A 57671-nucleotide genomic window follows, 5' to 3' on the forward strand; every position below is an offset into this window, starting at 1 on the left:
CTTTTCGTCCAAAACAGTGGCTGGCATCAATGCACCGGTCGGACAGGCCTGAACGCATTCACCACAGGCCACACAAGTAGAATCGCCCATCGGGTCGTTCTGATCGAACACCACCTGCGCGGTGTGACCACGCCCGGCCATCCCGATCACATCATTTACCTGCACATCCCGGCAGGCGCGGACACAGAGGTTGCAGTTGATGCAAGCATCCAGATTAACCCGCATCGCGATATGGCTGTCATCCAGCAACGGGATTTTCCCAGGCTCTTTGGCCGGGAACCGGCTGTCGCTGACATCGTTCAGTTCGGCCATGTCCCAGAAATGGCTGGATTTGTCGTGGGCCACCTCGGGCTGATCGGCGACCAGCAATTCCATGACCATTGCGCGCGATTTCTCGGCACGGTCGCTGTCGGTTTTCACCACCATGCCGTCCGCCGCAGGGCGAATGCACGAAGCGACCAGCGTGCGCTCGCCCTCGACCTCGACCATGCAGGCGCGGCAGTTGCCGTCGGGTTTGTAACCCGGCTGGGGCTTGTGGCAGAGGTGCGGGATCGTGAACCCTTGCCCCTTGGCGGCTTCCCAGATGGTCCAGCCTTCGGGCACGGTGACGTCATTTCCGTTCAGGTTGAAGGTGACGGTCTTGGTTGGGCTTGCATCAAGCATGGCTCTGTCTCCCTCAGATTTCGTCAGCGAAATGTTTCATGACCAGGCGGATCGGGTTCGGGGCCGCCTGCCCCAGACCGCAGATCGAGGCATCGCCCATGACCTGACACAGGTCTTCCAGTAAATCCTGGTCCCACGTGTCAGCCTGCATCAGCTTAACCGCCTTTTCGCAGCCCGCCCGGCAGGGCGTGCATTGGCCACAGCTTTCATCCTCGAAAAACCGCAGCATATTCAGCGCCGCGTCGCGGGCAGTGTCCTGATCGGACAGCACCACCACGGCGGCCGACCCGATAAACGTACCCAGAGGTTGCAGCGTGTCGAAATCCAGCGGCACGTCGTCGATTGACGCAGGCAACAGGCCCGAAGACGGCCCGCCCGGTTGATAGGCTTTGAAAACGTGACCCTCGGCCATGCCACCAGCGGCCTCAATCACATCCAATATGGTCGATCCCGCAGGCAACAGATAGACGCCCGGCTGCGCCACCCGGCCCGAGACCGAATAGCTGCGCAGACCCGTGCGCCCATTCTTTTCCGTGCTGTTCAGCACTTGGGGCCCTTCGCGGCAGATTTTCGACACCCAATAGAGCGTCTCGACATTGTGCACCAAGGTCGGACGGTTAAAGACCCCAACCTGCGCCACAAACGGAGGCCGGTGACGCGGCAGGCCTTTCTTGCCTTCGATCGACTCGATCATCGCGGATTCTTCGCCGCAAATATAGGCACCGGCGCCCCGGCGCAGATCGATATATCCTTTTTCAACCAGGCCAGCCTGTTCCAGCGCGGCAATCTCGCGGCGTAGAATTTCCAGCACCGCCGGATATTCATCGCGCATATAGATAAAGCAGGTCTCGGCCTCTACCGCCCAGGCAGCTATTAGCATGCCTTCAAGGAAGACATGCGGCGTGCGTTCAAGGTAGTAGCGATCTTTGAACGTACCAGGCTCGCCTTCATCGCCATTCACGGCCAGATAACGGGTGCCTTCGTTCATGCGAACGAAGCCCCATTTCTTGCCGGACGGGAAGCCAGCTCCACCCAGACCGCGCAAGCCCGAGGACAGGATGTCTTCCTGTACTTTCTCCCAATCACCGCTCTCGCGCAGCTCTTTCAGCTTGGCATAGCCGCCGTTTGCTTCATATGCCGCAAAGGTTTCATAGGCGGGCAAATGGGCGTGGGTATCATCCGCAGCAATCGCCGCCTGCACCTTTTCAGGAGTGGCATAGTCGATATGGTTATGCCCGATTTCCAGCACCGGCGCAGTATCGCAACGACCCATGCAAGGCGCACGCAGGACACGGACGTTGGAAGGATCAAGACCGTCTTCCAACGCCTTTTGCAACTGCTGGGCACCGGCCATTTCGCAGGACAGGGAATCGCAGACGCGGATGGTCAGCGCGGGCGGCGGGGCTTCATCCTCTTTCACCACATCGAAATGGGCATAGAAGGTGGCGGTCTCATATATCTCGGCCTGACCAATCCGCATCTCGACTGCAAGCGCGGCAATGTGGTCAGCGCTGATATGGCCGTGTTCGTCCTGAACCAGATGCAGAAATTCGATCAAAAGGTCGCGACGGCGGGGGCGATCCCCCAGCAAGCGCGCAATCTCGGCCGCCGCCTCATCCGTGAACTGACGGCCTTTGGGCGTGTGCCGCCCCTTGCCTTTACCTGACTTCCAGACGCCCTTTGGCGCGCCTGATGGCTTGGTATCTAATGGTGCCATGATGCCCTCCGATTCAGGCCCCGTGTCTCATCAGACTAGCATATCGTCAAATCGCATATTTCAATCGCACGATAACGACACCTTATCACCGCAAAGACGTCACCACCGCGCGCAGCGCTCCAACCGTTGGCAGTTCCGGATCGCGTGTCAGGGTCGCCAGACAGATAGGTTTGCTGACCACCGGATCGACCAAAGGCAGAACCTTTGTTCCCTTCAGATCCCCCAACGCCCGTACCAACACGCGTGGCACCACGGTGGCCGCCAATCCCTCACGCGCCATGACCATTGAGGCAGTGAACCCGCTGGTTTCCGCGACCACATGAGGATGCAGGCCCTGTTCGGCGAAAATCCGGTCTAATATGCGGCGGTTCTGCATCTGCGGTTCAAGTAGGCTGACCGGAAATTCGGCGACCCGTGCCCAGGGAATTGGCCCCGTCTCGTCTGTCATATGAGACGGGATCAACAGGACATAGGTTTCTTCATACAGCGACTGTACCTGCCGCAAATCGGTGCCGATACTGTCGCCATATGTGATGCCCGCATCCAGACTGCCTTCGTCCAGCCGATGTTGAATGGCCGTAGCCGACATCGTTTCGATCCGAGTGATGATGCGCGGATGCGCCTGCTGCAGACGCTTGATCAACCGGCCCGTAAAGGCGATTGCAGTCGGGATCACGCCCAGTATCAGAGTCCCCGTGATTTCCCCCTTTGCCGCCTGCACCTGCTGTTCCAAGGCCTTGGTGTCGTCCAGAATGCGCCGCGCCCGCTGGACAATCATCTCGCCCTCTTCGGTCAGGCCCTGAAACCGGTTGGCACGGCGGACGATGGACACGCCCAACCGATCCTCTAGGTTGCGAATACGCATTGAAAACGCAGGCTGGGAAATCCCGCATTCCTCGGCTGCCTTTGCAAAATGCCGGTGCCGCGCCAAAGCGCTGAGCAGTTGCAGGTCGCGGATTTCGATCATGTGGCGGCATCACTCATATCAGGTCGGTGCCGACACTAGCGGAATTCCTTGGGATGAGGAAAGCAGGAGTTAAACCCGGCCCCTCAACTCCGCATTCAACATCATGCGCCAAACGTTGCCACGCAATGTCTGAAGGACCCCGGCGCTTTGGAGGTGTTCCTCTTTTTGTAGCCCGCTACTGGTGATGCTGTTTGATGTTTCTTCGCTCACCTCTGCGAGAATGAAACCACTGCAGGTCTGTTCGAGGCATACCCCCGGTGAGGCGTTCCTCGAACAGGCTTTTCACGTCGCTACGTGGGATACATCTTTGTCTGGTGAGTATATGTCCAAGATGTTCCAATGTCCGGTCGTTGGTGTCGGATTATTGATCATTGGGACATCAAGAACAGTGGGTTTGCCGCTGGCTATCGCCGCTTCCAATGCGGGCAACAGCTCGTCAGCAGCGCCCAGCCTGTGCCCCTCTGCGCCGTAGGCCCGTGCAATTTCTGCATAACCCGGTCCGTTGGCCGGCGCTTCGGCCGACCCTGGGAAGGTTGTACCATAGGTTAAACCGTAATGCGCCTTCTGAAGACCTGCGATCGTGCCGAAGGCGTTGTTGTTCATAACCAGCCAGATGATACCCAGATCAAGCTCGACCGCAGTCGCAAGCATCGACGGGTTTTGGCCGAAACCACCATCACCAACCAGGCTGATCACCACACAATCAGGTGCTGCCAGCTTCGCGCCGATCGCGCCCGGAGGGCCAAAACCCATTGTAGCAAAACCACCTGGGGTCAGGATCGAACCGGGTGTCAGGATGTCGAACTGTTGTCCGACGCCGTTCTTGTTCCATCCGACGTCCGTCGTGATGATGGAATCCTCGGGCAGTGCCTTGCGGGTATCTGCCAGAATACGCTCGGGCATCATCGGAAACGCTGATGAGGTGGCCATTTCCACATTGCGCGCTTTGAAGCCCATCCGGAAATCAGCAATCTTTTGTTCAACAGCGGGGCGCTTGAAACCGCCCGGATACATTTTGCGGGCAACCCGGTTGAGGACGCGCAACGCGGCCTTGGCATCCGCAACAACGCCGATCTCGGTGGGATAGTTCCGACCGATCTCCTGCGGCTCAATGTCGATATGAATGACCTTCGATCCGGGAATGTTGAACGTGTAGCCAGGGTACCAACTTGAACAATCAGCCTCTTTGAACCGAGTGCCTACGGCAAAGATGTAGTCCGCGTTCAGGCAAGACTGATTAACCAACTCGGTGCCCCAAAACCCGGTCATTCCCAAAACAAGCGGATGGTCGTCCCGCAGGGCGCCTTTACCCATCAAGGAATGCGCGACGGGCAGTCCCATGTGTTCAACGAACTCGCGCAGTTCCTCGCTGGCCTGTGCCAGTAGGATACCACCTCCTACATAGGCGACCGGATTTCCGGCTTTGGCCAACGCTTCGACAATCTCTCGCGCTGTCTCGTCGTCAATCGACGGTTTCTTGAGCGCGCGCGTGTTGTCGCGGATTCGGTCGAAACTGTCCGCGGGGATCACCTCTGAGAAGATATCCATGGGGACATTGACCAGAACCGGTCCGGGCTGACCACTTTCGGCCAGATGGAACGCCTTCTCCAGTATCTCAGCCATCAGGTCTGCGCGGTCCACCCGCCAGGCGCGTTTGACAAAAGGCCGATAGATCTCCCACTGGGCGGCGTCTGCGTGCAGGTTAACCTCCTGATGCGGATGCTTGCCATAGTAATGCGTAGGAATGTCACCCGCGATCACGACCATGGGGATACAATCCAACGCCGCATTGGCGACCCCGGTGGCGCAATTAGTTAGCCCCGGGGAGAGATGGGACAGCACCACCGAGGCCTTGCCCGTCACCCGCGCATAAGCGTCCGCCGCGTGGCTGGCGATCTGTTCGTGCCGCACAGTTACGAAATCAATGGGACTTTCCGCCAATGCGGCCAGAACCGCGATATTCGTGTGGCCGCACAGGCCGAATACATGCTTGACTTCACGGCGTTCGAGAAAGTCAACGATATGTTCGGCAACCGTTTTGCCTTCCAGTTTCGCTCCGTCCATCACGCGACCTCCTGTCCGTAGAACTCACCGAACAGCTCCGGCTCCGAGGGGCGATCCTCGGGGATCGGACGGCTGACCCAGGTGTAGTTCATCATGTGTTTCATGGTGACGTTTTCATTGGTGATATTGCCGCCCCAGATGCCGCAGCCCAGGCTGCTGGTCATAGGCATGCCATTGGTCCAGGCACCCGCATTGGCCTTGGACTGAGGCTGTCGAACCATCATGCGGCTGACCGGAGCCAGACGCGCCAACCGGTCGATGTGATCGTCATTGTGGCTGTAGATGCCGCAGGAATGGCCCTTACCCCCGGTGTTGTAGATCTGGCTGACCGTTTCCAGCGCACCATCGAACGTTTCGAAGTGATAAAGCGCCATCAGAGTGGTCAGTTTTTCCTTGGAGAACTTGTGCTGCGGGCCGATTTGCCCCTGATTTTCAACCATCAGAAACTTGCGATCTTCGGGGATGCTAAAACCGGCGACCTTGGCCGTTTGCTGCGGCGGACAGGCGATGGTTGGAAACGTACGGTTTCCCTTTTCATCCCACATGGCCGCTTCGAGCATGGCCTTCTCTTCATCCGAACACAGGTAGCCACCCTCAGCTTGAAGCGCCTTGACCATATCGTCGTAAACTGAGCGCTGGATGATGATGTTGCCGTCGGCCGAGCAGCCCGACCCAAAGTCGGAGGTCTTTGAAATGCGAGCGTTCTGCGCGGCGATGTCCAGATCGGCGGTTTCATCGATGACGATGGACGAATTGCCCGCGCCGACGCCATAGGCCGGGCGCCCTGAACTGTACGCTGCTTTGACCATGGGCTTGCCTCCCGTCGCCAAAGTCAGGTCGCAGATCTCCATCAGGTGTTGCGTCAATGGGATCGACGGTTTGCGAATGGACTGAAACAAGTCCTCAGGGGCACCGGCAGCACGACAAGCTGCACGCATGACTTCGACCATTTCAAAGGTGGTATGGGCAGTTCGCGGGTGCGGGCTGAAGATGACCGCATTCCGGGCGTTCGCGGCAGACACGCCGGTCACCGGTGGCGTCATCGCAGGGTTGGTCATGGGAATCAAGGATGCGATCACACCAGCAGGTTTGGCGTATTTCACGAGCCCCTTTTCTTCGTCGACTTCGACGATCCCAGTCGACGGGGTGCGCAGGACATCGCGCAGTACCATGTGTATTTTGAACCGCTTTGCAGGTCGTCCTTCGCGGTCACCAATGCCGCTTTCGTCCACCCCCTGCTGAGCCAGACGCGTGAAGGTCTTCTCGTTACCAGCATACCACGCAATTGCCTGAGACAGGCGGTCCAGCCTGTCCTGATCCCAATCCTCGATCTCGGCCATAGCAGCGCGGGCGCGTGCCAGCATATCGGCCGCCATGTTGCGGTCGTTTTCAGTGAGCTCTTTGCCCATGATGATCCTCTTGGTGTTTTAGAATTGCAGCATCGGGCACACGACGCTGTGACCGCGCCTCGCCGAATGTTCGCTTGGCGTGGCTGAGACAGCGACGCGCGTGTTCTTCATATCCCAACTCAGCAACGCGGCTTTGGTTGGGTAATTCAATGGAGTAGTCGACGGGCGGCATCCGTTCGATGATGCCAGTGAAGTCAATCCAGCCTTCGCCGGGATAGAGCCGCGCATCGCGGGCCAGTTGGATCATGCCCTCACGCGTATCCGCGATGCCTGGTAGACAGTCAGAGATATGCAGAAAGTGAAACAGGTCCGAAGGGACGTGCAGCAGTTCTCCTAGATCCACCCGGCTTAGGTGCAGATAAAGCGTATCGACCAGAATACCGCCATTCGGCTGATCGGAGGCGCGGACAATATCCAGCGCCTCATCCAGAGTACGCAGGCGTGAAAAGCTGGGGAACTCCAGATCGACCGTCAGCCCGTAGGGCGCGGCCAGTTCGCAGGTCTCGGAATAGACGTCAATCAGGAAGTCGCGATCATCGCGGGTGTTGGTCCACGCGCTCATGATCATACGCTTTGCACCAAGCTCTCCGCCTATTTCCAGAGAAGGTTCAAAACTGCGCGGGTCGACATCTTCGGTGATGCGCGCAAGCTCGACATCAAGAACTTTCAAGCCCGTCGTGGAAAGAGCGGTTTTGGTGGCCTGCACCTGTGCCTTGTCGATCGGGGATTGAGTAAACTCACCGGGCACATGCATCGGAATGAATCGCGGGCTGACGGCATCGTAACCGGCCCGGGCAGCAATGTAGACTAGCTCGGGCGGCGTGCAGCCGATCAGCGTCAGATGCGCCAAGGAATAGAGAGAGGGGCATGAGCCGGCCTCTTCGGGTTTCACCATGAACGACAGCTCCATACGTCTGCGAATCTAATTTTCATCATACTTAGTAAAAAATATCTGATATTTTTTAAAATATCAACTCTTAGTGGCTCGGCTTAAAGTGAAACCATCGGACGGGCTCCCGAGCGGGTTTAATTATTTTTTTACAGCGACTTATATGGCAATCCAATCGCTCTAAACTGGCGAGGCCCCACAGAGGCATCGTTAAATCGGACGCGTCTGCGCCGTGATCATCACCGGAATAGGCAGGCCAATCAGCCGGAACCCTGGCGCCATCAAGGCGCGCAGGCTCTGGCGATGCCGTATTGATCGGCCTTGGTGCGGTTTTCTAGAAGATCGAGGTTGCCGCAGATCATGACTTTGGCATTGGGAATTTTTGAATGTGGTTTTAGATCGACATCGTTTACACGACCAACGCCAACAGAGCCGGACCGGAAAGATTTCGATGTCTCACATCTCATCATTCCTGTCTTCGTAGAGGGGTAAGTAATTCGGGGGCATAGGGCCTTTGTTCCGACCGCCCTGGTTCATCTGTTCCCAGGCGTGGGCAAGTATTCCAACCGAACGGGACAAGCAAAACAACCCCCGCGACAGGGGCGCGGGAAAGCCAAGTTCGCAAAAGATCACGGCTGTCGCGCCATCGATGTTCATCGCAATCGGCCGACCACCCCGTTGACGACCAAGTTCGGCCTGAACCCCTTCTCCGATGTCTGCAAAGCGACCTGAAACGGTGCCTTCATTTGCCGCATTGCGAACGAGCTGCATCAGCCGGGGTGCACGCGGATCGACGGGCTTGTGAAACCGGTGTCCGAAACCTGAAACGATCTTGCCGTAAGTCTCGCGCCAACTGTCTAGACCATTCCGAACAGCATCATTCAGCGATGCCCCGGCATCCATGCGATCGGCGATATCATAATAAAGCTCGGCGCACTGCTCGCCTGCTCCGCCATGTACATCGCCCAGCATATTCACTGCAGTCGCCATCGCATTATTGAGACCTACTCCACAAGTAGCAGCCATGCGCGCAGCCGCAATCGAGGGAGCTTGCGGGCCGTGATCCACACCTGCGACCAGAGCGGCCTCAAACAGGCGCGCCTGAGCATCGCCCGGCAGATCGCCTCGCACCATCATCCAGATCATCTGCGGAAAGGATACATTCCCGATCAGGTCCTCTATGGCGTTGCCACGAAATGCGATGTACCCGGGCTTCATATCGATGATGGAGGTGCGCCACCATTGGCGAACGGCGCGCTCATCACTTGTCATGTTTTCATCCAGCGCGCTCATGGCGTTTGCACCTCTTTCGCCGCCTGAGTTTTCCTTTGCGCGGCGAGGCGAATAGGGGCGTTGCGCGCGCCAAAACCTGCATAACCAGCGCGGCGTTCAACGATTTCAAAGAAAAAACCGTTGAAAACGGGACGGCTATAGATCTGAAAATACTCTGCTCCCCCCGCGCGATCATAGAGGATATTGCCCCCATGCAGTTGGGTGATCAGTTCGTCACTCACCCCAAAAGTCGCCTGCAGATCAGCATAGTAGTTTTCTGGAATAGTCAGGCTGGGGAAACCAGACTTAAGCAGTTGAGCAGAGGTTTCAAAAATATCGTCGGACTGGAAGGCGATATGTTGAACGCCTGCCCCAAAGCCTTCTTCAAGGAACGATGCCGCCAGCGTTCGGCGACCGACGGCCCCGTTCAAGTTCAGACGCACTTCGCCTTCGGGGCTTTCGATGGCCTGGCTTTGCACGACGCCCGACGGGTCGGCCACGTTCACGATTGGCGACTTTGCCATGTCGAAGGTCGAGATGTAATACAGCAGCCAGCTTTGCATTTCATCGTGGCGCATTGTCTGTGCCAGATGGTCGATACGGCGCAATCCGGCGGGTTGCATGGCTTTGGTTTTGGCAACCGGTTCGAATTCGATATCCCAAACCCGATGCAGATCGGATTTCTCATCGATGAAATGAACGACGTTGCCACCAACACCACGGATTGCAGGGATATCCAGCTCTCCTGTTCCCACCGGTTGTAAGAAATTCGGGGCGCCCAGCGCGGTTGCACGTTGAACCGTCTGATCCGCATCTTTGACACGCAATCCCATGTCACAGACCGATGGGCCATGGCCCAGAAACGCCGAATGGGCAAAGCCTTCTTTTTCGGTATTCACAACGATGTTGATCGCGCCTTGCCGCCACAATTCGACAGACTTGGTGACGTGCTTTCGCTCCATTCGAAAATACATTGCTGACAGCAAGTCTGCCAGTTGTGCCCCGCTTGTTTCATCGGCTGCAAACTCTACGAATTCGAAGCCGGACGCATAAACGCGTTCTGGCAGGTTTGGGGTTCCAAAGTCTGCTTTCGGCTCGGTCCGTGATACCTCGTCCAAAAGGTTGACCAGGGACCTATAGCTGTCCCGGGCCAGTGTTCGGGCACCGGGCTGTGCCGCCACTTCGTTCACACGGGCGATAGACCAGGGTCCTATGTATCCTGCCCTGGCCAGCACGCGCACGAAGCCTGCTAGGTTAAGCGATCCAAGCCCAGGTAGAAGCCCGAAGTGCCTTTTGAGTCTGCGAATATCCATCTCAAGCCGGGGCGCATCGGACAGTTGCACATGGAACAGTCGCTCTCCGGGAATGTCCCTAAGGCGGGCGGGTTTGGAACCGTCAGCGAGCGAGAAGAAAGAGTTTAAAGCCAGTCCAAAGTAAGGGCTGTCAATCGCCTCGACGACGCGCAACGCCTGTTCGTCCGAGCGAATGAGATCGGACCACGGCAAACCCATATAAGCCAAGCGAAGCCCCATCCCTTTTGCAATCACGGTCGCTTCGCTGAGGTCTGAGATCACCTGATCCTCGGTGGCAGCAGGGTCCACTTCGAATGCAGAGCCAATTAGCAGCAGATCCGTTCCCAACTCGCTCATCAGATCGAGTTTGCGCTTAAGCCGATCAAAGGCACGTTCCCGCTCGCTGTCGGCCTGGCCTTCAAGGTTATGGAAGGGTTGCAGCAGACAAATCTTTAGTCCGAGATCTGATGCAATGTCCCGAATTCGCGATGGTGGCCCGTCAAAAGCGGTCAAATCCGGTTCATGCAACTCGACACCGCTAAAGCCCGCATCAGCGATTGCACTTAGTTTTTCGGCCAGATCACCGGGGATCGACGTTGTCGAAACCGAGAGACACATTACCCCTGATACCCAAACATACGCGGCAACCACAGAACCAGATCGGGCATCAACATCATGATCACCAAGGCGAAAATCAACACCGCCAAGAAGGCCCAAATCTCGGAAATGATTTCACGCAGTGGAATATCCGAAACAGCATTAATTACGAACAGCAGAATCCCGTAGGGCGGCGTGATCAGACCGATCATCGAATTCACGACGACCAGCACACCGAAATGCACCAGATCAATACCAAGCGCTTCGCAAGTCGGGATGAACAAGGGCACAATCACCAGAATGATCGTTGTCGCGTCCAAAACGCACCCCAGGGCAAGGATCAGCAGGTTGACGAGGATCAAGAAGACGATCGGACTGACATCCGAACCTTCCAGCAGCGCCGAGATAGACTGTGGGATTTGCTCCTGAATCACGATGAAGTTCAAAATGAACGCTCCACCAATGACAACTCCAACCGCTGCAGAAGAACGGGCGCTGTCAACGAAGACCTGATAAAGGCCACGGAACGACAAGGCGCGATAGAAGAACCCTGCCAGCAGCAGGGCATAGAGTGCGGCCACGGCCGCGGCCTCGGTCGGTGTCGTGACACCCCCGTAGATGCCATAGAGCAGGATGGCGGGCATTAGCAGCGCAGGAAACGCATTAGCGGTTTTGGCGGGCAATTCGCGCAACGGAACAGGTTCTTCCAAGGCAAAGTTCCGCTTTCCGGCCAGATAATAGTTCATCGCCATGAGGACGACGCCCATTATCAGGCCCGGCAGAATACCAGCCAGAAATAACGAACCGATAGAGGCCTTGGAAACGAGCGCATACAAAACCATCGGGATTGAGGGCGGAATGATAGGGCCGATTGTTGCCGAGGCCGCCGTGATTGCGGCTGCATAGCCTCGGCTATAGCGGCCATCTTTGGTCATCATCTCAATGATGATTTTACCAATTCCCGCCGCATCCGCGACAGCAGAGCCGGACATGCCGGAAAAGATCAGAGATGCCACTACGTTTACGTGTCCGAGGCCACCCTTGAAACGCCCGACCGCCGCAACGCAGAAGTTCAGCAGGCGGTCAGTGATCGACCCCGCATTCATGATATTGGCGGCGACAATGAACAAAGGCACGGCAAGCAGGATCGTGCTTTTGTAGAAGCCTTGTAGGATCTTCTCGCCCGCTAGGGCGACATCCAGTCCGGCCGTGCCTAAATACACCAATGAGGCTAAGAGGATGGAATACCCAATAGGTGTCCCAATGCCCGCCAGAAGAAAAAGAGCGAGCAGGCAGGAAATAAGTTCGATACTCATTTATTTGCTTCCTCGTCGTCTACGACGTCGACACGGGGATGATCGTCAACCACGTTGTACCCAACGACCAGTTCCAACTCTGTTTTTGGAGGGCCATTGCGCAAAACGTCGAAGAATAACCACGCGTATCGCGCTGCTACGACCAGCATGAATACCGCATATATCGAAAACACAGTGCGCAACGGTATCTTCTCGCCCGAGAACGGATTGCGGACAGTCGCTGTCTTGCGGATTTTCATCCAGTCGATGTAGTCCCAGGTCGGCAGGAAGCTATAGAGCATCCCGATCACGATCGCTGCGGCCGCCAGCATTGCAAAGATCTGGCGAACGCGCGTCGGCACCGAAAGATAGATGATGTCGAACTTCACATGATCCCGTTCGCGCACGATAAAGGCGCAGCTGAAGAAGATCACCCAGACCCAAAGAATGCCGATCAATTCTAGCGTCCAACCGGCGGGTGTAAAAAAATACCGCAAGAGAATTTGCAGAAGGAAGATCAGGAAGATTGCCGCCAGCATCCCGCCGGCAATCGCTTCGGTCAGTCGAGAGAACCCCTTGATAAAGGCCTTCATTGCGGTTCTCCCTCTCTTGTCTTGCTGGACTTAGTTGCCCAGAGCGTTAATCCGATCCAGAACCCCCTCGGGCCAAGAGCCAGCGAATTCGCTGTCCAGATACATGGACTGTACCTGATTGCGGAACGCAGCGAGATCAGGTTCGTAGATCTCCATCCCTTGCTCTTTCAGGAAGCTGACAAGGTCCTCTTCTTTCTGAAGCTGCTTTTGGCGACCAGATTCCGCGGCTGCGTCTGCGGCTTCCTGAACTTTAGCCTGCTGTTCCGGTGTCAGCCCGTCCCAGACACCCTTGCCAATGGCGATATAGTTAAGGTCCACCAGATGCGACGTTAGAACGATCTGATTGGTCACTTCATAGAACTTGGCGTCCACCACGGTCGGCAGTGGGTTGTCCTGACCGTCAACCGCACCTGTCGATAGAGCGGTGTAAACCTCTGAGAAGGCCATTGGCGTCGGGGCTGCACCCAGAGCCTTGCCTAGAAATTGCCATGCGTCTGTGCCCGGCATCCGAAGATTCACGCCGTCCAAGTCCGCTGGTGTCGTCACAGTCAGTTCATCTTTGGGCTGGCGCAGGTTCACCTGACGTCGGCCCAGATACATAACCGACAGGAGTTTAACACCCAGCTCTTCCTCAGCCTTTTGCTTGAACGCATCCATCAAGGGATCGGTAAAGACAGCCACCTGATGCGCGGCGTCCTGGTGGACATAGCCAGCAGTAAAGATCGAAAACTCGGGGAAGAACTGCGCGAGTTCCTGCGCCGAGGTAATCGACATTTCCAGGTTGCCCCGGCTGATGGCGTCAAGTTCGGTGCCCTGTGCAAAGATTGTGCCGTTATAGCTGGGCTCATAATTTGCGAATTCGGCAACCATTGGCGCGAAGATATCTGCCATGGCGACCGAGCGCTGGTCGGTCTCCGATCCTGATGTTGCGAGGCGAAGTTGCACTTTGTCTTCCGCCAGCGCACCACTTGTTGCGCTAAACAGAACACCGGTTGCGACCAGGGCTGATACTGCAGCCCTACGGGTAAGTTTGGTAATCACTTTGCTCCTCCCTGAGACATCATGAAGCTTCTTTTTTGCGATTCAGAGTTTTGACCTATTTTGGACATTTTGCAAGATTTTTTACAAAATATCAGATATTTTATATTACAGATACATTTGCATTTGGCGTATTTTGCAGGCTTTTTATCCTGACCTTCTCGCCCATTCTGCAGGAATTCTGTATAGCTTCAATGACTTGAAGTGTTCTGAAACCTTCCCATCCGGACACAATCGGATCTGCTTCGTGCCGAGCAACTTCAACAAAGTGCCTGAGTTGATTGACCAGCGGATCAGATGCACCCTTCTTCAACACGGTTGATGAGATTGGCGTCCACCAATCCCGTTGATCACCTTGGTAGTTCCATAGTCGAAGATCAGGTACGGACAACGATCCATGAGAACCACCGATCATGTAGCTACTCTCCGCTGTCGACGGATAGATTGGATATTCCTGAGACGTCATCTCCCAGCTCCACGGGGCGACGATGCTGTCGGACACGCTTATGGTCCCAATCGCTCCGCTTTCAAACGTCAACAGCGCCCCGGCGACATCTTCGTTGTCATAACCGCGTTGCGATGAAGCCGACTGCGCCTGTACTGTCACGACCTCTCCGGCCAGATACCGCAGAAGATCCACATCATGGACAAGATTGACCGAAATGGGTCCTGCACCGGGTTTCTTTCGCCAGGGCGCGGCATCAAAATACTCGTCGGGCTTATAGAACCAGCAATTCGCGTGGACAGCACGAACATCCCCAATCCTCCCATCAACAATAGCTTCTTTGGCTGACTTGATCAGGGGGTTATGCCGACGATGATGTCCGACCATCAGAGGCACATTGGCCCTCTCCGCTTCCTGGACAAGCTCCAGTGCTGCCGCAGCTTCCACGGCGATCGGTTTTTCGACGAGAACAGGACACCCATGTCGCACACATGTAAGGCCTTGTTCGACATGAAGCGTCGTAGGAGTCGCAAGCACAGCGCCGTCCGGCGTCTGAGTTGCAAACATTTCCTCAAGGGTCTCGTAGCATGCCACCCCGTGCTCAACGGCGTAAGCACGGCCTTCGTCACTGGGATCGACGACCGCAACAAGGTCAACATGGCGCAACGCCCGGATAGCGTCTGCGTGGCGGCGTCCAACAAGGCCAATGCCAACAATGGCAATGCGAAAGTTCTTAGACACTTTTGCTTCCTTCCGGATGGTTCGAAAAATCCCGAAACCGACATTTGCGACTGAGCTGCATTGCTCAATTTGGACATGAAGGTATTGGGGTTTTCGCGATTCCGCAATAATGTATGATATTTTTATTTTTACCATACATCAGTTGGGATTGCTGATGTCTCTGAAAAATGCTAATTGAACGAAGAAACTGAGAATATCGGGTGAAACGCATGGCGAAACAGCCGTCTACGATAGGTGCAAGCACCTATCAGCGCATCAAGCGGGATATCATCTTCGGGGCGCTGCAACCCGGTTCCAAACTGAAGCTGGACGCATTGAAGGAACGCTATGCGGCGAGCCTTTCGACACTTCGTGAAACCCTAAACAGGCTTGCCAGCGATGGGTTTGTCGAAGCTCCCGAACAACGGGGATTCCTGGTTGCGCCGGTCTCCCGAGAAGACCTGACCGAAATATCAGAGCTGCGTGTCCTGTTGGAATGCCACGCGTTGGAGTTGTCCATTGCGAACGGCGACACGGATTGGGAAGGCAACCTCGTTGCCGCACATCACAAACTGCACCTGATAGAACGGCAACTTCTCAAAGGCGACGAATCCGAGAAAGAAACCTGGAAACGTTATGATTGGGAGTTCCACCAAGCGATGATCGCGGCCTGCAACTCCAAGAACCTTCTGTCTCTGCACTCGATCATCTACGACAAATACTTACGTTATCAGATGCTCGTGCTGACCAATCGTGGCGAAGAAGCCATCAAGGAGCATAAGGGTATGTTCGATGCAGCATTGGCCAGAGACGCGAACACGGCAAAGAGGTTATTGGAAGACCACATTCGAAATGGCCTCGCGCATACCTTGGAGGCTATGTGACCTCTCCCCCCTTTACTGTGACACCGGTACTTTTAAGCTAAGAGCTGAATACTGTGATGCAGTGCTTCCGATGGCGTCTCAGGATCTAGTTAGAAATCTACATCTTCAGCGTGCCCCTGAGCAGCTTTTCATCATCCGATGATGGTAAAGCGCTTCTTCTCGCTCTCTTCGACAACCCTGTGCAGTTCCTCGAACCGATCCTTGTTCCCATTGGTAATGCCAAGTTTGGGCCTTAACTGTTTTCGCATCTTTTCATTACGCAATAACGGATTGCGCGAAACGGAGCTTGATTGCCGATGCAGCGGTTTGTCAAAGCGAGATAGGTTCCCTCTTACAAAACTGCTGCTTGCTTGGCTGCATCAAAGGCTGTCGGGTCAGCTTGTACGTTGCTTGTAGTACGTGTCTTTGTGGACAATCAGCCCGTCTCGGTAGGTCAGGATGTCAACGCTTAGAAACTCTTCTTTTGAACCATCCTTGTGCACGGCTGTACGGCGATATTCGCAATAAGCCTTGTTGCCGGAAATAGCGCAGTCGAGCGTTTCCCAATGCACGTTCGCGACCTTTTCAAACAGGGCTGCAAAAGCACCACGAATGGTTTCGGCTCCTTCCAGACGCACGCCATGTTCTTCGGGGCCAACAGCGTGATCAAATGTAGCGTCGGTTGCGAAGTGTCTCATTACAGAATCAATGTCATTGGCGTTAAACGCGTCACCGACAGAGTCGACTAGGTCTCGGGTCAAAGCGGTCATGATTTCGGTCCTTTTCCTTGAAGCATATCGCAAGTGTGTTTGAAGAAGGGGCTCGCCGGGTCAACCAGCACATTCAGTTCGTCAAAGTGATCCACATCGGGCACGAAATAGAGACCCATCTTGCGGTCTGCTGTTTCGTATTTTTCGACATACATTCGAGCCTGTCTGTGGAACTCATCGGTTTCCGCGCCGCCGACGACGACCAGCTGAGGGGCATTGGTACCCGGAGGGTGCTTGGTCATCGGGCTTTCGGCCTGGGCTTCTGCCGGATCCATTCGGATGCCCGCATTCAAAGCCTCGGTCAGGCGGACCGGCTCAAGATAGCTGAGCGGTGAGACCGGAATGCCAGATTTAATCAGGTCTGCGGGCAAGTCATCGTCAAATGCCGGCCAATCGGTCGCCATCATCATCTGGGTAATATGGCCGCCAGCGGAATGGCCCATAACGCAGAGACGGTCTGGATTGATGCCCAATGCGCCCGCGTTGCGCCAGACAAAGGACATGGCCTCACGCGCTTCTTCTGAAATTCTGGTGATGGTCACAGACGGGCAAAGATCGTATCCGATGACAACAATATTGAACCCCGCCTCAACAAACGGCGGCGCAATGAAGCTGTAGATCGATTTGTCGCCACGCTGCCAATAGCCGCCGTGGAAATAGACCAATGTCGGTGCGGCGGTGTCCGCGCAGCGGAAGACATCCAACTTTTGTTTTTCACCTTCTCCATAGCGGATATCTAGGCTGCAATCGGATGTTGCACGCGCGTGCGCGCTGTCGCGGCTCCACCCGGGAATGACGGTCACTTCATAGTCCGGCCGCCCAGCCCGCAAATTGTACTGCGCGTCGAATTCGTCAGGGCTGAACCGGGTGTGGAAAGTCAGGTGATCACTCATGATACTGCCTCCGATTGGGGCGCGGAAAAGAACGCGCCGCGACAAAAGACCAGCGGAGGAACGGGTGCATGGGCATAGTTCACGACACGTCCTAAGAGGATTTCATGATCACCCGCATCAACCCGGTTGTGCACGGTGCATTCCAGATGCGCAGATGCACCGGGGACCAAAGGCGTCTTGGCCCCAGGAGTCCATTCCGTATCGGCAAACCGGTTTTCCACATTGCTGGCAAAATGCAACGCCAAAGCTTTCTGATCCGCGGACAGGATGTTGACCGCGAAATGATCAGACCTGGACAGCGTCGGGAACACGCGACCCGATTTTGCGACACAGACAGAGATCACAGGCGGCTCGAGTGAGACCGAGGTGAAGGAGTTGGCGGTCAGGCCCCATGGCATGCCCTCGGGGTCATAAGTGGCCACGATTGTGACCCCTGTCGGAAAAGCGCCAAGCGCATGGCGAAAGTCACGCAGGTCCATCACAGAACTCCTTCGCTGACGCAGGCCTTTTCAAGGGCGGCCCACTCATCCGGGTTTGTGCCGAAATGACGCATGACGTGACCCCGGTATGCAGGGCGTTCCGCCAATCGTTCATACCACGCTTCGACATTGGGCAACGGTGGGCGGTCGACCTCGACATTGAAATAGCGGTACGCCACGCAACCCAGCGGAATATCAGCCATGGTAAAGCTGTCGCCACAGACATAGGCCTTATCCGCAAGGTGCTGATCCAGAATGGTCAGCGCTTCATGCGCCTCATCGCGAAGTTTGGCGATCTGTTCCTGGTCCCGTTGGTCGGATTGGGTGCGCACAGTTGCAAAAAACAGGTAAATCACCGGCCCGAAGGCGCGGCTGGCGGACCACTCCATCCATTGATCCGCGATGGCGCGGGTCTGTAGGTCAGAGGGGCTAAACGTTCCCGCGCCGTACCGGTCGCAGAGATACCGCACAATGGCGAGGCTTTCCCAAAGCGCGAAATCCCCATCGCGGATCGCCGGGATCATTTTGTTGGGATTGATCTGCGCGTACATATCAGTGTCGAGCTTGCCAAAGCTGCCCCCGGCCAGTTGCAGCGTATAGTCCAATCCCAACTCTTTGGCTGTCCAAATCACCGGAATAACGTTTGATGAATAGGGCCGCCCCCAAATTTCAAGCATGCTCCAACATCCTTTTCTGCGCGATGGATTGTGTCCCGAATTTTGGAACGACATGCTCAAACAGTCGATGCCAACTGGACAGGATTTTCTCATAGGGAACGCCAGTGTATTGCTGCATCAACATGAGGTGGTCGAGGCCGATGGTTTCCTGCCGCTCGGCAAAACGATCCGCTACATATTCGGCGTCACCAACCACAATGATCCCGCGTTTATTGAGGAAATCGAACCAATCCATCTCTTCGTCCTCAGAAGTCATCTCTTCGCCGACATCAAGATAGCCATGTTTTGTCCACTCGCCCTTGGGGCGCGACCCGCCGAGGAATTCGTAATAGGCATTGATCGGGCCACGAATGGTGTTCATCGCCTCCTCCATGCTTTCACCGACATAGAACGCCGTGCAGACGCCAACGCCTTCTCCTGGTTTCACATCGCGCCCTTCACGTTTGGACAGCGCCTCGCGGTAGGGTTCCCAGCAGGCCAGTGTCGCCTTGGGTCCAGCGGCCATCGAGATCACACCCCACCCTTTTTCACCAGCAAGCTTGAATGTAGGAGGCGCATTCGACATGAGCCAGACCGGCGGGTGCGGATCAGAATACGGGCGTGGATGCACGTATATCGCTTTGTACTCGCCATTCTCGTCGTGATAGCGCGGGTCCAGCGGTTCAAAAAAACGGTTGGCTTCTTTCCAGCCTGGAACTGGGAACTCATAGAACTCACCTTGATGGGTGAAGGCCTCGTTGGTCCACGCCTTAAGAATAATATCCAGGCTCTCTTGATAGAGGCGCATCACCTTGGCGTTGTCGCGCCGATCCGCATCCGAGTTGAACTGGATGGTCGAGCGCTCATTGATGCCCTTGGCGACACCAAAATCGAACCGGCCCAGCGACATGTTATCCAGCATCGCCGCGTCTTCGGCCACGCGCAATGGGTGCCAGTCCGGCAAGATAATGGGTGCAGTTCCAACCCGCAGTTTTTTGCAATGAGCAGCCACATGCGTACCCATCTGGATCGGGTTGGGCGGTGCGTTCATATAGCCGTTATGGGCAAAGTGATGTTCTGTGAACCAGGCGGTCGTGAATCCAGCCTGCTCTGCCAGCGAACATTGTTCGAGGATCATCTCCAATGTCCGGGTCCAGGGAATCGTCTCACCAGGACTGAAATTGGCAATCAAATCAAAGCGCATAGCGATCTCCCGGACAGATGTGATAAGTTGAATTATTACCCAATTTTCAACTAAGTTGAATTTTACTCGAAAAATCAACAAAAATCTCTTATCCCGAATGCATGAATAGCAACGTTACTGATACTGACACTCAACGGCTTGGCAGCGAAATCCGCGAAGTGCGCAAGGCGCGTGGCCTGACGTTACAAGACCTTTCGGAAACGGTATCCTGCTCGACGGCGTATCTGAGCCGGATCGAGCTGGGATCAGCAAAAGCATCGGCGGAGCTTCTGCGAGAGATCAGCGAAGCGCTCTCGGTCGATCCCAACTGGTTCTTTCCCAAGCAATCGGGTGCCGGACCATTGGAGCGCAAACACGTCGTACGCAAAGAAAATCGCAGGGCGCTTTCCAACATGTACACGCGAACAACCCAAGAGTTGGGATTCGAAGACGAACTGCTATCCAGCACACTATCCGGACAATGCTATCTGATCCTGTCACGGTTCCGCCCAGGAGCCGGTACACCGCCTGAACCCCAGGAAGGTTATTCTTTCGAGGGCGAGCAACATGCGATCGTCTTGAGTGGCGAAGTGGAGCTGCGCCTTGGTGAAGAAATCATAGTTCTTCGCAAAGGCGACAGCTTTTCCTACCCTTCAATGATCGCGCATCGGTTCCGCAACCGGACTGACAAAGAGGCCACAATGGTCTGGGCGATGTCGCCAATACGAATTACTTGGTGATTGTTGGCCAGCTATCACTATTGTGAGAATTGCTTTTGATACAAAGCAACTGATAATGGCATTCGGAAAAGCCCACAGATCTGACCTAACTGCTTGGGCCAAAACCAGTCATTTGGTCAATAGAGACAACAGTTGGCTTTGTCCTGCGACCTGGAAATTCGACCACTAATCGTCGCCACGGTCTGCATGAATGGTTATCCTTTCCGCTGAACAGCGGCACCAGATCCTCCACTCGCGCTGCATTTGAGACGCTGCGTGCGCTTGCAGCTCACCAACGCGATCTCGCTCTCTTCGATATGACCATCGACAGTAAATTGTGCGGCTGTGACTTGGTCACGATTGAAGTCTTTTATGTCCTGGCTTCTGGTCAGCCCCATGAGCAGGCTTCAGACCTGCAAAGCAAGACTCGGAGACCCCTCCATTTCGAGATTCTTGAAGGAACCAGAACCTCAGTCGAGAGGTGAATGGAAGACGAACCTAGGGTCGGGTTTGATTACTTTTTAGCAGGGCGTTTCCATGAGCGTTTGGGCATTTCAATGCGCAGATCGTGCGTGATTGGGCCACGTCTATAGGTTTTTCGAACTCGTTGGTGCTGTCGTGTTGCTCTGCAGCGGAATTTGGTCTCTGTTGCAAGAAAGCCGTCTTATGAGAGGTCACAATGCCCCAAGCATCCGCCACCAATCGTCGTATTGTTCTCGCCAATCGCCCAACCGGACAACCGGACGAGAATACATTGCGCCTGGAAACCACGAGCGTTCCTGAACCTGGACCAGACGAAATGCTGGTACGTACGGTGTACCTGTCGTTGGATCCTTACATGCGTGGCCGAATGAATGACGCAAAATCCTATGCCGAACCCGTTCCGATTGGCGGTGTTATGACGGCGCAGGTCGTCGGGCAGGTGGTCAAATCCAACATCGAAGGATACGAAGTCGGAGAGTATGTGCTCAATACAAGCGGGTGGCAGGATTTTGCTGTCTCAGACGGAACGCAGGTCGTTAAGTTGGGTAAATCTCCGGACAACCCGTCTTGGTCGCTCGGAATTCTCGGAATGCCAGGCTACACGGCTTATGCCGGGCTTCTGAAAATCGGGGAGCCAAAAGCCGGTGAAACAGTTGTTGTGGCTGCCGCAGCCGGCCCGGTAGGCGCAACAGTCGGTCAAATCGCAAAGCTAAAAGGATGTCGCGTAGTGGGCATCGCAGGCGGTTCTGAAAAATGTGCTCATGTAGTCAAAAACCTTGGATTTGACGCGTGTTTGGACCATCGATCTGATGATCTGGCGGCGCAACTGCGCGAGGCTTGTCCAAGTGGAATTGACGTGTATTTCGAAAACGTTGGCGGCAAAGTTCTCTATGCCGTATTGCCGCTCTTGAACCCGTTTGCACGGGTGCCCGTCTGCGGGATTGTATCCTGGTACAACCTGCCCGGCCTACCGGACGGCCCGGATATGGGCCCTGCGATCATGGGCACGATCCTGCGGATGAAAGTCAGAATGCAGGGTTTCATAATCTTCGACAACTTTGGTGCCGACGTGTATCAGGAGTTTGTCCGCGATATGACGGCTTGGCTCAAAAACGGTTCAATAAGCTACAAGGAACATGTGGTTGAGGGGCTTGAAAATGCTCCGGAAGCATTCAATCAACTGCTGGCCGGCGGTAACTTTGGAAAGATGGTCGTAAAAGTTGGTTAGCCGGACACGCAGCCAGACATTGCATCGTTCTTTGGATGGTTCCATCGTCAAAGTAACGGCCCAAAGCTGCAGTTGAGCCAAAGGTTCGATCTTCTCGGCTGATCCCGAAATCTGCCATTCGGGCTACTGGAAGGATGCGCCACTTTCAGAAGTTTAGTCGCCCGTCACGGCATTCGGATGACGCTCGACAGGGATTTTGCGTGGGGCACATTGCTCTGGGAGGCGTGTATGTCGCCAGGGGAGGCGTGTATGTCGCCAGCGGCGACGCAAATGCAGCCGTCGACGCTGTGCATCAGGCACTTACCCTCAAACCTAACGGATACGAGGCTAACCTCTTCATGGGTTTCTATCTCCAGTTTGCGGGGGACGCCGCAAGTGCCGTGGATTATCTGTTGATCGCCAAACGTCTTATTCCTGTGCAGACTTACGCGTAGACGCTGCCCTATGAATGTTCGCTCCAACAACCCGGTCTCTAGGTTGGTGCATCTCACCTTAGTGCAGACTGGGCTGATCGTGTTGAAAAACTCCGATTTTCGTGAAGATGGGTGAAATACTTGCCTGCAGGAGGCCTTTCCGAGAATTCGTCGAGGGGGAATTCGCGTTGACAGTGTCCGGAGCTCTCAGGGCCCCTACCAAGCACAGGGTTTCAATTTAGCCGCCGTAACGGATTCTGGCGGAAAAATGCAGCCGTCAGATACTCGAGTTTTTCAACACAATCGGCTCATAGCGGCCATCGAAGCAAACGCAGCAATCGATGATATTGTAATACGTCAACGTCGGGTTGGCGCTGACGTCAGACATCTCCCATCCCTCTTCAGGCGGAATTTGTCCGGCACCTTGCATGTAAATTTTCTGCACCGGATCGCCATAGAAGCCGAGACAGAAGCCTAGTGAAACCGCCTGCGCCACTTCGCGGAGCGCATCCACAAAGGCCGGGTCTGTGTCCTGACTTTCATCGGCAAAGATGACCGGAAAGCCTGCTGTGCGCGTGGGCTTCCGGCTTGTGCGCCAAGGACACCGCTTGCAGGCCATGGCAGTTCCTGATGACGTGCCGGTCCGCAACGGCCTAGACACAATGGCCGACAACCGAAAGATTGCCCAAAAAAAAGAAAGTGTTGCGCCATACATTCAACTTATGGATAGTTGATCCCACTCGAAATGTTCTACGGGCGGACAAAGGCAAGCAAAGCCTCTCGCTTGGTGCTTGTCTGCAACCAACTCAAGTTTCACTGTTAGCGAATGTGAGGGAGTGACCGATTATGCCAGTTTCGTATTTGAACAGGGCCGTCGCGGCCGGGTTCCTGATTTTAAGCATTGGGATTGCGCCGGCGCTTGCCCAAGAAGGCAGCGCGGGCGGCAAGCCGAACGTTCTCGTCATTTGGGGCGACGACATCGGCCAGTCCAATATCTCCGCATACACAATGGGGTTGATGGGTTATCAAACGCCGAATATCGACCGGGTTGCCAGAGAAGGTATGATCTTCACCGACTACTACGGTGAACAATCCTGCACGGCTGGCCGGTCATCCTTTATCATGGGCCAGTCGGTCTTCCGCACCGGCCTTTCCAAGGTCGGCCTGCCCGGTGCCAAGGAAGGTATGCAGATCGAAGATCCCACCATTGCCGGCCTCCTCAAAGCCGAAGGCTATGCCACCGGTCAATTCGGCAAGAACCATCTGGGAGACCGGGATGAACACCTTCCGACGAACCACGGTTTCGATGTGTTTTTCGGAAATCTCTACCATCTGAACGCCGAAGAAGAGCCGGAAAACGAGGACTACCCGAAGGATATGGTGTTCGCAGACGGCACGACGTTCCTTGAACGGTTCGGTCCGCGTGGTGTTTTGAACGTGACAGCGACCTACGGCGAAAATGAAATCACGCAGAATATCGAGGATACCGGGGCTCTGACCCGGAAGCGGATGGAGATTGTGGACGACGAGACATCAGATGCTGCAATTGCCTGGATGGAGGAACAGACCAACGCCGGCACCCCTTGGTTCCTGTGGTGGAGCGGCACACGGATGCATTTCCGTACCCACGTCAGCGAAGAGAACCGCGCGCTCGCGGATGAGTTATACAATGGGGAAAAAGCTGATGAATACACTGCCGGCATGATCGAACACGACATGGATATCGGCAAGTTCCTCGAAAAGCTTGACGAGCTCGGCATCGCCGATAACACCATCGTGTTCTATTCCACTGATAACGGCGTCCATATGAACACATGGCCGGATGCCGGAATGACCCCGTTCTGGGGCGAGAAGAACACCCAGTGGGAAGGCGCCTGGCGGGTGCCTGCTATGGTCCGCTGGCCCAGTAATATCGCGCCCGGAACTATCTCGAACGAGATCGTGCATCACATGGATTGGCTGCCAACATTCCTGGCCGCTGCAGGCAATGAAACCATCAAGGAAGATTTGCTCGAAGGCATCACCGTTCCGGAAATGGCAGGCCGCGAGTATCGCGTCCATCTCGACGGCTACAACCTATTGCCAATGCTCAAGGGTGACACGGACAAGAGCCCGCGTAATGAGATCTTCTACTTCACTGACGACGGCGACCTCGCGGCGATCCGGCTCAACAACTGGAAGATCACCTTCCTCGAGCAGAAGGCCTGGGGAACTCTCCGGGCCTGGATGGAGCCGCTGACGCCGCTGCGCGTGCCGCTGATCTTCAACCTGCGCCGCGACCCTTATGAACGCGGTTACCGGACGTCGAACACCTATTACGACTGGCTGATGGACCACGCCTTCATGCTGGTGCCGGCCCAGGCTTATGTTGGGCAGTTCCTGGCAACCTTCGAAGAATACCCACCGCGGCAGGAGGCGGCTTCGTTCAGCCTCGACAAGGTAATGGAGAAGCTGTCGCAGCCGGGCGGCTCGCAGTAGACTCATCCCGCTTCGTCCCGACGGAGTATTCCGTCGGGGCGCCTAATTTTCCGGTTGCCTCGGCATCCCTTTCCCTGCATTTGCGGAGGTTGTCCCTATGCGTGCTCTGCTAATTTCAATTCCTTTGACAATTCTGTTTGCATCAGCTCCGCTCGCTGACCCTTTGCCGTCTTGGACGGATACGGCCACCAAGGATCGGATCATTGCGTTTGTCGAAGGCATAACGGACCCGGATTCACCTGATTATGTCACCCCGGCCGCGCGTATTGCGACCTTCGACAATGACGGCACGCTCTGGGCAGAACAGCCGGTCTACTTTCAACTGCTATTTGCCATCGACCGATTGAAAGAAATGGCTGCCGCTGATCCCGGGGTGCTCACGTCTGACGTGCTGCGGGCCGCAGTCGAAGGCGACATGGAGACAGTGGCCGCCTCGGGCACTGAGGGACTGTTGGAAATCGTCTCCACCACCCACTCCGGCCTGACGGTGGACGAGTTCCAGGCGGTCGTGCGCAGCTGGCTGGACACGGCCAGGCATTCCGGCACAGGCCTGGCCTATGACCAAATGGTCTATCAACCCATGCTGGAGCTCTTGACCTTTCTACGCGATGAAGGCTTCCGTACCTACATCGCCTCAGGCGGCGGCCTGCATTTCATCCGGGTGTTCTCTGAAAGCGCCTATAACATTCCGCCCGAGCAGGTCATCGGATCCATCGGAAATGGCAGTTATTCCGCCGGGGACGGACCGCCGCGGGTGATGAAGGACCCCGGTTTATTCTTCATCGACGACAAGGCAGGTAAGCCCGTTGCTATCGAGGCCCGCATCGGGCGCCGGCCGGTGATCGCAGTGGGAAATTCCGATGGAGACTTCCAGATGCTTGAGTGGACTACTGCGGGCGATGGTGCGCGGCTGGGCATCCTGCTGCACCATACTGACAGCGAACGCGAATACGCTTACGGCCGTGAAAGCCATATCGGGCAGCTTGCACGCGGACTTGATGAAGCAGCCAGCCGCGGTTGGCTGGTAATCGACATGGCCCGTGATTGGGAGCGGATCTGGCCGAGCCGCGAATGAAGCCCTGCACCATCCCTGTCCATGAACGACCCAGAAAATCGGATGGCCCTCTGAAAATGCAGATTGTAGTCTTGATCCTTCTCTTGCTGCTGGGTCTGCCAGCGATGGCCCAGAGCCTTGACGGCTACTTGGGGTCGGATAGTTGCACCGGTTGCCATAAGGACAGTGCCGCAGGCTGGGCAGGATCGCATCACGCTCAGGCCTGGACAACGCCGTCGCGGGAGACGGTCGCAGGTGACTTCGGCGGAACGGCCTTTCACCATGACGGTATGACCGCCCGGTTTCAGACAGGAGCTGAGGGCGGATACTACGTCGAGGTGATCGAAAAGGATGGATCGCAGGCGGAATACAAAGTGCATTCGGTTGCGGGGATCGAACCGCTGCAGCAATATCTTCTCGAGACCGAACCGGGGCAGCTGCAGAGTTTTGACGTGGTCTGGGACACCGAAGAGGGGAAGTGGTTCCACCTTTATCCGGACCAGACCCTGCCTCCGTTGGATGGTCTGCATTGGACGGGTCCCTATAAGACCTGGAATGCGCGCTGTGCGGAGTGCCACGCCACCGGGTTCCGCAAAAACTACGACGCACGCCGTTTAAGCTATGCATCAACCCAGGTCGAAATAGGCGTTGGCTGCGAGGCTTGCCACGGACCGGGAAAGGACCACGTTGAATGGGCTGATACATGGGAAACGACAAGGACACCACCGCCCGCAAACCATGGATTTCCTGTGGATTTCGCCGATCCTCGGCAGGCAGTCGAACAATGCGCGACGTGCCATTCCAGACGCGAAGCCAACTTGGACGGCAACCCGGTGCCTGGCACGCGTTTTCATGATGCCTACACGCTCGCACTTTTGCGCCCAGGACTTTACCACGCGGACGGGCAGATCCAGGACGAGGTCTATGTCTACGGCTCCTTTCTGCAATCTAAGATGCACGCTCGGGGCGTGACTTGCCTGAATTGCCACGGCGCACACAGTCTGGACCTGAAGGCAGAAGGCAACGGCCTTTGCACCCAATGCCACAGCCCGGCGGGCAATCCGGACTTCCCAACACTCACAGCAGCAGACTACGACAGCCCTGCACATCACTTCCACCCGGAAAGCAGCGCTGGAGCGAAGTGCCAGTCCTGCCACATGCCAGAACGCGTCTACATGGGCAACGACTGGCGCGCCGATCACTCCTTCCGCATTCCCCGGCCGGATCTTTCGCCGGTGACGGGAGCACCGGATGCCTGCACCGCCTGCCACCGCGGCCAGGACGCAGCCTGGGCAGCTGCACAGATTTCCGCTTGGTATCCGGACGACAGAAACCGTGGCCGGCATTACGGGGAGGTGCTGGCGCGGGGGCGTGCCGATGCGGCAGCGGCCGCTGGCGACTTGACAGCGCTGGCGCAGAATACCAGCCAGCCGGGCATCGTGCGGGCCACTGCGCTCTGGCTTTTGGAGCAGTCCAACGACCCGCTGTTCGCCGCTAGGCTGACGGACCTGCTGCGGGACCCGGATCCGCTTGTCCGCGCTGCCGCGGCCTCTCTGCAGCGCCTTGCACCGCTTCAGGAAAGGGGCAAGCGCCTGGCCGCTGTCTTTGCCGACCCTGCCCGCAATGTGCGCATGGCCGCTGCCCGCGCGATGCTGGGTGATACGGAGAACCGCCTCCAGAATGGAACCGCCAGAGAGCTGCAAGCCGCCATGGCTGAATGGCAGGATGCCATGGCAAACCGGCTCGATTTTCCTGAAACCCACCTCCAACTGGGCGGTGTGGCACTGACCATGCGCAACATGGGCATGGCCACATCCGCGTTCCGCGAGGTGGTGCGGCTGGATCCGCAACGGCTGGATGCATGGATGATGCTGGCCAGGATCACAGCGGCAACCCAAGGACGCGTTGCTGCCGCCGCGGTTGTGGCAGAAGCTCTGTCAGCCAATCCGGAACATCCCGCACTTCTGGCCGCACAGGCAGAGCTGGAAGGAAAACCTGCACTGCAAGGAGATAGCGAGTGACTGCTCTTGCCAGAATCCGGAACCTCAGAGCGGACCGCTGAGCTGCTCAGCTTCTGCTATCTCTGAAGCCACACGGCACACAATGAAATGTTAGCTCAAAAGGCACTGCCTTTTAAAAACGATCTTGACCGCAATCGTGCCGGCAGTTGCCGGCATCCGGGCCCGCGTCTGCTCAGAATACTGACTGGAACTACGAGGCAACGATCTACTTGTTCGCGCCCGAGACCAAAACCGCAATCGATACACCCTCAGGGCAGATCAAGGGCGCACTCATGTTTGGCGACGCGCTTGAGAATCTGGACTTTGCCTATATGGGAGCCTTTGCCGCCAGTAACGGGAAATGGAGCTTTCTCACCGACTATATGTACACGGACCTGTCCTTCGGCAACGAGATTGTATCTTTGGTACTAGAGATGCGCCGCAACGCGTGCCAGCCCTCATTGGTGGCGGCAGACATCTACGGCATTTCTTCATGTAAAGAAGATGCTGTCTCGTCCTCCCAGTGCTCGTCTCTCGGCTCCACCAAGCGAACCTCATACATTAGTGGGCGCTGTCGTTGGATTTCTTTCTCCGAGAGATGCCCAAGACCTGAGGCTTCAGTCCTGTGTTGTAGGATGCGCTGAACTCGATTTTTGATGCGCCGCTTGTCATCCCAAGTTAGCACGACACCATCCGATAGTTCGCGAGCAACTTTATCGAAATTATCTCCGCCGAGATCGATCGAATGTTCATCGTCTCCGATGAATTCTCTGGCCAGCCGCGTTTTGCGCAAATTTTTCAGGTATTCAGTGAACCGATGCGTGAGTGCACGATTTTCAAAGTTGGGATCCGTGGCAAGTAGGAGTTTGATGGTCTTCATAGCAGTTCCCTCATCTATCCAGTGAGACAAACCGACCGAAAACGAGCGCAAAAGAAGATAAATTATCAGCAGCTACCGGTCGGCCCTAACAGGGGCAGATCAGAAAAACCGTATGAGAAAGATATGCTGCGATATCGTCATAGAATGAAACAGCCCTATTACCGGACGCACGTCAATACCTTCGTACTATTGATACTGACTGAGAAAGCGTCTGTTAAGAAAATCAGACGCTTTCCCGCCCTTATGATAACAAGGGGATTTTGATACTTGGGCGACAAAGACCTTGTCTTTGGGCGAAAAAATCGCTGATTTGGGTCTCAATTGTTTGGTGTACCAACAACTGTGGCGCTCCATCTGACATTACCTATCCACACATGATAAACCTTTTTAATTCAAATCACTCATATCACAGCGGCACGGTATACTGACCAAAAAATTCGTAATGAACTACCTTCTTTTCATGGAGCGACCGATTGCCTCGTCGCACCCCTTTAAAGGCAAATCCCCACTCGGTTGCTCAAGAGACCGAACCGACAATCTGAATAGAAGCGCCTTATCAATGATCCGGCGAGCCGCCGTTCGACAAAACATTACTAAAAGTCAGCTGCGCGGACAAAGGGTGAATTCGCTGCAGTGGCACCAAGGTATGCAATCTCGAGTAACCGGCCGCATATGCGCGGCCGGTGTTTCGATTTTACCGATCTCTGAGGAGATTTTCAGGTCGGCTCCGCTTCACCGGTGGGTGGGATGTTCAGCCGGCCTCACCAAATCCTTTCGGTACTGGCAGATCAGACAATGTCGCTGCTCGTTTTTGTAGGGCCCGCCCGATGACCACGCGGCTGATTTCTGTCGTCCCGTCCACAATCCGCAGCATTTGTGCAAGACGGGACAAACGATCCAGTCCATAAGGCTGCAACAGCCCCATGCCGCCCAACACTTGCGTGCAGGTGTTCGCAGCCTTCACGGCGGCATCTGGCACAAACCGTTTGGCATGAGCGGCCATCAGAGGGCCTTCGGGTGTGCCAAGGGATTCTGCCGCTTTGCGATAAAGCAGCTTGGAGGCTTCAAGATCGGTTGCAACCTCGCCCAGCATCCACTGGATCCCGTCCAGATCGAGGTTCTTGCCGCCAAACATCTTGCGGTTCTTGGAATAGGACAGAGCCGTATCCAAGGCAGCTTGCATCAATCCACAGCATCCTGACGCAATCGACACACGGGCGATATCGATCGCCATGAGCGAGCCTTGCAAGCCCTGACCGATTGGCAGGATGATGTTGTCTTCGCTCACCACGACCTTGTCCATGTACATCTCGGCCAGAGGCAGGAAGTTGTAGGACGGGGTATCGTAGAGCGGACCAAAGCTGAGGCCCGGAGTGTCGGCCGGGATGGCAATCATCGCCATATCCTTGTGGCCGGGTGTGTCACTGGTTTTGACCACGGTGAAATAGATGTCAGCCTCGGTCGCCAAGCTGACCCATGCCTTCGCACCGCTGATCGTCCAAGTGCCGTCATCATTGATCACAGCCCGCGAATACATGTTTGTTGCGTCCGACCCCGATTGCGGTTCGGTCAGTGCAAAGTTCGCCAGCTTGCGGCCAGAGGTCAGATCCCGTGCCCATTTTTCCTTGAAGGCATCTGTGCCATAACCGCAGCCCGCGAAGGTGCAGATGTTATGCATCGACAGGGCAAAGGCATAGGCACCATCGCCCAGTCCCAGTTGTTCGTAGACCTGAATGCCTTCTGAAAGGGGCAAGCCTTGGCCGCCAAACTCTTCGGGGGCGTAGAGCCCCGTCAGGCCAGCGGCCCCGGCTTTGTCCGACGCATCACGGGGCCATGTCTTCGCGGCGTTCCAGGCGTCCACATTGGGCAGGATGACCTGCTCGGCGTGGTCGCGTGCGGCTTGGAGTATGGTGGCGAGTTTGTCTGACATTGGTCGGTCCTTTTGTGAGCGGCTATTTTCACATGACGCCACACTTCAGAACCTGCTGAGCAGGCAGCGGGTCAAGCTTCTAGAGGAGAACCAGGTGAGAACGCCATGTATTGCGCAAGATTTAGCAGGAGAAACTTCTTCGCTCTATCTCGCGTGGTGACAGGGTATTGTCCAAAAGTGACAAAAAGTGCGTCTCAGATATTCGTCCTGCGATACGAACTGGGGGTGCTGCCGGTCCAGCGTTGAAAGGCCCGGTGAAAATTGGCAGCTGAAGAAAAGCCGACATCATGTGCGATGGCCTCGACGCTTTTGCGTCCCGCCTGCAGGTCGCGGATCGCGATGTCGCGCCGCAGGGCATCCTTGATCGCCTGAAACGAGGTCCCATCCGCTTGTAACCTGCGGATCAGGGTGCGCGGGGTCATGTGCATTGCGGATGCTGTCTGGGTCAGGGTCGCCGCGTCCCATCCCGTTTGACCCAGATAGGTGCGCACCCGAAGCGATTGGGTGTGCTCGCGCGAAGAGGTGAAGATCCAGTCCCGGGGCGCGTTTTGCAAAAACCGGTCAAGGTCAGCGGTGCTGCGCGTCTGCACGGGACCCAGTGCATTCGGATCGAACGAGATTGCGGTGGCGGGCTGGCCAAACCGCAGCGGTGCAGGAAAGATGATCGCGTAATCCTGATCAAAGTCCGGGCGGTCAAACGCGAAACCGACAGCCTTAACCGGAACCTCATGCCCTGCCAGCCAAGACATGAGCCCGTGGGCAAGTTTGAGGATCAGCATATGCCCAAACCGCTGAAGCGGCACGTCGCCTTGTGGTTTCAGGGTGAGCACCAATGCGCCTTCAGCGTCATCCAGAACAAACTGATAATCATCCAACAGCAAGTTCCAGAAGGTCGAAAACCGGTAAAGAGCCGATGACAGAGACGTGGCCTCTCTGACAGTCGTCAGAAGGTGTTGTAGAGCCCTTGGCCGGACGGGTCTGCTCCAAAGCCCCATCATCTCATCACCGGTCTCAACTGCGGCAAGTTGATAGAGGCAAACGATCTGATCCAGCGTGACGCGACCATTCGGCGAGCGCGTATCCGCGTTCAGACCGGACCGGCCAAGCAGCGACGCCATCTGCGCCTCTGGGCACAGGGCGTGCAGCGCCACCAGCCAGTCATCGACAAACTGGCTGGAAACGGTGGAGAGGATCGTTGGTGTGACATTGGTCATAACGCCTCAGGAGGTATCACCAATTCCGGTCGACATGAAACACAGCACATGCAGATGGCGACCTTCGCAGATGACAGAATGTCAATGTCCGAACCAGATAACGCTCTGCTTGAACTAATTTCAGTGGGGTCAGGCGACTTCGAACAGTGCTGCGGCACCCATGCCTCCGCCAACACACATGGAGGTCACCACGTATTTTACGCCACGACGCCTCCCCTCAATCAGAGCGTGCCCGACTTGTCTCGCACCTGTCATGCCGTAGGGGTGGCCAATCGATATCGCACCGCCGTTCACGTTGTAGATTTCGGGATCGATCCCAAGATGGTCGCGGCAATAGAGAACCTGGCAGGCAAAGGCTTCGTTAAGCTCCCAAAGGCCGATGTCTTCGATGCGAAGACCTGCATTCTTCAGCAGCTTTGGAATGGCATAGATCGGGCCGACACCCATCTCTTCCGGTGCGTTTCCTGCAACAGCCATGCCGCGATAAATACCCAGCGGTGTGAGGCCCCGCTGCTCAGCCATTTTGCCTTCCATGAGCACACAAGCCGAGGCCCCGTCAGAAAGCTGGCTTGCGTTTCCGGCAGTGATCACGCCGCCTTCGACAACCGGGTTCAACTGGTCAAGAGTTTCGGCCGTCGTGCCCGGCCGGTTGCCTTCGTCTTTTGACAAGGTCACCTCTTCCAGGGTTTCCTCTCCGGTTTCGCGGTTCTTGACCCGCTTAATCGCTGTGATCGGGACGATCTCGTCATCAAAGGCGCCAGCGGCCTGAGCCCGGGCGGTCCGACCTTGCGAAAGTGCGGCGTATTCATCCTGCACTTCGCGGCTGATACCATAGGTCCGGGCCACATTTTCCGCCGTCATCAGCATCGGCATGTAGGCATGCTCGGACCTCGCGATAACGTTTGGATCTTTCTCATCGCCCGCCCATTTCAGATAGGCATTCTGAATGGCGGAAATATTTTCCTGCCCGCCTGCCACGGCGACATTCTGACCATCCACAATGACCTGCTTTGCAGCCGTCGCGATGGCCATCAACCCGGAGGAGCATTGCCTGTCGATCGTCTGTCCTGCCACCGTATTGGGAAGACCCGCCGCCAGCGTCGACAAACGAGCGACATTCATGCCTGCGGTTCCCGCTGTCAAGACCGATCCGATGACGACATCTTCGATCGAACCGGGGTCCACGCCTGCACGTTCAACCGCGTGCTGAATGGCGTGCCCCATCATGGTGGGGGATTTGATGTTGTTCAGCGCACCTTTGAAGGCCACCCCAATAGGGGTTCGTGCGGTTGAGACGATAACGGCTTCTCTCATGATTTTTCCTTTTTGGCATCAAAATGTGCGGCAAGTGTCACACCCGAGGTTGCAAGTTGTTCCAGCAAAGGCGCAGGCGTGAACCACATCTCGCCATAGGTGCCAAGCGACTGCTGATAGTGGGTCATGCGTTCCAAAATCTGGCTTAATCCAATCTCGTCGGCATATTGCATTGGGCCGCCGCGCCAGTTTGGAAAGCCATAGCCATTGACCCAGATCAGGTCGCAATCACCCGGGCGCGTTGCAATGCCCTCTTCAAGGATCAAAAAGCCCTCGTTGATCAGGGGATAGAGACATCGCTCAAGGATTTCCTGATCGTCGATGTCCCTGCGTTTCACGCCATGCAGGTCCGACAGCTCGGAACTGATTTGAACCATCTCAGGGTCTTCGACCCGTGTCCGTCCCTCGTAGACATAGCTTCCACGCCCGGTTTTCTGACCCAGTCGGCCTAGTTCAAACAACCTGTCCTGCACAACCTGGTATGTCGGGTCATGCGCGATTTCACTACGCCGTTCCTGACGCACGCGGGCGCCCACATCGACCCCAGCCAGATCCGCCATCGCGTGAATACCCATGGCCATGCCGAAGTTCTCAAGGACGTCATCCACCTGTTTCGGCGTCGCCCCCTCAAGAAGCAGACGAGATCCTTCGCGAAAGTATGGCTCGAGCATCCGGTTTCCAACAAAGCCGTAGCACACGCCAACCGTGACAGGGAGCTTTCGGATCTTCTTTGCGACTGTGATTGCTGTTGCAATGACATCCGGAGCGGTCTTGGCGCCGCGCACCACCTCCAGCAAGCGCATGACATTGGCCGGGCTGAAGAAATGGAGACCAATCACATCCTCCGGACGGGATGTGACCGCGGCGATTTCATCAAGATCCAACGTCGATGTGTTTGAGGCCAGTATCGCGCCGGGTTTGGCGTGCTGGCCCAACGCTTCGAAAATCTGGCGTTTGACATTCATGCTTTCAAACGCCGCTTCAATGATCAGGTCGGCCTTCGCAAGGTCTGCATAGCTAAGCGTCCCAGTGGCGTTGGCGGCGATTGCCTCTGCCCGATTGGCACTAAGCCGCCCTTTTTGGGCCGCGCGTTGGAAATGCTCCCTGACCTGATCCAGCCCCTGTTCCAGCGCAGTTTGTGTGGTTTCCAGAAGCGTGACCGGATACCCCGCCTGCAGAAAGGCGATGGCAATGCCGCGCCCCATTGTTCCGGCACCGATCACGGCGACCGATGAAATGCTACGTGGTTGGTCAGCACGGGTAACGCCGGGAACCTTGGTGCATTCACGCTCTGCAAAGAACAGATGCCGCCCCGCGCGCGATTGAGGTGTGTCGAGCAGTTCAGCGAAACCCGCCTTCTCTTGTGCCAACCCCTCGGCCAGCGGCATTTCGCACGCGGTCTCGATGGACACCAAACATCGTTCAGGGGCGACAAGGTTTTTGGACGTGTGCGCTATCTGGTCTCGGAAACCCGTCAGATATCCCTTCGGATCAGGGTGTGTGACGGTCATATCCGCACAACTGCGTTTTGGATCGCCCTCATGGCTGACACGGGTGGCAAAACCCAAAACATGCGCGCGAAAATCCTGGTTGTTTTCAAACAGTGCGTCGACCAGCCCGCAAGACAGGGCATATTCGCCTTTCACGGGATCACCCGAGAGGATCATTTGCGTTGCCGCTTCCAGCCCGGCAATCCGGGGTAGTCGCTGGGTGCCGCCGGCACCAGGCAGCAGCCCCAGTTTGATCTCAGGTAGGCCCATCACCGCATCCGGCGTGGCGACACGGTAATCACAGGCAAGCGCAATCTCCAGCGCGCCACCCATAGCGGGACCTGCTATCGCGGCGATAATAGGTTTCTTGCTGGTTTCAATCGTTACACACAGGTCTGGCAGGTCCGGCTTGTCCCAGACTGCCCCTGTACGAAACTCAGCGATGTCAGCGCCGCCGCAAAAGAGCGGCAGAGCCGAGCATAGAACGATAGCTTTGACCTGTTCATCGGCGTCCAACTCGTGGATGGCCGAGGAAAGCGCCTGCCGCATCTTCAGGCCAAGAGCGTTCACTGGCGGGGCATTCAGCTCAATGAAAGCGACACCCTCGGTGTGTTTAATGGAAATCATGTTTGGAAACCTCAATTGGACTGTTTGGCAAGATCTTGTTCGATCTCTGCCCAATCGTCGAAGTGGATTACATTGCAGGGTGAATTCACGTTCTCGAGCCAGACAAAGACCGAGATGAACGGCTGGTCATAGACCCGGGTGGCATGGGGCTCGCCAGCTGCGTTCCATATAAGTGATCCAGCCGGATAATCCTGCCAATCGCGAGTGCCAAACCGCCAACCAGATTTCTCGGACAGGTTCAGATAAAGCTCTGGCGCATCGTGGTTGTGGTCCCGATACAGCGTCCGTGGACCCAACATGAAAATGCCAAGGCTGAAATCGGGATGATGATGCCCACATGCGTCCGGCCCAATCAGCAAAGTATGCAGGTTACACTTTGCATATCCTTCGCCCAAATCGGCATCAGGTGGATAGAATTGGGCGTTGTCTTCGCGCCAGGCCAGATCCTCTTTGGCAGCTTTCAGACAACGTGCGATTTCTTGCAATTCGGGGGCGACAATCCCGGCGATGGCGTTCTTCAGAACCTCATCGTGCCGGGTTCCTTGGGGAGGTAAATCAATGAGCCTCTCACCCTTCAGGTCCATGGCTGCCAGCTTGTCCAACGTCAGATCAACGCCGCGCGTGGCAGCTCTGTGAGCCTGCAGATAGGTGACAATGGATTGAATAAGCGCCTGAATACGGCGTTGTTTGTCTGTCATGATTTAAAGTCCGAGCGCGTTGAAATATCTTTCCGCACGAGTTTCTTGTCGAGCTTGCCGACGCTGGTTTTAGGTAGGCGGGCGACAAAGATTATCTCGTCTGGAACTGCCCATTTTGAGATCTCGCCTGCGTCAACCCGCGACTGGATTTCTTCCATGACTCTCAAGCGCACAATATCCGGGTCGGCATCCTTTGCGGCTTGAGCGACCAACACTGGCCTTTCGCCCCATTTCGCGTGCGGCAGCCCGATTGCTGCGACGTCCTCAACGCCGCTGCAAAACGATGCTATGTTTTCCAGGGCCAGTGAGGATATCCATTCGCCGCCGGTCTTAATCACATCCTTGAGGCGGTCAGTAATCTGCAACGATCCATTCTCGCGGATATACCCAACATCCCCGGTATGCAGATACCCACCGTCCCAAAGCTCATCCGAGGCTTGCGCATTATCCAGATAGCCTTGTGTCAACCAGGGAGCCCGAGCAACAACTTCGCCGGTTGTTTCGCCGTCATGTGGGACGTCCTGCATATCCGGTGTCACAACACGAAGGTCGACAAGAGGGCCGGGAAAGCCGGTTTGCGCCTGCATCTCGGGGGCATTGCTGGACAAATCGGCCACCGTCAGAAACGGACAGGTTTCGGACATCCCATAGGCCGCATGCAAGGATATGCCTGCCGCCGCGGCGCGGTCCTGCAGGCCTCGCGGCAAAGCGGCCCCGCCAATGATCACTTTCCATCTGTCCAGGTCAATTTGTGGGCAGCCCGGATGGTCGAGCACCATTGACAGAACCGTGGGCACGCAGTGTGAAAAGGTGACGTTTTCGTCTGCAATCAATCGCAAGATTGTGTCAGGGTCATATCGACCGGGATAGACCTGACGCAGCCCCAGCATCGTTGCGGCATATGGAAATCCCCAGCCGTGGACGTGAAACAAGGGCGTCAGCGGCATGTAGACGTCGCCGCGATGAAATCCGGCATTCCCGGGCCATGCGCCGAAACCTGCGATCAAGCCCAATGTGTGAAGGACCAACTGCCGGTGTGAATAGCTCACCCCCTTGGGATTGCCGGTGGTCCCGGTCGTATAAAACAGGGTTGCCGTTTGGTTTTCATCGAAGTCCGGGAAGTCAAAGCAGCCTGGGGCCTCGCCTATCCACTCTTCATACCCTTCTCCGTCTCCAATCGGCACGATGATGATGTCCCGATCAAAGCCCGATTTGATACCCTCAATGAGCGGCATGAAATCGCGGTGCACGATGATCAGATCCGGTTGCCCATGGTTGATCGTATAAAGAACCTGAGCAGGAGACAGACGCACGTTGATCGTGAAAAGGGACGCGCCCATCATCGGGATCGCGAAAAAACACTCAAGATAACGGTGCGTATCCCAATCCATGACACCGACGCGCATGCCCTCATGTATCCCGCTCGCCTTTAAAGAATTGGCAAGTTGGCGCACGCGTTTGCCCAAGTCCGCGTAGCTCAGTCGCATTTCGGTGCCGCTGACGATCTCTTGGCTGGCTGACGCGAGCTGGGATCCGGCCAGCAAGTGTTTAATCAGCAACGGATAGCCATATGCATTTGGCGAAGGTGAAAGTGGTGGCATGAAGGTGGAATCCCATAACATCTCTATCTGCTAATCTGGCATTTCTCACCCAGTTGAAGAATTGAAAGAAATTTCCTTTCATCAAGAAATTCTAACCGATCACATCGCACCGCGAATTGCGTGCTACCCCCTGACAGGTTATGAAAAAGAGTATCAATACCCTGCTATATTCGCGCCCGTCGTCGGATAACTCTGCTTGAGGGTAAGCAGAATTGATTTCATCGAGGAGATGCAGCAATGACCACTCACATGCCCACGCTGGTTTCACTGCGCGCTTTTGAGGCGGTGGCGCGTCACAAGAGTTTCCGAAAGGCCGCTGACGAGATTTGTGTGACGCATGCGGCAGTCAGCCACCAGGTCAAAGCATTAGAAACAACAATCGGTGTTAAACTACTGGAACGCACAAGCCGTTCGGTCGAGCTAACACCGGCTGGCGAGCAATATTACCCGCCAATACGCGAACACATTCAGGGAATCATCAAAGCCACTCGGCGCATCCAGACACCTGAGGAACCGGACGTGTTGCTCGTTCAGTCCTACGCAAGTTTCAATACAATGTGGTTACAGCCCAGATTGGCAGACTTTCTTCAGGATAATCCGGACACACGCGTGCGCATCGTCTCTACCTTTGAAGACGGTGATTATGACATGCACCGGTTCGATGTGGGCGTGTTCAACGCGCCACCATTTGACAAACGGTTTGACTATAGCCCCTTGTTCGAAACGGATATCTACCCGGTATGTGCTCCGGAGGCCTTGAAAGCCGCAAGCGGTGGAATGCCGCTGGAAGAGCTAAGAAATTTCCTGTTGCTGAGTGTCCCAAACACATGGAATGAGCCGGATGACTGGGACTGCTGGTTGGATGCGGCGGGCTTAGATCGCGAAACGATGAAATTTGGCTCTGTTTTCGACAATTACCCGCTGGTCCGTGAAGCTGTTCTAAAAAATCACGGTATCAGCGTCGCAAGAGCACCGTTTTGCACGCGTGACCTTGAAAGGGAGCGCCTGGTCAAACCGTTTGATATTTCGGTGCCCGAGCCAGGCAGCTGGTATCTGGCGACGCAAAAAGAACGTGCACCCAACCCAAAGCTCGATACGTTTGTTGACTGGCTGTTCGAACAGATCGAAGCCGACCCAACCATGCGGCTATTTCGGGCCTGATCTGATGAATTCCAGCTTTGTCGTCAGCGCGCGTCAGGACTGACGTGCGCCTGCTTCGGATGCGACGCGAGGGACGAGTGCGCGAACCAGTTCAGTCATATCCAGTGAGCCGACTGTCTTCTCCCCATCCTTGACGACATAGGCGTGTGACGTATCCCCGCCGGACCGCGCGATCATGCTTTCGAGCGTGTCGTTCACGTCCACTTCGCCATGGGCATCTTCTGGCACTTGGCCACCGTCCAGCGGGGTCATGATCGAGCGGACCCGCAGAACCCGTGCTCGGTTGATGTCGCTCACGAAGTCTTCGATGTAAGGATCGTTGGGGTTCAACAGAATATGCTGCGGCTCGCCCTGCTGCACGACAAAGCCGTCTTTAAGGATCACAAGGTGATCGGCCAGCTTCAACGCCTCATCTAGATCGTGAGTGATGAAGATGATGGTCTTGTGCAGCTCTTTTTGCAGCTCGAGCAGCAGGTCCTGCATGTCGGTTCGGATCAGTGGGTCAAGAGCCGAGAAAGCCTCGTCCATCAGCATGATCGGTGTGTTCGCGGTCAGCGCCCGGGCAATGCCCACACGCTGTTGCATCCCACCGGACAATTGCGCTGGATAATGGTTCTCGAACCCGCTCAGACCCACGCGATCCAGCCACTTGGCGGCTTCACGGTCGCAAGTCGCCTCGTCCTCGCCGCGCACCGAGAGCGGCATGCCTGCGTTCTTCAGCACGGTCTTGTGCGGCAATAACGCGAACTTCTGGAACACCATCGACATCTTTTCCTGTCGAGCATGGCGCAACCCGTCCTCGGACAGTTGCATCACATCCTCACCCTGCACGATGATCTCGCCCGCAGTGGGTTCGATCAATCGGTTCAGGTGGCGGATCAGCGTGGATTTGCCCGAGCCTGACAGGCCCATGACAACTGTGATTTCGCCCGCCTGCATATCGACGTTGATGTTGTTGAGACCCAATACGTGCCCGTGCCGTGCCAACAATTCTTCCTTGCCCATGCCTCCTTTGACATGCTGCAACACGTCCTTGTCGCGGGTGCCAAAGATTTTATAGAGCCCGGACAGGCTGACCATTGGTTGTGTCATCGAACAGGCTCCTTAGTGTTTGACTTGGGTTTTATCGACCCGTGTGAGAGCTGCTTTGGACACGCGATCAAGGATCACTGCGAGCAGCACGATGCCGATGCCAGCGACGATGCCCACACCCAGTTCAAGGTTCCGGATACCGCGCAACACGTTCACGCCCAGACCGGGTGCCGAAACAAGAGAGGCGATCACGACCATGGCAAGGCTCATCATGATGGTCTGGTTTATTCCGGCCATGATATTGGGCAACGCCAAAGGGAGTTGCACCCGCAACAGTTTCTGGCGATCTGTCATGCCAAAGGCATTGGCCGCCTCAATCACGTCCCTGTCGACAAGCCGGATGCCCAGATCGGTCAGGCGGATCACAGGGACAATCGCGTAAAGGATGATTGCAATCCCGTAGAGTTTGGATTCCGTGACCGAGAACAAGAAAATCAGAGGGATCAGGTACACGAAGGTCGGCAGGGTCTGCAGCAGGTCGAGTAACGGAACCACGCTTTTTTGCAATCGGTCAGATTTCGACATGGCAATGCCAATGGGTACACCGAACAGCACCGATATCGTCGTACATACAAAGATGATCGACAGAGTCTGCATCGCCACATCGTAGTGGTCTACGACGGCCAGCAGCATAATCGAGACGGCGACGAAGATCGTCACAGGGCGCGAACGCGACGCGTACCAGGAAATCGCCACCAGAAGCGGGACCATGATGAACCATGGCGTCGCTTCAAACAGCCAAAGTGCGCCATCCAATATCCAGCTCAATGGCTGTGTGATCGGGTCCAGAACGGTTTTCAGGACCGGTTTGGCTGCCAGAAACCCTTCTTCGATCCCGTTGGTTACATCACGCGACTGCCATATGCGGTTGCAGCTTTCGTGCAGATTATCAAACGAGGGAATTGGAATGAGCGGCCCAGAGGCCTCTTCTCCTCCTGCTTGCGCCGCAAGGTCCGCCAGCGAAAGAGGCGCTTTATCGTCTGGCGTGCCACACCATTCGCTCAAACCCAATGCGCTGAATAACTTGTCATAGAAGGCCATTTATCCCACTTTCCGATCTTCTTCAGTGCGTTAGGGGCATCACTGAGGATGCCCCTGTTCGTGCAGTTTACTGCAGCAATGCGGAAAGTTTGTCGCGCGCAGCATCGTTAAGCCACGCCCCCCAGACATCCTTGTAGGTCGTCAGAAAGTGCACAGCACCTTCATCGTAGGAGGCATTGTTGTCCTCGACCCATGCCAGCGTTTCGCCCATCTGTGCGTTGGTGAAGGACAGATTTGTCATCAGTTCAGAGATTTCTGCGTTTTCGGCCATGAATTCCTTGGAAAGAACTGTAACCACTTCGCTGCGGGGGAAGGCGCTCATTGCTGGCGTCTCGCATTCCGCCGTGATGTTGCAGGCATGCTTTTCAGGGTCATGGGGGCCCATTTCGACCAGGGTCATCGGGTATTTGCCCAATACCGATGTCGGTGCCCAATAGAAGCCGAACCACGGCTCTTTGTTTTCGTAGGCGGCCGCGATCGAAGCCGCAAGGGTTTCGCCTGATCCATGTATAAAGTTATCAATGCCTGCATCAATCAACCCACCTGCCTTCAGCAGGTTGGTACTGACATTCAGACAGGTCCATCCCTCGGGGCAGTTGTGAAAGCGATTTCCGACGAGTTCGGGGTTGGCTGCGATGCCTTCGATTGTTGCCAGTTCCGGATGCGCCTCCACAAGGTAGTTCGGAACAAAGAACCCTTCGACACCGCCATCTGACAGAACTTCGGTCACCGGAATGATCGCACCTGAGTCAACCAGCCCTTGGTAAGCCGGCGCGCCGTTTGTCCAGAGTTCAGTCAGAATATCGGGCTCTCCGGTCTCGGATACGGATGCCAGCGCAGGGTTGCCCGAGAGCGGAACCGTGGTCACTTCGCAACCATAGCCTTGCTCCATCAGAAACTTCGAGACCGCGGTCACAATTTGCGCTGACCCCCAATCGGCCTGCATCAGTGATACTTCACCGCATTCGTTTGCCTGGGCCGCCGAAGCGGTGATTGCCGCAGCAAATACGCACCCGAGACCGGCTGAAATCTTGAACATTTCTTTCCTCCTTGTCATCGGCGAAACAGGGGCAGAGAAACGCTCCAAGCCAAAATTCGCCTTGTTTGTAGTGATGACTTGTACCGACAGGCCTAATGGCAAAAAACTGAAAAGAATTTTGGATCATGTACAATTGTTTACAGGTGGAGAGTTGAAGCCAGGCTCGAATTTAGTGACCTCCGTTCCAACGTAAGCTTCTTAGATGTAAATCCATAGGTGGCTTATGCGTGTGTATTATTGCCTCTTCTCAGGAGTCGGCAGTAGGAGTGATCAAACCCGGGGACGTCCGTTCTGTGCTCTGAGTCAAAATTCGCTACGCGGATAACCAATGGCTGGTTCGGGATGAACCGATGTTGGATATCTGAGAAACAAGGACAAAACTGAGTGTGGTTGAAACTGCCTACAAGATTGGCAAAGTTAGCGAATAAGGGGAGTTGCCATGCTATTCACAATACAAAAGGCGAAGAACCAGTTGCCGGAACTCATCGACGCAGCGCTAGCCGGAGAGGACGTTGTGATAACAATAGGAACAAAGCCTGCTGTGAGGCTGGTTGCAATTCCACAATATGATTTCAAGCTCGGCGTGTTGGAGGGAAAGGTTGGAGCCACGCCAGATTTTCTTGAACCGTTATCTTCGGATGAGTTGAAGGCGTGGGAAGATCGGTGAGGCCAGCGTAAAGTCGGCTGACCAAACGGCGATCAAATTAGAACGCACATGGAGATGAGAAAAAGTCTATCGATTTTTTCAGGTAACCACCTGCCTGCAACTAATTGAAAGTCGCTGGTCTCGGAGGATCTGCTTCAACGACACAAAGTGAAAGCCGGCATCTTCAGCTCCACTCGAATGCAACCAGTCCGACCAGTTTTCCAGTAATCATGTGCTCTGTTACCGTTCAGCGATCATACCGAACCCCAGATAGGTCGCGGGCACTTTGTCTGTGAGCCAGACACCGTTGTCGGCACGAAAGAACTCAAAACCGTCCTCATACATGCGTTGCGCCTCGACACGTAATACAACTGGTTTTCCGTGTCGCTGGCCGACGCGCTCGGCTGTATCAGGGTCCAATGAAAGGTGGACCTGCTTACGGCGTCCGGGGTTCAACCCGTCGGAAAATATTGCGTCCAAATTGGCGCTGGCGGTGCCATGGTACAGTTCATCAGGCGGGCATTGCGACTCCAGCCCCAGATCCACATCAACTGAATGGCCTTGGGCTGCTCTAATGCGCTGACCATCATCAGACAGGGTGAAGCGTTTCTTATCGTTGCTTTCGACAAGCTGAGTGAGTTCGTCGCGGCTTAGCTTGCGGTTGGCTCTCTTCAGCTTCCGCAGCAAATCATCAACACGGACCCACCCGTGCTTATCAAGCTGAAGACCGATCTCTTCAGGTTTGTGCCGAAGCACCAGACTCAGGAACTTGCTTTCTCTACTCATCTCAACACCTTCACAACTCCGGCCAGGCAATTTCATCATGCGAGAACGGCAGGCGATTGGCCAGCTCTTCTACGCCGGAGGTCACCTCACTCCGCCTGAATATGCGCCCACTACACTCTTCCGGCATTTGGATAAACGGAACCCGCTCCTTTATGAGCTGGTCGCTGACTTTCCGGGTGCTGCCCCCACGAAACTCAGCATAGTGCTTTCCGGGAATATACCGTTGGAGAAATTGATCGACGGCGCCATACGGCACTACCTGGACCGACTTTCGGGAAATCGGGTGACGCGCCCGAACCAGTTTCAAATGGCCTGAGTCCACCAGATGGCGGAGGGCAGATGCGTTGACACCGAGGAACCCCGCCAGGGTTGATAGCAGATATCCATCCGGTCTGATCAGGCGCAACGCCTCAGCGACTTCCGCCGGATCCAGAAGCACCGAAAGATACCCATCTTGTTCGGCATCCCTGACCACAGTCTCCAGTTCGCCATTCTGGATCAGTCGCACCACATCGACTGCACCAGCAACAGCTTTGCGGCAGACGGACTGAATGCCGACCAGCCCATCCACTTTTGCAACCGTTGTGCACGGCACAATACTGACAAGGAACGCATCGAGTTGCCCTTCATCGTAGTATGGTCGCCCGAAAGGAGAGCCCGCGATGGGCTTGATGATCCCACCAGCAACAAGAGCGCCAAACTGCGCCCTGGGCGCGTTGATCTGTTTCTGGGCCGCAACCTGACAGATCGCCCCTGCAAAGCTCTTGGCCAGTGGCGCCAATGCCTGTGCATCGAACACAACACCTTTCGCTGGGTTACCTGCCTGACCGTCCGGCCTTAGAAACCCGTTTGCACCAAGCAGCTCAACTGTCTGACGGCGCCCCAGCCCCAGTTCGCGCCGCAGGGTTTCAACACTGTGAATGCGACGGGCAGTACAGGGTTTGCCAAGCACCAGCTCGCCTTCTCCAATGGGATAGGTTTCGATGAAGAATTTCCTAACGAGATCCCGCAAAGGCTCGTATTGCTCCGCATGGGATTGTTCCAGCCAGTTGAACAGGCAGCCATAGTTTCCGCGCGAATGTGATATGGGAGAACCGGCCTTAGCATGCAGTCGCCGCAGCAGACGAAACAGCCCTTTCTCGCCTTCGGACAGGAGCTCAAAACCCCGCGCACCTGCACGACGCTTCTCATTATCGGATAAATGCTTCAGCTTTGCATCGATACCAAACAGATCAACAACTCCGAAGATCTCAGCGCCAAGTGCAACCGCGCCGAACCCGATATTATCGAGCCATGTGCCCTGTTGTTCACCCGCCAACCGGCGGGTGAGATAGTCTTCCAGACCTGTTGAGACCTGAGCTGCAACCAGCTCTCTCAACTGATCTGTGCCCAGATTGAGATCGCGGATTCGCCCGGCAAAATCATGGGGACCACGGCTGTGCGAATAGCTGTCGTCGTCATACAACCTGACCTGGTGGTGAAGGCATGTCCCGATCGAGGGCACATGCCAGGCGCATTTCTGGGCCGCGCCACCGCCAGTGTCTGCGCTGATGTCGTCCGCGACACACTCCGGACAGAACCGCAGACGCCTGCGCGTGATCCAACGTTTCTCGATAAGCTGCCCGGCCAGCCGGTACTGCCCGGTAGACACTTTGCAAACAACACCACGCATCAGTTGAGCAAGTTCCACTCCGCCGAGACGGGCAAGGATCGAAAGGGCCCGTTCATCGCCGTCTGCGATAGCCTGAAGCGTAAAGCACTGATCGGTGCAGAACTCCGAGGCAAAGGAAAGACCATTCGCCCAGGCAAGCCGGGATGCGAATGATGCCGGGGTCTCCCCCGGCATCAAAGGAACAAGGATCGGCAACACTTGCATTATGCAGCCCCCCTCTTGATTGCTGGCGCTATCTCCAGCTCTGCACCGCTGAGAAGCTGGCCCGTCTTAATGGAGCGGAAATTCTCAGCAATGAATGGGTTCAATGCATCAACGCAGCGCTTCTGTTTCCGATAGGCCCCCGCGAAGTGACTTTGTTCAAGGGTTTGGTTCCCATTGCGCAATGCCAATTTGATAGCCGATAAGATCAGCCCAATTTTCGACCCGAACTCGTAGCGGGCCGCATGTAGCAGTCGTCGCGCGAATGCCGATGTCTCAAGCGTTTTGCCGCGCGACAGTTTTGCCGCATCGAGATAGGCACCCAGCACGCCGATCACCTCATGCCCATGGGCGGCATAGCTCATGGGCGCAAAATGCACGGGCTCAAACCGCCGGCTGAGCTGTTCATCCCGGTTGATCAGATCCAGCAGTTCGCAGGTGCCACTGAGGATTAGGCTGACCGGCCACTCAGCGTATTCCAGGCACGATTTCCAGACCAGCATCACCTGGTCAAATTCAGACTTCGACTTGGTCCGAAGGATATGCTGCGCCTCGTCAAAGTGTAAGAACAGCGTTTTATGGGAGCGCGCCTGATGCATCACCTGCCGCCAGATCGAATGCCCTGTTCGCGATCCTTTGCTCTCATATCCATATGCTTTGAGCGTATCGAGACCAACACCTTTGATCGTAGCTTCTGACGCCAGACGCACAGTCAACGCCTGTAGATATGGCTTTCCATAAGCCACATGCGGATGCTTCTGCAGAAGGTGCTCGATGCCAAAACTCTTACCGGCACCAGCATTGCCAATGACAACAATGCCGCGCTGCGCCGTCACCCTGCCAGCAGCTGTATGCGCTTTGCGTCGGTAGAGAATATCATCGATCTGATCCCGGAGTTCCAGGTAAGGATCATGGGCGATAAGGCGAGCTAGTCTTTTGATAAAGTACCCGCATTCGAAGCGCCATCAATCAAAGAAACTTGATCCCCGAAATCAGATGGTTTCATGATGCTAAATCAAACGTGTTGGATGTCGGCTTTTTCACTAAGACTGATCCAAGTTGTCAACGCAGCGAAATTCCGGTTTCCGACCCTCGTACCAAAGCCTAATAATGTCTTCAGCCCAGCGCATCTCATTCGTCTGTCCCTGTTAGCCTTACGAACGGCCCCGGAAGATAATCCGAGGCCGTTTTCCCATGTAATCTGCCAAACAATCTATTGAGACGTTTAGGTCATGTCATGTGACACGCCACACACAACAGAATCCACTACTTCAGCTCACCCGCATTTAGAGTGACCGCAGCTACGGCAGGTCATGCATCCTTCGATCATCACCATGTCGAACTGACCGCAGGACGGGCAGGCTTTGCCGCGGGGGCCGTCGAGGTTGACCACTTGCGCCTGAGGGTCGGATTTCAGCCCCATCCCTTCGCCCTCAAGGAAGCCGATATTGATCAGGTGCTGCTCGATCACTCCGCCAATCGCGGCCAGGATCGAGGGGATGTATTTGCCTTTCACCCAGGCCCCGCCGCGCGGGTCGAATACCGCCTTGAGTTCCTCGACCACAAAGGACACATCACCGCCCCGACGGAACACAGCCGAGATCATGCGGGTCAGCGCAAGCGTCCAGGCATAGTGCTCCATGTTCTTGGAGTTGATGAATACCTCGAACGGACGACGGCGGCCGCCAATGACAATGTCATTTATGGTTAGGTAAATCGCATGCTCGCTGTCGGGCCATTTCAACTTATATGTTGACCCCTCAAGCGATTGTGGGCGGTCCAGCGGTTCAGACATATAGATGACATCGCCGCCATCAACCTCGTGCGGCGCATCCGCGCTTTCTCCAGGAGCTTTGTCGGCACTCTCTGATACGGTCAGAACCGACCCTGTCACATCGTTGGGGCGATAGGTCGTGCACCCTTTGCAGCCCTGATCCCAAGCCTGCATGTAGACATCTTTGAAAGCGTCAAAGCTGATATCCTCGGGGCAGTTGATCGTCTTGGAAATCGAGCTGTCGATCCATTTCTGTGCCGCCGCCTGCATCTTGACATGATCAGACGGAGGCAGCGTCTGCGCGTTGACGAAATAGTCGGGCAGGTCCTTATCACCAAACTTGTCGCGCCACATCTGAACGGCGTAATCCACGACTTCTTCTTCGGTGCGTGAGCCATCTTTTTGCAGGACCTTGCGCGTATACGCATAGGCAAAGACCGGCTCGATCCCCGAAGAGACGTTGCCCGCGTACAGGGAAATCGTCCCCGTCGGGGCAATCGACGTCAGCAGCGCGTTGCGGATGCCGTGTTCGCGGATCGCAGCGCGTACGTCGTCATCCATCTGCAGCATTGTGCCGCTGGCCAGGTATTTCTCGGCTTCGAACAAGGGAAACGCCCCCTTTTCCTTTGCCAAATCGACCGACGCCAGATACGCGGCGCGGGCGATTGCGTGCAACCAGCGCTCGGTCTGACGCGCCGCCTCGTCAGAGCCATAGCGTAGACCCAGCATCAACAGTGCATCGGCCAGCCCGGTGACACCCAAACCAATGCGGCGTTTATCTTGCGCCTCGGCCTCTTGTTCGGCCAGCGGGAATTTCGAGGCGTCGACCACATTGTCCATCATGCGAACGGCGGTGGCGACCAGCTCTTGCAGCGCGGCCTCATCCAGATGTGCGGCATCCTCGAACGGTCCGGCCACCAGACGCGCCAGGTTGATCGAGCCCAGCAGGCAGGCGCCATAAGGCGGCAGGGGCTGTTCGCCGCAGGGGTTCGTCGCCGCGATGGTCTCGACATAGCTGAGGTTGTTGGCCGCATTGATCCGATCGATGAAGATCACACCTGGCTCGGCATAGTCGTAAGTGGCCTGCATGATCTTGTTCCAAAGATCGCGGGCCTGGATGGTGTGATAGACCTTGCCATCAAACACCAGTTCCCACGGACCATCGGCCTTGACTGCCTCCATGAACGGATCTGTCACCAGAACCGACATGTTGAACATGCGCAGACGGGCCGGGTCGGATTTGGCGGTGATGAACTGCTCGATATCGGGATGATCGCAGCGCATGGTCGCCATCATCGCTCCGCGGCGCGACCCCGCAGACATGATCGTGCGGCACATCGCGTCCCACACATCCATAAAGCTCAGCGGCCCCGAGGCGTCCGCCGCCACCCCGTGTACATCCGCGCCACGCGGACGAATGGTTGAGAAATCATAACCGATCCCCCCACCCTGCTGCATGGTCAGCGCGGCCTCTTTCAACATATCGAAAATACCGCCCATGCTGTCTGGTATGGTTCCCATGACAAAACAGTTGAACAGGGTCACCCGGCGCGCAGTGCCCGCACCGGCAGTGATGCGTCCGGCGGGCAGATATTTGAAATCCTCCAACGCCTCAAAGAACTTGTCTTCCCAATGAGCAGGGTCCTGTTCCACGCGGGCCAGATCGCGAGCGATACGGCGCCAGCTGTCTTCAACCGTTTGGTCTATGGGCGTTCCATCCGCCTGTTTAAAGCGGTATTTCATGTCCCAGATCTGCTCGGCGATGGGGGCGGCAAAGCGGCTCATTGGTGATTCCCTGTCTTGAAAGAGGTATCCAGATTAGCCCAATTCGCACCTTCACCACAACACCTTGATGAAGCGGTGCAGAAGGCTACAATATAAAGGTAGCCTTGGGACGACTCTGTGGGAAAGCTGTGGATAAGTACGTAAACCTCATAAAACTGTCCGTCGGATCAGAAAGCGTCGACACGCTGATCGCATGGCAGGAGAGTCGCATGCCTCTTTACGAGGACGGATTGCCGCGCCACGTGACACGCATGTGGCCCAAACGCGAGGCAGAGATTCTGAATGGCGGATCAATCTATTGGGTGATCAAAGGCGTTGTGCAATGCCGTCAGCGCATCCTACGAATGGACGAAGTGATCGGGGATGACGGCATTCGCCGCTGCGCCATTATTCTGGATCCTGAGGTTCATCGCACCCAGAACGCCCTGAAACGCCCCTTTCAGGGGTGGCGTTATCTCAAACCCGAGGACACCCCCGCCGATCTGCCAAAAACCCGCGCGCAGGACGATGCCCTGCCCGATGATCTGAACCGCGCGCTGGCGGATATCGGCGTGCTGTAATCAGGCCAGACGGTCGAGCACCTCAGTCAGAACATCTTTGTCTTCGTCCGTATACTTGGCCACCCGGCTGCGCCATAGGGTTGCCTGCGATTGCAGGATCAGCCCGTCTGTCAGGATTTTCAGGTGGTTGGCGCGCAGGGTTTCCCCCGTTGATGTGATATCGGCAATCGCTTCGGCGGTTTCATTCACTACCGTGCCTTCGGTCGCCCCCTGGCTGTCGACCAGCGTATAATCGGCCACGCCCGCATCTGTCAGAAATTCACGCACCAACCGGTGGTATTTGGTGGCAATCCGCAGGCGGTGGCCGTGGGTCTTGCGAAAAGCCGCTGCCGCCGCATCAAGGTCATCAAGCGTGTCCACGTCGACCCAGCAGGCTGGCGTAGCGATGATCAGATCGGCCTTGCCAAACCCAAGCGGAGATACTTCTTCGACCTGCTGTTCCCAGCGCGGCAGTTTTTCATGCACCAGATCAATTCCGGTGACGCCAAGATGAATGCGACCAGCGGCCAGTTCACGCGGAATTTCCCCCGCCGATAACAGGATCAGCGAGACACCCTCGATCCCTTCCACCTTACCGGCATATTCGCGGTCCGACCCACTGCGAGACAGCGTGATGCCGCGCTTTTCGAACCACGAAAAGGTCTTTTCCATCAACCGGCCCTTTGAAGGCACGCCCAGTTTCAGGCTCATTGCGCGTCCTCCTCAATCTCCAGCATCAGGTCCGGGCGCAGCACGCCGCCAACGGCCGGAATTTCTGCCCCTTTGCCCAAGTGGCGGGTCAGTGCATCATAGCGCCCCCCAGTGGCAATGGGCGGCAAATCCGGCCGGCCCTCGGCGTAGAAACCAAAGACAAACCCATCATAATACTCCATCGAGGTCCGGCCATAAGACGCTTCGAAATCCAACCTGTCCACATCCACGCCGCGCGCTTGCAAGGCCGCGATCCGCGCCTCAAGCCGGTCCAGTGCCGGGGTGATCTGCGGCAAGTCCACCGCCACGTCGCGCAGCTGTTCAAGCGCAAAGGGCATGGTTTCTCGGACGTTCAGCAGGGTTTCCAACCCGGCCAGTTCGTTGTCGGAAATCGGTGGGGTATCACGATCCTCACGCAGGGCTTCGATCCGTGCCTGAATTTCAGAGGCGCGGCGCTTGCCGATCATAGGCGCGTCGGTTGCCAAAGGGTCAGCAGCCTCGAGTAAGGTCTTGCGTCCTTCTGGCCCCGGCTTGCGCCCAGCGAAACGGTCCAGCAAGACGCGAAAACGGCGGGGCCGCCACAGATGGCGCATCAGGGCCGCCTTGCGCCGGTCGGAAGTCCTCAGCCCCTGGACAGCAGCGGTCAGAATACCGATATCCCCGGTTGCCGCCCGCAGGGGCAACCCACGCAGTTGCAGCGCAAACAGCGAAAACACTTCGGCATCGGCACTGGCCGGATCGGTGCGATCAAACACCTCATACCCGACCTGGATATATTCATTCGCGCGATCCGGATCGTGTTCCTGCCGTCGAAACACCTCACCCGAATAGGTATAGCGCGCCGGTTCGGCACCGTCGGACATGTGCATTTGCACCACCGGCAGCGTGAAATCCGGGCGCAGCATTTGTTCACCATGCAGCGCATCCGAGGTCACGTAAGCACGGGCGCGAATGTCTTCCCCATAGAGGTCCAGCAACGTTTCAGCCGGTTGCAACAGAGGCGGATCAACAACCCGGGCACCTGCGGTCTCAAAACGCACCCGCATCATTGCTGCGCGCGTCTGTATCTGAGTACGGTTGGCCATGGCTCAGTCCTGATTGTCCAGAATTTCGCGCACCTTGGCGACCAGATCACCGCGCGGCACTTCGAACTGGCTTGGGCGTTCTTTCCATTCCTCAAGCGTGGCGCTTTCGGCGATCTTTGCACCAAGGATCAGGTCCTTGATCTGCACGATCCCGTTTGCCTTTTCGTCGCCGCCTTCGATCACGGCAATGGGTGAGTTCCGTTTGTCAGCGTATTTCAGTTGATTGCCGAAATTCTTGGGGTTGCCCAGATACACCTCGGCCCGGATGTCGGCATTGCGCAGCTCGGCCACCATGGCCTGATAATCCGCCATGCGGTCGCGATCCATCACGGTGACAACCACCGGCCCCTTGGCCTGTGCGCTGATCCGCCCCTTTTCGCGCAGAGCAGCCAACAGGCGGTCGACACCAATGGAGACACCGGTCGCTGGCACTTCCTGTCCAGTGAAACGCTTGACCAGATCGTCATAGCGCCCACCGCCTGCGACAGAGCCGAACTGCCGCTTGCGGCCTTTCTCATCCAAGATATCAAAGGTCAACTCGGCCTCATAGACCGGGCCGGTATAGTAGCCCAGGCCACGCACGACCGATGGGTCGATGACGATACGGTCTGGGCCATAACCTTGAGCAGAAAGCAGATTTACTACTTCCATCAACTCTCTTACGCCATCTATGCCTTCACGAGACTCCGATACCAAATTCATAATTGTGTTCAAGACAGATTCATTGTAGCCGAAGTTTGGATCGTCATCTGGGCCGAGATCATCCAGTCGTCGTCGCGCCGTAAGAAATTGGGTGACGCGATCTATTTGCTCTTTTTGAAGCCCAACGCCATCGATATATGCACCCGATGCATCCAGACGCCCTTTGCCTAGTAACTCTCGCACACCGGCCTCGCCCACCTTATCGAACTTGTCGATTGTGCGCAGGACGTTTTCCCGTGCCGCCGGATCATCACCCAGCCCCATCACTTCAAGCACGCCATTCATAATCTTACGGTTGTTGACGCGGATCAGATAGTCACCTTTATCAATTCCGACCTCTTCCAGCGTATCCGACAACATGGCGCAAATCTCGGCATCCGCCGCCATTGATGCGGTACCCACCGTATCCGCATCACATTGATAAAACTGACGATACCGCCCCGGGCCTGGCTTTTCGTTGCGCCAGACCGGACCCATCGCAAAGCGGCGATACGGTGTCGGCAGATCGTTGCGATGCTGCGCATAGACGCGGGCCAATGGCGCGGTCAGGTCATAGCGCAGGGCCATCCAATCGCCCTTGTCGTTCTCATCAAATTCCTGCCAGGCAAAGACGCCTTCGTTCGGACGATCTACGTCAGGCAGGAACTTGCCCAGCGCTTCGACCGTTTCGACCGCGCTGCTCTCCAAAGCATCAAAGCCATAGCGATGATAGACACCCGCGATAGTCCGCAGCATCTCGGTGCGCTGCGTAACTTCCTCGCCAAAATAGTCGCGAAACCCCTTCGGCGTTACGGCCTTAGGGCGGGGCTGTTTCTTGGGCTTGGCCATTTGGGGCGTCCTTGGGCGTTAAGTGTTCCGCGCGCGGTCTATCCCATGGCCCGTTTCGGGGCAAGGCGCGCTTTCGCTGGCCTTGCACAGCCGGTGCCGTTATGACCGGCCCGAGACAGGAGTTTCCAATGCAACATCTGGAAGAGCAGATCGCCCATCTGACCCGCACGGTCGAAGATCTGAACACAATCGTCACGCGCCAGCAGGATGAGATCGACAACTTGACCCGCCGGGTTGAGGTGCTGATGCGCCGCGAAGGTGAACGGGCACAAGAAGGATCAGGCGGCATCATCCTAGGAGACGAACGCCCGCCGCATTACTGAGCGATTACAAGCCGAGCGTCGTTTTCACCGCATTGTCGACAACCCCGCCCAACAGGGCATGCTGGTCCTCGGCGCAGCCCTCTCTCAATGCGGCTATGAATGTCTCGCGCAGTTTCGCTTTGTCCTCGTCCGTGCTTGCGTGATCATTGATATCAATCTGGCGGTTATAGATCGACAGCGCTGTCATCTTCTCGACAACCGCAAAGATATAGGCCTCATCACCGTCCGCCTCTTCAACCACCGTTGCACATGTATGATACATGACGGGCAATGCGTCCTGAACCATTTGTTCAGCAGTTTCATCGGCGATGGCCATGCCCGGAACGATCATGCACAGGCTTGCGAGAGCGGTTTTCATTTGGGTCACACGCATCGCAATCATTTCCAGTTATGCCCAATAAAGGCCCCGGCCACGCCGCCGATTGCCGCGCCCTTGCCATCACCAATCAAAGCACCGACGCCCGCCCCGATCAACGCGCCTTCGATGGTGTTCTTTTTCTTCTTGTTGTCCGCCACACTTGCCGAGGCTGTGACCAAGGCCATCGACGCGGCCAATATCAATGTTCGAAAACCGAAATGTGGGATCGTCATATGGTTGCCCTCCTGTGGCATCACCAGAAAATCTCTTTCAGTCCTCAGCCTACCCGGCGGGCGAATGTCAGGCAACTTTTCCGGGGCGGTCAGATTTCCTCGACCGACATCACACCGTCCAGCGACTTGATCGCCCCTTTGATCTGCGGGTTGATCGGGAATTCCTGGCCAAGGTCCATCTCGACATCTCCCGGCAGGCCAGGATCAAGCAGGCACAGATGGATAGGCCCTTTCGCAGCCCCCTTGGCTGCGCCAGCGGCATCTTCCAGAACTTTGGCAACTGTGGGCAGAACCTGCGGCTGATCAACAAAAATGCGCAGCCCGGTCGCCCCTGCCTCGGCCACGACTGCATCTACCGGCCCGACGGACCGGCCTAGCAGTTTGAGTTGATCGGCCTCCATCGTTGCTTCGGCGGTCAGCACCACCTGTGCACCGGTTTCCAGAAACTCACGGGATTTCTCCAGCGTTTCGGAAAACAGTGTGACCTCATAGGCACCTGTAGGGTCAGAAAGTTGGGCAAAGGCAAACCGGTTTCCGCGCGCAGATTTCCGTTCCTGCCGCCCAGCCACTACACCGGCCATCTTGGCGATCAGCGGACCCGAGCGTGCCTTTTCCATCACCTCATCCAGTGTCAGTACCTGCTTGCGTTTTAGGGCGGGCATATAATCATCCAGCGGGTGGCCGGACAGGTAAAATCCGATGGCCTTGAACTCTTCGCTCAAACGCTCGGCAGGCAACCAGTCCGGCGTCGGCGAAAGGCGTGGCTCGGGCAGGTCGTCGCCCGCCTCGCCGAACAGCGATACTTGGTTCGAGTTCTTCTGATCGTGGATCGCAGCTGAATATTGCACCAGCGGATCAAGGCTTTCGAAGACGCGGCGGCGGTTCTTGTCGAGTTCATCAAACGCGCCAGCACGCGCCAGCATTTCCAAGGGCCGCTTGCCGACCTTCTTCAGATCAACGCGGCGGGCAAAGTCGAAGAGGTTGACGAACGGTTTGCCTGCACGTCCTTCTACTACCAAATTCATCGCCTCAACGCCGACGTTTTTCAACGCGCCCAGCGCGTAAACCAGATGCTGATCCACCACGTCAAACGTGGATTGCGAGCGGTTCACGCAGGGCGGTATGTAAGGCAGTTCCAACCCTTTGCGGACTTCCTCGAAGTAAACCGCCAGCTTGTCAGTCAGATGGATATCGCAGTTCATGACCCCGGCCATGAACTCGACCGGGTGGTTCGCCTTCAACCAGCCGGTCTGATAGCTGACCACGGCATAGGCGGCAGCGTGGGATTTGTTGAAGCCATAGTTGGCGAATTTATCCAACAGGTTCCAGACCTCGGTCGCCTTAGCCTCGTCCACGTCATTCTCAGCAGCGCCTTTGAGGAACTTAGGCCGCTCGGCATCCATCGCCTCCTGAATTTTCTTACCCATCGCGCGGCGCAACAAATCCGCTCCGCCAAGGCTATAGCCCGCCATTTCCTGAGCGATCTGCATAACCTGTTCCTGGTAGACGATAATGCCTTGGGTTTCGTCCAGGATATGGTCGATGGAAGGGTGCAGCGTGTCCCGTTCGCTCAGCTTGTTCTTGACCTCGCAGAACTTGGGGATGTTCTCCATCGGGCCCGGACGGTATAGCGCGACGAGGGCGATGATATCCTCGATACAATCCGGTTTCATCCGCTTGAGCGCATCCATCATGCCCGAGGATTCCACTTGGAACACCGCTACGGTCTTGGCCGCTGAGTAGAGTTTGTAAGTCGCTTCATCATCCAGCGGGATGGCGTTAATCTGGTTCGCGGCCCCTTCGGCGGCTTCGTACAGCTCGGTGCCATCAGCAGCGATATGCAGGTCGCGCCCGGATTTGAAGATCAGATCCATCGCATTCTGGATCACGGTCAGGGTTTTCAGACCCAGAAAGTCGAATTTAACCAGACCGGCCTGTTCTACCCATTTCATGTTGAATTGGGTCGCAGGCATGTCGGAACGCGGATCCTGATACAGCGGCACCAGCGCATCCAGCGGACGGTCGCCAATCACCACACCAGCCGCGTGGGTCGACGCGTTTCGCAACAGCCCCTCGACCTGCTGGCCATAAGTCAGCAGACGGTCCACAACCTCCTCGTTACGCGCCTCTTCCCGCAGCCGGGGTTCATCTTTCAACGCCTTCTCGATGGAGACGGGTTTGACGCCTTCCACCGGGATCATCTTGGACAGGCGATCCACCTGCCCGTATGGCATCTGCAAAACCCGCCCGATGTCACGCACGGCGGCCTTCGACAGCAGCGCGCCAAAAGTTATGATCTGCCCAACCTTGTCGCGCCCATATTTCTGCTGCACGTAGCGGATCACCTCTTCGCGGCGGTCCATGCAAAAGTCGATATCGAAGTCAGGCATCGATACCCGTTCGGGGTTCAGGAAACGTTCGAACAGCAGCGAATAACGCAACGGATCAAGGTCGGTGATCGTCAGCGCATAGGCCACCAGCGACCCCGCGCCCGAGCCCCGCCCCGGCCCAACCGGGATGTCCTGATCCTTTGACCATTGGATGAAATCGGCAACGATCAGGAAATAACCCGGAAACCCCATGCCCTCGATGATGTCCAGTTCGAAATCCAGCCGCTTCTGATACTCTTCAGGGGTTACCGCATGCGGGATCACGGCCAGACGTTTCTGCAGACCTTCATTGGCGATGCGGCGCAGCTCGGCCACCTCGTCATCGGCGAATTTCGGCAGGATCGGATCACGGCGATAGGCCATGAACGCACAGCGCCTGGCGATCTCGACCGTGTTTTCGATTGCTTCGGGCAGATCGGCGAACAGGGTCGCCATTTCCTGCTGCGACTTGAAATAATGCTGTGCGGTCAGACGGCGGCGGCCATCCTGCTGATCGACATAAGCGCCCTCGGCAATACAGATCAGCGCATCATGCGCTTCGTACATGTCCGTGGTCGGGAAGTAGACATCGTTGGTAGCCACCAGCGGAAGGTTCTTGGCATAGGCCATTTCAACATGGCCGCGCTCGGTCAGACGTTCGGCCTCGGGCTGACCACCCTCGCCTGGATGGCGCTGTAGTTCGACATACAGACGATCCGGGAACATGGTTGCAAGGCGATCCACCAAGACCTCGGCCGCTGGGCGCTGCCCTTGCTGCAACAAGCGCCCCACCGGTCCGTCGGGGCCGCCAGACAGGCAGATCAGACCATCCGAGCGCTCTGCCAGTTCATCCAATGTCACCTGCGGCAACTGCCCGCCCTTGTCCACATACAGGCAAGAGCTGAGCTTCATTAGGTTTTCATACCCGACCTCTGACTGCGCCAGCAGCACCAGCGGCGCGGGGGCTTTCGCTTTCTCGCCCGGTTGCGCCTGCAGATAGGTCAGATCGACCTGGCACCCCATGATCGGCTGAACACCCGCCCCGCTAGCGGTGACCGAAAACTCCAGCGCAGAGAACATGCTGTTGGTGTCCGTGACGGCGACGGCGGGCATCTCAAACTTTTCACACAGACCAGGCAGCTTTTTCAGCCGCACGGCGCCTTCCAGCAGGGAATATTCGGTGTGAACACGGAGGTGGATGAATCGTGGAGTGCTGCTCATGCCGCCCACGCTATCGCAGCCGGTGATGGTACAAAAGCCTGAACCGTAGGTTCGGATTGCCAAAAAAACATGCGTTGATTGTTCGGGAAATCCATAAGGTGCTTCGGACTCTGAGGGTGAAACATGCTACAAAACCGTTTAGTTTCAAGGTGATGAACATCGAAACCACAT

The 57671-nt window shown here is 56.2% G+C and carries 49 protein-coding genes (1 of these 49 only partly in view); 11 read left to right on the forward strand and 38 right to left on the reverse strand.

Features of this window, described 5'->3' with window-relative positions:
* The 12 genes from fdhF to AC2FH6_RS18220 form a co-directional block, all read right to left on the reverse strand.
* Positions 1-663 carry the 5' portion of a formate dehydrogenase subunit alpha gene (fdhF, locus tag AC2FH6_RS18165; RefSeq protein WP_496701090.1) on the reverse strand. Its footprint begins 2121 nt before the window's first position, so 663 of the gene's 2784 nt are visible here — the first part of the coding sequence; it begins with the start codon at positions 661-663; its stop codon lies off the left edge, out of view.
* Between the two features lie 13 nt (positions 664-676).
* Complete coding sequence (locus tag AC2FH6_RS18170; RefSeq protein ID WP_496703825.1) at positions 677-2380, reverse strand: NAD(P)H-dependent oxidoreductase subunit E; 1704 nt, start codon at positions 2378-2380, stop codon at positions 677-679.
* Between the two features lie 85 nt (positions 2381-2465).
* Positions 2466-3347: a LysR family transcriptional regulator gene (locus AC2FH6_RS18175; protein WP_142640095.1), complete on the reverse strand. Its 882-nt coding sequence runs from the start codon at positions 3345-3347 to the stop codon at positions 2466-2468.
* A 282-nt stretch (positions 3348-3629) separates the two neighbouring features.
* Complete coding sequence (locus AC2FH6_RS18180; RefSeq protein ID WP_496703826.1) at positions 3630-5411, reverse strand: thiamine pyrophosphate-binding protein; 1782 nt, start codon at positions 5409-5411, stop codon at positions 3630-3632.
* A complete protein-coding gene (locus AC2FH6_RS18185) occupies positions 5411-6820 on the reverse strand; it encodes an aldehyde dehydrogenase family protein (RefSeq protein WP_496703827.1) in 1410 nt (469 codons plus the stop codon). Before AC2FH6_RS18185 ends, AC2FH6_RS18180 begins: the two co-directional genes overlap by 1 nt.
* The gene (locus AC2FH6_RS18190) at positions 6801-7715 is read right to left on the reverse strand and encodes a sugar phosphate isomerase/epimerase family protein (RefSeq protein WP_496703828.1); all 915 of its coding nucleotides are present in this window, start codon (positions 7713-7715) and stop codon (positions 6801-6803) included. The genes AC2FH6_RS18185 and AC2FH6_RS18190 overlap by 20 nt, the downstream gene beginning before the upstream one ends.
* Positions 7716-8165: 450 nt before the next feature.
* Positions 8166-8981 (reverse strand): citryl-CoA lyase, encoded by an 816-nt coding sequence (locus AC2FH6_RS18195; RefSeq protein ID WP_496703867.1) that lies wholly within the window; start codon positions 8979-8981, stop codon positions 8166-8168.
* Between the two features lie 17 nt (positions 8982-8998).
* On the reverse strand, positions 8999-10891 hold the full coding sequence (locus AC2FH6_RS18200; RefSeq protein ID WP_496703829.1) for a bifunctional sugar phosphate isomerase/epimerase/4-hydroxyphenylpyruvate dioxygenase family protein: 1893 nt from the start codon (positions 10889-10891) through the stop codon (positions 8999-9001).
* Positions 10891-12186, reverse strand: coding sequence for a TRAP transporter large permease (locus AC2FH6_RS18205; RefSeq protein ID WP_496692303.1), 1296 nt, complete (start codon positions 12184-12186; stop codon positions 10891-10893). Before AC2FH6_RS18205 ends, AC2FH6_RS18200 begins: the two co-directional genes overlap by 1 nt.
* Complete coding sequence (locus tag AC2FH6_RS18210; RefSeq protein ID WP_496692302.1) at positions 12183-12758, reverse strand: TRAP transporter small permease; 576 nt, start codon at positions 12756-12758, stop codon at positions 12183-12185. Before AC2FH6_RS18210 ends, AC2FH6_RS18205 begins: the two co-directional genes overlap by 4 nt.
* Before the next feature lie 30 nt (positions 12759-12788).
* A complete protein-coding gene (gene dctP / locus AC2FH6_RS18215; RefSeq protein ID WP_496701104.1) occupies positions 12789-13799 on the reverse strand; it encodes a TRAP transporter substrate-binding protein DctP in 1011 nt (336 codons plus the stop codon).
* A 100-nt stretch (positions 13800-13899) separates the two neighbouring features.
* Complete coding sequence (locus tag AC2FH6_RS18220) at positions 13900-15117, reverse strand: Gfo/Idh/MocA family protein (protein ID WP_496703830.1); 1218 nt, start codon at positions 15115-15117, stop codon at positions 13900-13902.
* A gap of 74 nt (positions 15118-15191) precedes the next feature.
* On the opposite strand from AC2FH6_RS18220, the gene AC2FH6_RS18225 reads away from it, so the two are divergent.
* Entirely contained in the window at positions 15192-15845 is a 654-nt protein-coding gene (locus AC2FH6_RS18225) for a GntR family transcriptional regulator (RefSeq protein WP_496692299.1), read from the forward strand.
* Positions 15846-16219: 374 nt separating this feature from the next.
* On the opposite strand, the gene AC2FH6_RS18230 is transcribed toward AC2FH6_RS18225, so the two are convergent.
* From AC2FH6_RS18230 to AC2FH6_RS18250, 5 genes are read right to left on the reverse strand one after another with little or no spacing between them, the layout of a single operon-like run.
* The gene (locus tag AC2FH6_RS18230; protein ID WP_142638874.1) at positions 16220-16594 is read right to left on the reverse strand and encodes a nuclear transport factor 2 family protein; all 375 of its coding nucleotides are present in this window, start codon (positions 16592-16594) and stop codon (positions 16220-16222) included.
* Positions 16591-17487 carry an alpha/beta hydrolase gene (locus AC2FH6_RS18235; RefSeq protein WP_496703831.1) on the reverse strand — a complete coding sequence of 299 codons (897 nt, stop codon included), beginning with the start codon at positions 17485-17487 and terminating at the stop codon, positions 16591-16593. Before AC2FH6_RS18235 ends, AC2FH6_RS18230 begins: the two co-directional genes overlap by 4 nt.
* Positions 17484-17966 carry a flavin reductase family protein gene (locus AC2FH6_RS18240; RefSeq protein ID WP_496696864.1) on the reverse strand — a complete coding sequence of 161 codons (483 nt, stop codon included), beginning with the start codon at positions 17964-17966 and terminating at the stop codon, positions 17484-17486. The genes AC2FH6_RS18235 and AC2FH6_RS18240 overlap by 4 nt, the downstream gene beginning before the upstream one ends.
* Entirely contained in the window at positions 17966-18643 is a 678-nt protein-coding gene (locus tag AC2FH6_RS18245) for a glutathione S-transferase family protein (protein WP_496703832.1), read from the reverse strand. Before AC2FH6_RS18245 ends, AC2FH6_RS18240 begins: the two co-directional genes overlap by 1 nt.
* Positions 18636-19826, reverse strand: a complete 1191-nt coding sequence (locus AC2FH6_RS18250; RefSeq protein WP_496703833.1) for an LLM class flavin-dependent oxidoreductase — start codon at positions 19824-19826, stop codon at positions 18636-18638. The genes AC2FH6_RS18245 and AC2FH6_RS18250 overlap by 8 nt, the downstream gene beginning before the upstream one ends.
* Before the next feature lie 101 nt (positions 19827-19927).
* Here AC2FH6_RS18250 and AC2FH6_RS18255 point away from each other — a divergent pair, with 101 nt between their 5' ends.
* Positions 19928-20545, forward strand: a complete 618-nt coding sequence (locus AC2FH6_RS18255; RefSeq protein ID WP_142638879.1) for a helix-turn-helix domain-containing protein — start codon at positions 19928-19930, stop codon at positions 20543-20545.
* A 658-nt stretch (positions 20546-21203) separates the two neighbouring features.
* The gene (curA, locus tag AC2FH6_RS18260) at positions 21204-22235 is read left to right on the forward strand and encodes an NADPH-dependent curcumin/dihydrocurcumin reductase (RefSeq protein ID WP_496703834.1); all 1032 of its coding nucleotides are present in this window, start codon (positions 21204-21206) and stop codon (positions 22233-22235) included.
* Between the two features lie 690 nt (positions 22236-22925).
* Here the strand turns inward: curA and AC2FH6_RS18265 are convergent.
* Entirely contained in the window at positions 22926-23363 is a 438-nt protein-coding gene (locus AC2FH6_RS18265; protein WP_496703835.1) for a hypothetical protein, read from the reverse strand.
* 131 nt (positions 23364-23494) lie between these two features.
* Between AC2FH6_RS18265 and AC2FH6_RS18270 the strand changes: the two genes are divergently transcribed.
* The 3 genes from AC2FH6_RS18270 to AC2FH6_RS18280 all read left to right on the forward strand — a co-directional run bounded on the left by AC2FH6_RS18270 (position 23495) and on the right by AC2FH6_RS18280 (position 28201).
* On the forward strand, positions 23495-25126 hold the full coding sequence (locus tag AC2FH6_RS18270; RefSeq protein ID WP_142638882.1) for an arylsulfatase: 1632 nt from the start codon (positions 23495-23497) through the stop codon (positions 25124-25126).
* Between the two features lie 97 nt (positions 25127-25223).
* The gene (locus tag AC2FH6_RS18275; RefSeq protein WP_496703836.1) at positions 25224-26201 is read left to right on the forward strand and encodes an HAD family hydrolase; all 978 of its coding nucleotides are present in this window, start codon (positions 25224-25226) and stop codon (positions 26199-26201) included.
* A 56-nt stretch (positions 26202-26257) separates the two neighbouring features.
* Positions 26258-28201, forward strand: coding sequence for a multiheme c-type cytochrome (locus AC2FH6_RS18280; RefSeq protein WP_496703837.1), 1944 nt, complete (start codon positions 26258-26260; stop codon positions 28199-28201).
* Positions 28202-28658: 457 nt separating this feature from the next.
* On the opposite strand, the gene AC2FH6_RS18285 is transcribed toward AC2FH6_RS18280, so the two are convergent.
* The 7 genes from AC2FH6_RS18285 to AC2FH6_RS18315 form a co-directional block, all read right to left on the reverse strand.
* Positions 28659-29060, reverse strand: a complete 402-nt coding sequence (locus tag AC2FH6_RS18285; protein ID WP_496703838.1) for a hypothetical protein — start codon at positions 29058-29060, stop codon at positions 28659-28661.
* A 751-nt stretch (positions 29061-29811) separates the two neighbouring features.
* Entirely contained in the window at positions 29812-30990 is a 1179-nt protein-coding gene (locus AC2FH6_RS18290; protein WP_496703839.1) for an acyl-CoA dehydrogenase family protein, read from the reverse strand.
* Positions 30991-31184: 194 nt separating this feature from the next.
* A complete protein-coding gene (locus tag AC2FH6_RS18295; protein ID WP_496703840.1) occupies positions 31185-32204 on the reverse strand; it encodes an AraC family transcriptional regulator in 1020 nt (339 codons plus the stop codon).
* A 129-nt stretch (positions 32205-32333) separates the two neighbouring features.
* Complete coding sequence (locus AC2FH6_RS18300) at positions 32334-33518, reverse strand: acetyl-CoA C-acyltransferase (protein WP_496703841.1); 1185 nt, start codon at positions 33516-33518, stop codon at positions 32334-32336.
* Complete coding sequence (locus tag AC2FH6_RS18305) at positions 33515-35635, reverse strand: 3-hydroxyacyl-CoA dehydrogenase NAD-binding domain-containing protein (RefSeq protein WP_496703842.1); 2121 nt, start codon at positions 35633-35635, stop codon at positions 33515-33517. Before AC2FH6_RS18305 ends, AC2FH6_RS18300 begins: the two co-directional genes overlap by 4 nt.
* 11 nt (positions 35636-35646) lie before the next feature.
* Entirely contained in the window at positions 35647-36333 is a 687-nt protein-coding gene (locus tag AC2FH6_RS18310; protein WP_074738242.1) for a dimethylsulfonioproprionate lyase family protein, read from the reverse strand.
* Positions 36330-37934, reverse strand: a complete 1605-nt coding sequence (locus tag AC2FH6_RS18315) for a fatty acid--CoA ligase (RefSeq protein WP_496703843.1) — start codon at positions 37932-37934, stop codon at positions 36330-36332. The genes AC2FH6_RS18310 and AC2FH6_RS18315 overlap by 4 nt, the downstream gene beginning before the upstream one ends.
* A 237-nt stretch (positions 37935-38171) precedes the next feature.
* On the opposite strand from AC2FH6_RS18315, the gene AC2FH6_RS18320 reads away from it, so the two are divergent.
* Positions 38172-39095 carry a LysR substrate-binding domain-containing protein gene (locus tag AC2FH6_RS18320; RefSeq protein WP_074738240.1) on the forward strand — a complete coding sequence of 308 codons (924 nt, stop codon included), beginning with the start codon at positions 38172-38174 and terminating at the stop codon, positions 39093-39095.
* A 33-nt stretch (positions 39096-39128) separates the two neighbouring features.
* On the opposite strand, the gene AC2FH6_RS18325 is transcribed toward AC2FH6_RS18320, so the two are convergent.
* The 3 genes from AC2FH6_RS18325 to AC2FH6_RS18335 all read right to left on the reverse strand — a co-directional run bounded on the left by AC2FH6_RS18325 (position 39129) and on the right by AC2FH6_RS18335 (position 42267).
* Entirely contained in the window at positions 39129-40187 is a 1059-nt protein-coding gene (locus AC2FH6_RS18325; RefSeq protein WP_074738238.1) for a quaternary amine ABC transporter ATP-binding protein, read from the reverse strand.
* 12 nt (positions 40188-40199) lie between these two features.
* On the reverse strand, positions 40200-41228 hold the full coding sequence (locus tag AC2FH6_RS18330; protein ID WP_074738236.1) for an ABC transporter permease: 1029 nt from the start codon (positions 41226-41228) through the stop codon (positions 40200-40202).
* 67 nt (positions 41229-41295) lie between these two features.
* Positions 41296-42267 carry an ABC transporter substrate-binding protein gene (locus AC2FH6_RS18335; RefSeq protein WP_074738234.1) on the reverse strand — a complete coding sequence of 324 codons (972 nt, stop codon included), beginning with the start codon at positions 42265-42267 and terminating at the stop codon, positions 41296-41298.
* Positions 42268-42706: 439 nt separating this feature from the next.
* On the opposite strand from AC2FH6_RS18335, the gene AC2FH6_RS18340 reads away from it, so the two are divergent.
* A complete protein-coding gene (locus AC2FH6_RS18340; RefSeq protein ID WP_074738232.1) occupies positions 42707-42934 on the forward strand; it encodes a type II toxin-antitoxin system Phd/YefM family antitoxin in 228 nt (75 codons plus the stop codon).
* Between the two features lie 219 nt (positions 42935-43153).
* Here the strand turns inward: AC2FH6_RS18340 and AC2FH6_RS18345 are convergent, their stop codons facing one another.
* Genes AC2FH6_RS18345 through AC2FH6_RS18355 form a run of 3 tightly spaced genes read right to left on the reverse strand, consistent with a single transcriptional unit; the run spans position 43154 to position 46408 of the window.
* Positions 43154-43699 (reverse strand): RNA 2'-phosphotransferase, encoded by a 546-nt coding sequence (locus AC2FH6_RS18345; protein WP_074738230.1) that lies wholly within the window; start codon positions 43697-43699, stop codon positions 43154-43156.
* A 10-nt stretch (positions 43700-43709) separates the two neighbouring features.
* Positions 43710-45575: a TniQ family protein gene (locus AC2FH6_RS18350; RefSeq protein WP_496703844.1), complete on the reverse strand. Its 1866-nt coding sequence runs from the start codon at positions 45573-45575 to the stop codon at positions 43710-43712.
* Positions 45575-46408, reverse strand: coding sequence for a TniB family NTP-binding protein (locus AC2FH6_RS18355; RefSeq protein ID WP_496703845.1), 834 nt, complete (start codon positions 46406-46408; stop codon positions 45575-45577). Before AC2FH6_RS18355 ends, AC2FH6_RS18350 begins: the two co-directional genes overlap by 1 nt.
* Here AC2FH6_RS18355 and AC2FH6_RS18360 point away from each other — a divergent pair.
* Positions 46325-46504, forward strand: coding sequence for a hypothetical protein (locus AC2FH6_RS18360; RefSeq protein WP_496703868.1), 180 nt, complete (start codon positions 46325-46327; stop codon positions 46502-46504). The genes AC2FH6_RS18355 and AC2FH6_RS18360 overlap by 84 nt on opposite strands.
* A gap of 344 nt (positions 46505-46848) precedes the next feature.
* On the opposite strand, the gene AC2FH6_RS18365 is transcribed toward AC2FH6_RS18360, so the two are convergent.
* On the reverse strand, positions 46849-49131 hold the full coding sequence (locus AC2FH6_RS18365; RefSeq protein WP_496703846.1) for an adenosylcobalamin-dependent ribonucleoside-diphosphate reductase: 2283 nt from the start codon (positions 49129-49131) through the stop codon (positions 46849-46851).
* A 128-nt stretch (positions 49132-49259) separates the two neighbouring features.
* Here AC2FH6_RS18365 and AC2FH6_RS18370 point away from each other — a divergent pair, with 128 nt between their 5' ends.
* The gene (locus tag AC2FH6_RS18370; protein ID WP_281973647.1) at positions 49260-49691 is read left to right on the forward strand and encodes a DUF1489 family protein; all 432 of its coding nucleotides are present in this window, start codon (positions 49260-49262) and stop codon (positions 49689-49691) included.
* On the opposite strand, the gene hisG is transcribed toward AC2FH6_RS18370, so the two are convergent.
* From hisG to hisS, 3 genes are read right to left on the reverse strand one after another with little or no spacing between them, the layout of a single operon-like run.
* Positions 49692-50381 carry an ATP phosphoribosyltransferase gene (gene hisG / locus AC2FH6_RS18375; protein WP_496703847.1) on the reverse strand — a complete coding sequence of 230 codons (690 nt, stop codon included), beginning with the start codon at positions 50379-50381 and terminating at the stop codon, positions 49692-49694.
* On the reverse strand, positions 50378-51466 hold the full coding sequence (locus tag AC2FH6_RS18380) for an ATP phosphoribosyltransferase regulatory subunit (protein ID WP_142638892.1): 1089 nt from the start codon (positions 51464-51466) through the stop codon (positions 50378-50380). The genes hisG and AC2FH6_RS18380 overlap by 4 nt, the downstream gene beginning before the upstream one ends.
* Positions 51467-51469: 3 nt before the next feature.
* A complete protein-coding gene (gene hisS, locus AC2FH6_RS18385; RefSeq protein WP_496703848.1) occupies positions 51470-52996 on the reverse strand; it encodes a histidine--tRNA ligase in 1527 nt (508 codons plus the stop codon).
* Positions 52997-53124: 128 nt separating this feature from the next.
* Here hisS and AC2FH6_RS18390 point away from each other — a divergent pair, with 128 nt between their 5' ends.
* Positions 53125-53319, forward strand: coding sequence for a SlyX family protein (locus AC2FH6_RS18390; RefSeq protein ID WP_142638896.1), 195 nt, complete (start codon positions 53125-53127; stop codon positions 53317-53319).
* A gap of 4 nt (positions 53320-53323) precedes the next feature.
* On the opposite strand, the gene AC2FH6_RS18395 is transcribed toward AC2FH6_RS18390, so the two are convergent.
* From AC2FH6_RS18395 to dnaE, 3 genes are all read right to left on the reverse strand, one after another.
* Complete coding sequence (locus tag AC2FH6_RS18395) at positions 53324-53677, reverse strand: hypothetical protein (protein WP_271952542.1); 354 nt, start codon at positions 53675-53677, stop codon at positions 53324-53326.
* A gap of 20 nt (positions 53678-53697) precedes the next feature.
* A complete protein-coding gene (locus tag AC2FH6_RS18400) occupies positions 53698-53910 on the reverse strand; it encodes a YMGG-like glycine zipper-containing protein (protein ID WP_271952544.1) in 213 nt (70 codons plus the stop codon).
* An 89-nt stretch (positions 53911-53999) separates the two neighbouring features.
* Complete coding sequence (dnaE, locus tag AC2FH6_RS18405) at positions 54000-57500, reverse strand: DNA polymerase III subunit alpha (RefSeq protein ID WP_496703849.1); 3501 nt, start codon at positions 57498-57500, stop codon at positions 54000-54002.
* Positions 57501-57671 lie beyond the last annotated feature (171 nt).

The organism is Ruegeria sp. CDSC045, from assembly GCF_059610725.1.

Excerpts from the sequence above, each read along its gene's own strand:
- AC2FH6_RS18170 (WP_496703825.1), bottom strand. The coding sequence starts at position 2,380 with ATGGCACCATTAGATACCAAGCCATCAGGCGCGCCAAAGGGCGTCTGG.
- AC2FH6_RS18175 (WP_142640095.1), bottom strand. The coding sequence starts at position 3,347 with ATGATCGAAATCCGCGACCTGCAACTGCTCAGCGCTTTGGCGCGGCAC.
- AC2FH6_RS18180 (WP_496703826.1), bottom strand. The coding sequence starts at position 5,411 with ATGGACGGAGCGAAACTGGAAGGCAAAACGGTTGCCGAACATATCGTT.
- AC2FH6_RS18185 (WP_496703827.1), bottom strand. The coding sequence starts at position 6,820 with ATGGGCAAAGAGCTCACTGAAAACGACCGCAACATGGCGGCCGATATG.
- AC2FH6_RS18190 (WP_496703828.1), bottom strand. The coding sequence starts at position 7,715 with ATGGTGAAACCCGAAGAGGCCGGCTCATGCCCCTCTCTCTATTCCTTG.
- AC2FH6_RS18195 (WP_496703867.1), bottom strand. The coding sequence starts at position 8,981 with ATGACAAGTGATGAGCGCGCCGTTCGCCAATGGTGGCGCACCTCCATC.
- AC2FH6_RS18200 (WP_496703829.1), bottom strand. The coding sequence starts at position 10,891 with ATGTGTCTCTCGGTTTCGACAACGTCGATCCCCGGTGATCTGGCCGAA.
- AC2FH6_RS18205 (WP_496692303.1), bottom strand. The coding sequence starts at position 12,186 with ATGAGTATCGAACTTATTTCCTGCCTGCTCGCTCTTTTTCTTCTGGCG.
- AC2FH6_RS18210 (WP_496692302.1), bottom strand. The coding sequence starts at position 12,758 with ATGAAGGCCTTTATCAAGGGGTTCTCTCGACTGACCGAAGCGATTGCC.
- AC2FH6_RS18220 (WP_496703830.1), bottom strand. The coding sequence starts at position 15,117 with ATGGTAAAAATAAAAATATCATACATTATTGCGGAATCGCGAAAACCC.
- AC2FH6_RS18225 (WP_496692299.1), top strand. The coding sequence starts at position 15,192 with ATGGCGAAACAGCCGTCTACGATAGGTGCAAGCACCTATCAGCGCATC.
- AC2FH6_RS18230 (WP_142638874.1), bottom strand. The coding sequence starts at position 16,594 with ATGACCGCTTTGACCCGAGACCTAGTCGACTCTGTCGGTGACGCGTTT.
- AC2FH6_RS18235 (WP_496703831.1), bottom strand. The coding sequence starts at position 17,487 with ATGAGTGATCACCTGACTTTCCACACCCGGTTCAGCCCTGACGAATTC.
- AC2FH6_RS18240 (WP_496696864.1), bottom strand. The coding sequence starts at position 17,966 with ATGGACCTGCGTGACTTTCGCCATGCGCTTGGCGCTTTTCCGACAGGG.
- AC2FH6_RS18245 (WP_496703832.1), bottom strand. The coding sequence starts at position 18,643 with ATGCTTGAAATTTGGGGGCGGCCCTATTCATCAAACGTTATTCCGGTG.
- AC2FH6_RS18250 (WP_496703833.1), bottom strand. The coding sequence starts at position 19,826 with ATGCGCTTTGATTTGATTGCCAATTTCAGTCCTGGTGAGACGATTCCC.
- AC2FH6_RS18255 (WP_142638879.1), top strand. The coding sequence starts at position 19,928 with ATGAATAGCAACGTTACTGATACTGACACTCAACGGCTTGGCAGCGAA.
- curA (WP_496703834.1), top strand. The coding sequence starts at position 21,204 with ATGCCCCAAGCATCCGCCACCAATCGTCGTATTGTTCTCGCCAATCGC.
- AC2FH6_RS18265 (WP_496703835.1), bottom strand. The coding sequence starts at position 23,363 with ATGTATGGCGCAACACTTTCTTTTTTTTGGGCAATCTTTCGGTTGTCG.
- AC2FH6_RS18270 (WP_142638882.1), top strand. The coding sequence starts at position 23,495 with ATGCCAGTTTCGTATTTGAACAGGGCCGTCGCGGCCGGGTTCCTGATT.
- AC2FH6_RS18275 (WP_496703836.1), top strand. The coding sequence starts at position 25,224 with ATGCGTGCTCTGCTAATTTCAATTCCTTTGACAATTCTGTTTGCATCA.
- AC2FH6_RS18280 (WP_496703837.1), top strand. The coding sequence starts at position 26,258 with ATGCAGATTGTAGTCTTGATCCTTCTCTTGCTGCTGGGTCTGCCAGCG.
- AC2FH6_RS18285 (WP_496703838.1), bottom strand. The coding sequence starts at position 29,060 with ATGAAGACCATCAAACTCCTACTTGCCACGGATCCCAACTTTGAAAAT.
- AC2FH6_RS18290 (WP_496703839.1), bottom strand. The coding sequence starts at position 30,990 with ATGTCAGACAAACTCGCCACCATACTCCAAGCCGCACGCGACCACGCC.
- AC2FH6_RS18295 (WP_496703840.1), bottom strand. The coding sequence starts at position 32,204 with ATGACCAATGTCACACCAACGATCCTCTCCACCGTTTCCAGCCAGTTT.
- AC2FH6_RS18300 (WP_496703841.1), bottom strand. The coding sequence starts at position 33,518 with ATGAGAGAAGCCGTTATCGTCTCAACCGCACGAACCCCTATTGGGGTG.
- AC2FH6_RS18305 (WP_496703842.1), bottom strand. The coding sequence starts at position 35,635 with ATGATTTCCATTAAACACACCGAGGGTGTCGCTTTCATTGAGCTGAAT.
- AC2FH6_RS18310 (WP_074738242.1), bottom strand. The coding sequence starts at position 36,333 with ATGACAGACAAACAACGCCGTATTCAGGCGCTTATTCAATCCATTGTC.
- AC2FH6_RS18315 (WP_496703843.1), bottom strand. The coding sequence starts at position 37,934 with ATGCCACCACTTTCACCTTCGCCAAATGCATATGGCTATCCGTTGCTG.
- AC2FH6_RS18320 (WP_074738240.1), top strand. The coding sequence starts at position 38,172 with ATGACCACTCACATGCCCACGCTGGTTTCACTGCGCGCTTTTGAGGCG.
- AC2FH6_RS18325 (WP_074738238.1), bottom strand. The coding sequence starts at position 40,187 with ATGACACAACCAATGGTCAGCCTGTCCGGGCTCTATAAAATCTTTGGC.
- AC2FH6_RS18330 (WP_074738236.1), bottom strand. The coding sequence starts at position 41,228 with ATGGCCTTCTATGACAAGTTATTCAGCGCATTGGGTTTGAGCGAATGG.
- AC2FH6_RS18335 (WP_074738234.1), bottom strand. The coding sequence starts at position 42,267 with ATGTTCAAGATTTCAGCCGGTCTCGGGTGCGTATTTGCTGCGGCAATC.
- AC2FH6_RS18340 (WP_074738232.1), top strand. The coding sequence starts at position 42,707 with ATGCTATTCACAATACAAAAGGCGAAGAACCAGTTGCCGGAACTCATC.
- AC2FH6_RS18345 (WP_074738230.1), bottom strand. The coding sequence starts at position 43,699 with ATGAGTAGAGAAAGCAAGTTCCTGAGTCTGGTGCTTCGGCACAAACCT.
- AC2FH6_RS18350 (WP_496703844.1), bottom strand. The coding sequence starts at position 45,575 with ATGCAAGTGTTGCCGATCCTTGTTCCTTTGATGCCGGGGGAGACCCCG.
- AC2FH6_RS18360 (WP_496703868.1), top strand. The coding sequence starts at position 46,325 with ATGCTTCTGCAGAAGGTGCTCGATGCCAAAACTCTTACCGGCACCAGC.
- AC2FH6_RS18365 (WP_496703846.1), bottom strand. The coding sequence starts at position 49,131 with ATGAGCCGCTTTGCCGCCCCCATCGCCGAGCAGATCTGGGACATGAAA.
- hisG (WP_496703847.1), bottom strand. The coding sequence starts at position 50,381 with ATGAGCCTGAAACTGGGCGTGCCTTCAAAGGGCCGGTTGATGGAAAAG.
- AC2FH6_RS18380 (WP_142638892.1), bottom strand. The coding sequence starts at position 51,466 with ATGGCCAACCGTACTCAGATACAGACGCGCGCAGCAATGATGCGGGTG.
- hisS (WP_496703848.1), bottom strand. The coding sequence starts at position 52,996 with ATGGCCAAGCCCAAGAAACAGCCCCGCCCTAAGGCCGTAACGCCGAAG.
- AC2FH6_RS18390 (WP_142638896.1), top strand. The coding sequence starts at position 53,125 with ATGCAACATCTGGAAGAGCAGATCGCCCATCTGACCCGCACGGTCGAA.
- AC2FH6_RS18395 (WP_271952542.1), bottom strand. The coding sequence starts at position 53,677 with ATGAAAACCGCTCTCGCAAGCCTGTGCATGATCGTTCCGGGCATGGCC.
- AC2FH6_RS18400 (WP_271952544.1), bottom strand. The coding sequence starts at position 53,910 with ATGACGATCCCACATTTCGGTTTTCGAACATTGATATTGGCCGCGTCG.
- dnaE (WP_496703849.1), bottom strand. The coding sequence starts at position 57,500 with ATGAGCAGCACTCCACGATTCATCCACCTCCGTGTTCACACCGAATAT.